This window comes from Cellulophaga tyrosinoxydans, assembly GCF_900176415.1.
GTDB lineage: Bacteria > Bacteroidota > Bacteroidia > Flavobacteriales > Flavobacteriaceae > Cellulophaga > Cellulophaga tyrosinoxydans.
In genome coordinates, this window is sequence record NZ_FWXO01000002.1 from 1 (window position 1) to 57,671 (window position 57,671).

The following is a 57,671-nucleotide window of genomic DNA, read 5'->3' on the forward strand; positions in this document are numbered from 1 at the left end:
TTATAAACTATAATTCTCTTGTTAACCTTTGCTCGCGTTTGATTCGATCTCTCTGTAATGGATCTAGGTACTGTTCAGATTCTAAGAAAATTATAGAAGGGTGGGATTTCTATGAAACGATATCATTTTAAATGTATCTAGCCGAGAACTCGCTATCCCTTCTATTTTAGTTTAATGTTCAGTATCTAAACTACTACTTTTTAAAAAGTAGTAGCTCTCTAAAAGTTTTAATTCTATGAAACGATATCAATTAATTTGTATCTAGCCGAACCTCCTAATCTCTTAAAAATATACTATCTTCAAACTAAGAAACAAACATACGAGCTAAACCGTTACCACACATTTAAAATCTGCTAATTGTTTACATATAACGAAACTTTTTGTATATTTGCTAACTAAATGATTTTAGCAAAGAATGATTAAACGATTTGAAACAAAAATACTTGAAGAGGCATTTGAATTTATTGAAAAGCAAAATCTAAAGGCTAGAAAGAAAATATTTCAAAACATAAGACGTGCGGAACAGCAATCTGACCCAAAGTTCTTTAAAAAATTAACTGACGAAATTTGGGAATTTAGAACCCTATATTCAGGAATTCAATATCGACTTCTCGCCTTTTGGGATAAAGAAAATAAAACTGAAACACTAGTTTTTGCTACTCACGGGATTATTAAAAAAACAAGTAAAGTAGATAAAAAGGAAATCGATAAAGCTGAGAGGATTAGAAAAACATATTTTAAAAACAAAAAGAAATGAAAAGTTACACTTTAGACCAAGCAGAAGACCTTTTAATTGGAAAAAAGGGAACAGAAGAAAGAGAAGAATACGAGTTTGAGTTAAAACTTGAATTGATTGGAGATATGATAAAAACAGCTCGTAAAAAAAGAAAACTGACTCAAGAACAATTGGGCGAATTAGTCGGAGTTAAAAAAGCTCAAATATCAAGACTTGAAAATAGCACAGGAAATGTGACTTTTGAAACTGTTATGCGAATTTTTAATGCATTAGGAGCAAAACTAAATTTGAACCTACAAATGTAAAAAAAACGTGTGGCAACAACGTATATAGCTCATAGCTGGTCAGTTGCTTAATCGAGGTTAAGGCATATTTGGAAAGTCGCCAAATTTTTAAATTTGACGATTTCCAATAAAAAAAGATAAATAGTAAAATTTAAAAATTTGGCTTGTGGCTCAACCGAAAAATAATCGCTAATTTGCACGCTACGAGCCATATACAAAACCGTTGCCAGCAATTGCGGAAACTCACTCAAACTCAAAAAATCTCAATTAAAATCGACTGATTTTTTGCCAAACATTACGCTGAGAAACTTACTCGAAATCTGAATTTAAATCCTGCGGAATTTTAGCCAGTTTATGAAAAGATTAAAAAACTGTGTTGCGGAATTTCACTCAAACAAGATTAAAACCTGAACGAATTAATTGTGGAATTACAACTGTTGAGCTGAAATTCACACTGACGGAGTGACATTGATCGCGGAAGAATAGCTAAAGAAGTAAAACTGCAGGCAACAAAGAACTGAGATAAAATACAATTCATTTTAAACGACTATTAAACCTTAGTTTTAAGGCTTGCGCTTACGGATTTTACAAGAGCAATCATTTTTGTTTACAGTTATTCGTTGCTATTTAACAGCGCTTTATCAATGCCTTTTTTAGAATATTTAGATAGTTTAGAGAAGTTCCTGTTGCTATTTTAGCCAATTCATGGCACCAAAGATTTTAAATTACAAACCAAGAATTAAATTATTGAAATAGGATAACTTTGATAATTACAGAATAATTATTGTACTTTATACACAAGTTTAAGAGCAGAATGAAGAGTAATAAACCCTATTTACAGAATTCGTACTATTTTGATTTTGAAAGTGATATCATACAAGATTTAATCGCAGAATACAATGCCGACTCCTTGTCTTCAAAAGAAAAGGCAATTGGTATATATACTAAAATTCGTGATGGTTGGAAATATGATCCCTATAGTATAAGTCTATCCAAAGTAAACTTTCGGGCTAGTAGTATTGCATCAAAAAACTCAGGCAATTGTGTAGAAAAATCAATTTTATTAATTGCTTGTTTACGTGCTATAAATATTCCCGCCAGATTGCATTTAGGAAAGGTAAAAAATCATTTAGCAGTTGAAAAATTAGTAGAGAAATTTGGTTCCAATGAGCTTACACCTCACGGAATGGTTAATGTTTTTATTAATAATGAATGGCTAAAAATGTCTCCTGCATTTAATGCAACATTATGTGAAAAATTTAACGTTGCGCCATTAGATTTTGATGGTGAAAATAGTTCATATTTACAGCAATTTACTAGTGATGGAAATCGGTTTATGGAATACACAGATGACTATGGTTATTTTAAAGATGTACCCTTAACTTTTATGGAGAATAAACTTAAAGAACATTACCCTCATATTTTTGATACAGCGAATGATGTTACTGAGTTTAAGCTTTAGTTTAAAGTCACTTGTAAATAATGAATTCTTAGCGTGTTAAAAAAAAACAACAGTATGTGTCATGAAAAACGATTTTCAATTAATAAGGTTGGCAGCTACAGATCAAGCAGAATTAGTTGCTCTAAGTATTAAAACCTTTTCCGATGCCTTTAAACATCAAAATACTACTGAAAATTTTAATGTTTATATCCATACAGCGTTAACTAGTGAAAAATTAACACAAGAACTGAATAATCCAAATTCGGAGTTTTATTTTGCCAAAATCAATAATGAAACCATTGGCTATGTAAAACTTAATTTTAATGAAGCACAATCGGATCTAAAGGAGAAAAAAGGAATGGAATTGGAACGCATTTATGTGTTACAAGATTTTCAAGGCAATAACTTAGGAAAAAGACTTTTAGATTTCACTATAACTCAAGCAAAACAAAGAAAACTCACTTATGTTTGGCTAGGAGTTTGGGATAAAAACCTTCGTGCCATTGATTTTTATAAAAGGAATGGTTTTATAATTAGTGGATCACATCCGTTCTACTTGGGGAGTGATTGTCAAACCGATTTAATCATGAAGTTAGAAATTTCAGAACATAAATAAGGTAGTACGTTCCTGCTTAAAAATTAAAACTAAATTAAAAAGGATAAAACCTTATGCTTTTGCTAAATTCGCCACAAATACGCTAAAAGTATTTATTACTATGGATCAACAAGAATTTTTAGAGCAGAAGGTATTTGTAGATTTCAAAAATTTGAATGAAAACTATGAGAATGATAAAATTCATCAGTTTTCAGAACAAGATTTTGAGTCTGTTTTACAAAAAGTAGCATATTTTGGTATTGGCGTTTATACTATTGAAGCATTTTTAAATGGTGTTTCTTATGGAGTTTCTAATCATGAGTCGCATCATAAAAAAGCAACAGACGCTAATTGGTATAAAAAAGCATTTCTTAATTTTAAGAAAGGAGAATCTGGCTTAGTATATTCGGCTACTTATAAGGTTTCTAATAAACTTTTAGCTAGATAATTTTCAATTAAATACTTTTTCAAAAAAAACTTCGTTTTAAAACCATTAACAAAAATTAACCAAGCATACCATGAACGGAGAACAAATTTTACAAGCTTTTGCCTATTTATTACCATCAGTAGTTACAGGTGTTGTTGCCTTTTATTTTTTTAAAATGCATACTAAAAATGAAGAAGGTAGAAGGAGATTTATGTTGCAAAAAGATACTCAAAAGCACACTTTACCTATAAGATTACAGGCCTACGAACGTATGGCATTATTTTTAGAGCGTATTTCTATTCCTAGTTTAGTAGTACGCGTAGCTCCAAAATCTAACAATAAAAGTGATTATGAAGCACTATTGGTTAAAAGTATTGAAAACGAATTTGATCATAATCTTACACAACAAATCTATATTACTGATGAATGTTGGAATATAATTAAAGCTGCTAAAAGTGCTACTATACAATCTATACGAAAAGCTGCTTTAAGTGATTCTGAATCTGCAGATAAATTAAGAGAAGATGTATTGAATGATACTATGGATAAATCTTCGCCATCTGCAACAGCGTTGGCATTTGTAAAAAAGGAGATTAGTAATTTATGGTAATTTAGTGATTAGACAGTTTTAAACTTTTCTTCCGCATAACTAAAACCTTGCAGCCACCATTGATGCATTAATTTTTTATTAAAAACAAGGGAGTTTTCGGTAAGTTTTGTTGGTGTATAGTAGAGATTAAGTTTTACATTGTTGTGTTTTGCGGCTAATACACCCTCAGATACATCATGGTATTCTATTTGATCTAGCACAAAACCATAAATACTAAGCATTAAGGAAAAAGGGTTTTTGCCTAGTACTTTGTTTTCATTTAAATTTTCAGATTCTAAGATTATTGCATCTATTTCTGTTGCACCACGGCGTATGGCTTCGCGAATAGGTACAACGCAACCTAAACCACCGTCACCATATTCAAAACCGTCTCTTTTTACTAATGACATAAATGGAATATAGTTACAAGAGATCCAGATCCAATCGCAGAATTCATCATATGAAAATTCGCTTAACTCCTTATACTCTACTCTATTTTTAGATAAATTAGAAACGGTAACTACAACTTTTTTATGTGATCTTTTGATTTCCATAAATTCTTCAACTGAAAAATTTTTACGAATGGTTCGGCGTAAAGCACCACTTTCTCCAAAAGTTCTTTTTCGCTTTAAAAATTGCAGAAGCGTAGTAAAATAATTTATTGTCACAAACTCCCTACCTTCTCTTCTTTTTACAACAAAAGGGTTAAGACTAAATATAGATAACTGATTTACATTGGTATAGATATCGTATAATTTGCCAACATTATTTAATGCTAATTGAGGAATTAGTAGACTCCCAGTAGAGGTACCCAAGAATAAATCATATTCTTTTTTCTTTATTTCCATTAAATATTGAGCAACACCTCCTGCGAAGGCGCCTTTACTCCCACCACCACTAATAACTAACGCTTTCAATCTAAAATTTGGTTTTAATTGGTTATAATTGGTTCAATTTGACTACTTTCTGCACTTTTAAATTTAGCATAATTAAAGCCACTCTCCCACCAGGCTGTCATTTTTTCCTTTTCAAAAATAAGCGAATTCGTAGTTAAAACTATAGGGGTATAATAGAAATTAATAATCGCATTGTTATGATTTGCTACAAATTTACCTATTCGAATATTTTGATGCTCTATACGGTCGAGCATAAAGGCAAACATATTGGTAAGTAATGAGAACACATTTTTTGATGGTAACCTATTTAAATGCGTAACCTCAGTTTGCAAAATTATGGTATCTACAGTTGTAGCGCCTCTTCTAATAGCCTCTTCAATGGGCACCATAGTACCCAGACCTCCATCCGCATATTCGCAACCATCTTTTCTGATTAATGACATGAATGGTGTGTAGTTACAAGAAATCCATATCCATTCGCAAAATTCATCATAGGTAAAATCATTGATAGATTTATATTCTACTTGATTTAATGATAAATTAGATACCGTAACTACAATATCTTTTGGTCCGTTTTTTAAAGTATTAAACTCTTCTTCTGTAACAGATTTTTTTATCAGCTTTAATAAATTATGACTTTCACCAAAGGTTTTGCTACCTCTCCAAAAATTTTTTAAAACATTTAAATGATGAATGCCTATGGTTTCAATTCCATGTTTTTTATGAATGACAAAGGGGCAATTGCTAAAAATATCTTCTTGATTTACGGTGGTATAAATTTGTTTAATTTTTTCAATTTTTTGAAGCGCTAAATGCGAAATTAAAAGACTACCGGTTGATGTGCCTATAAACATATCATATTTATGATGCGCTTCTTCCATAAGGTATTGCGCAACGCCACCTGCGAATGCACCTTTACTGCCACCTCCTGAAATTACTAAAGCTCTCATACTATTATAATTTACTCTTTATATAACGCTGTTCTTCACTATTTAGCATAGGTAACAATGCCGTAATTCTGTTTTTATAATCCTCATCCTTCAAAACATCATCTATTAAAGCTCGTGCAAATTTTTTGAATTGCCAACTGTGATGCATTGAAGCATTAATAAGGTTTTTTAAATGTTCATCGGTTAAACCTAAAGTTTGATGCAAATAAAGCAAAGCTTTTTGACGAATCTCAGGACTATATGTAGGACTTGTATAACTCCCCAATTCATCAAAATACTCTTTAGTTTTAAGACTATTATAATTTTCCGTAACTAATGCTAAAGTTAACCATAATAATCGCACATTATAATCTGGTAAGCCTATGATGTCTTTAGTGGTTTCCATATATTTTTTTCGATCCTCTGGAAAATTGTACCAGAGTTTCAATAAGGCATTTTCAATAGTGACATAACTATTATCATTCATTAAAGTCTCAAATTGGCTTTTTAAATGCTGAGGGATTTTGGTGGTGTTTATAATTAAACCCTGTCTAGTTAATACATCATCCGAGGCTAAAACTTGTTTAAATACAGTATCTGAAAGCTGTTCTTGTGGGGTAGTTTGTATTATTTGTTTTCTTAAAGCGCTAGATGATGTTTCTAGGAATGTTTTTGTAAAGATTTCTTTTTTAGAATGGTCATTGGAATTTGAATCTAATTGCGCTTTAAGCTGATAATAGCTCGCCAAACTTATGGCCTTGGCACTTAAAAATTCCTTCACATTTTCTATCGGAAACTCTTTATTCGTTAACCATTCCGATTGATAATTTGCTAATGACTTTTCACTAGCCTTTTCCATTTCAATTATAAAATCTTTAATAGTAACGTTTTTAAACTTATAGTTTTCTAAGTACGTTTTTATTCCATTTTTAAAGGCCTTATCCCCTATTTCATTTCTTAGCATTACTAATGCCCATGCTCCTTTTTCATAAAAGGTTAAACTACTAGCCTTATCGTTTTGCAATGCTTCGCCTTGTCCATTTTCCGCTGCTAATTTTAATTGTTCGGCAGAATCAAATAACTTCCAATAAAAATAATCATCACCAAAAATTTCTTTTTCAGCTAGCAAAGCATAATAGGTTGCAAAACCTTCATGAAGCCAATGACTATTTCCATCGACTTCCGTTACCAAATTTCCAAACCATTGATGGGCTAATTCATGTGCATTTACATTCACGTAATTTTTATCAATAAACGCAGTAGAATCTATCATATAGGCATCTGAAAATATGGTTGCGCCTGTGTTTTCCATTCCAGCATATAGAAAATCTTTTACAGGTATTTGTTTGTAATTTTGCCAAGGATAAGCTACACCAATTTCATCTTCTAGAAAATCGAAAATTTGCTTAGTATATCGGTAAGTTGGCTCCACTTTTAAACTGTCCTCAGGATAAAAGTATAAGTTTAAAGGAATTTGACTTGTGCTTGTTTGTGCTACTGTCTTATAGTTACCAATAGCAAATGCTACTAAATAACTACTCATAGGATTTTGCATGTCAAATGTCCATTTTTGCAAATTAGCCTGCTGCTTTTCCGTTTTTACTAGGGTGCCATTGGAGATTACTTCGTACTTTTCATCAAAAATAATGCTCATATCAAACTCGACTTTTTCAGTCATATCATCAAAACTTGGCAGCCAATAACTGGTATATTTCCCCTGTCCTTGTGTCCAAATTTGGTTTTGTCCATGCTCAGTTGCAGCATCCCAACCAATAAAATAGACCGTTTGTTTTGGAATGGTTGTATAATTTAAAGTGAGCGAATATTTCTCACCTTTTTTAAACTTTTTAGCTATAATTATACGCTCATTGGTAGTATGGTATTTTACCTTTTTAGCGTTAAGTTTCACTGCCTTGAAACTCATGTTTTTGGCATCTAAAAACACAGAATCAACTGCATTTAAAACCTCAAATTCATAAACTACAGTACCAATAATTTTTTTCGTAGTTGGTTGTATTTCAATTAAAATAGAACCTTTTAAAAAATCAACCTTATCTTGAGTTTGCGCAAGAACTGTGGCTATAAATAGACTATAAAATAATAGGGTAAGGCGTATTTTCTGCATCATATCACAAATATAATCGTTCGGATACAATTATGATACCATGATTTTAGACTTGTTTTATAGTTTACTTAATAATTTATCTGCTTTGGAATATTCTGGTGCATTTGATGGTATTTTTTCTAAAGCAGCCTTTGCATGATTATACTGTTTCTGCTTTAAATAGGCTAGCGCAATATACCATTGGGCTTCATATTTAAAAGCAGAACTACCCTCGGTTATGCTAATCAAATTTTCAAATGCCTTATCAAACGCATCAATCTCAATTAATGCTATTCCATTATATAATTTCAATTCCTCGTTTGTAGGGTCTTGTTGTATAAGTTCCTCTAGATAAATAGTTGCATTTTTAAATGACTTTGTGTTATAAGCATGCTCCGCTTTTTTTGCCAATTCATCTGTATTGCCACGCTGAGTTAAGGCTATGCTATCAATCTGGGCATAGTCAACATATTCAGGTTGGCTAGAATTCATAAAATAGAATCCTATTGCTGAGATTAGTAAAATAGCAACAGCAGCATATTTGTATAGCGAGAAAGTTTTTTTACGCGTTACTTCTTTATTAAAGTAAGCATTGCTTTGTTTATTTAGGTTTGCTTTAAAGGCATTTAAATCTTCCTCTGCATTAAATTTTTGTTCTAATAAACGCGTAGTATTTTTATAAGCATTAAATGCTGTTTTAAACTCAGCATCTGAAGATAAACGTTGCTCAAAATTATTTTTTTCGGCATTGGTTAGCACTTCTGATAGATAAGCTTCAAATAATTCTACATCTTTTTCTAGCATCACCTTACTATTTTAATTGTTTAAATTCTTTACTTGTTTGTATCATTTTTGTTAATTCACCTATGCAAAGCGATTTTTTCTTTCTGGCATAGGCATAGCTTACACCTAGATTTTCTGCTACTTTTTCCATAGATGAAATTTTAAATGTCATTTTAAGCAGTTCTTTACAAGCATTTCCTAAACGTTCAAACATCAAATCAAATAAATGTTGCTGTTCTTCTTCTAATTCTGTTTCAAAGGCATGTTTAGAGGTACTTTCATCTGTAGATACAATCTCTTCTGAAATTGTTACCTCTTTAAGTGAAGATTTTTTTAATTCATTAAACCATTTACGCTTACATAATAAAAAGAAATAAGCATCAAACGGACAAGTTAGCTTTAGGTTTTTGAATTTAGCCTGATTATAAATCATTATTAAAACCTCTTGTATTATGTCTTGTGCATCCGATTCGTTACCACTATTCTGTTTAATAAAGTTTACAACCTTTGGTGCATAGCGGTCGTAGATGCTTTTTATCACTAAGGGACTATTGTGTAATAGGCCATCTATTATCTTTTGATCCTCGTGAATTTTAGGTGTTGCCATTACAAATGAATTTGTCACTAATGTATAAACTTAAAAACTATTCTAAAAACTTACTGGTTTTAAACACAAAATGCTTGAATTACGACAGTGACAATACTATTACATTAATTTAGTAGAGAATAAAAACTGCTCAAAGCCTTTTAAAAACAGGGAATTGAAAAATAATTATAAAATTAGGGTAACAAAACTTCTTATGAATTTATATAAGGTTGAATAAAAGAAATTCAAATTAGTTTAACCTATAAATATTTAAGATATGAAAAATTTAAAAGTAACATTAGGAGCCTTTATGATCGCGGCATCATTATTTACAAGTTGTGAAAAGAAAAGTAATGACACCAACGAGATTTTGATTCCAGCTACAAGTCAAGAATTTGCAGCATTAAAAATGCAAGCCTTAGAAAATCAAAAACAAAATTTTCAGTTTGATGCTGCAACAATGGGAAGCTTCACCACTGAAAATGGAGTTGAAATTTCAATTAACGGATTATGCTTAACTAAAAACGGAAACCCAGTTACCGGAAATGTTGATGTAGTGGTTGTTGAATTATTTGAAAGAGGAAATATGTTAACCACCAATAAAAGTACCATGGGTAGAATGCCCAACGGAGACAAAGCTTTATTACTATCTGGAGGTGAATTTTTTATAGAGGCTACCCAGAATGGTGAGGCTTTAGAAATAAGCTGTGGAATACAAGCCATTATTCCAACAAATTTAACTGGTGGTGATGATAATTTAATGACTATTTGGGAAGGTGTAGCGGATTGTAATGATGCCAATGGTGATGGTATTGATGATGATTGTGACGGTATTGTTTGGGAACAAGATGAAGTAGCTGCTGAGCGTAAAGTAGAAATTGGTGACGGACAAAATGGTGGTAACGTATATTATTCTTTCTTTAGTGATTTCGGATGGACAAATGTAGATCGTTTTTATATGGACCCAAGGCCAAAAACCACGATTTTAGTTGATGTTCCAGAAGGATATGATAATGAAAACAGTGCGGTGTATTTATCTTATGACGGAGAGGCAAATGCACTTGCTAATCTAGATACTTATAATGCAACTACTGAATTATTTAGTGAGCATTACGGTCAAATACCTGTAGGACTAGAATGTCATGTAATATTTGCAAGTGAAATAGACGGCGAATGGTTGTATGCAATTAAGGCAGCAACAATTACAGCAAATGGAATAATTGTATTTACAGAAGCGGAACTTGCAACTGCAACTGAAGCTCAATTGATTACCTTGATTAATGCTTTACCATAAACTATAAATTGCAGTGAAGAAGGAAAAAAGGTAATTGGTGTTATACTGATTACCTTTTACCTATTCATATGGGTAGAAATAATATGTGCTATCCAATAATTGTGCATAACCTATTGATAAATACCAAAGTTAGGTATACCACGTTATTTAAAATAGAATTAATTTGAGAAACTAAAACCAGTTTACCTTGAGACCTTATCTTCCTATTATTTTCTTTTTACTTGTATGCACACTCGTTTCTGCTCAGCATAAACCTGTTACGGATAGCATTGTACGCTATGCGAATATTGGCTATGATAAGAATGGGAATGAAGTATCATTTATATCAGACACACCACCATTACAACAAATTGCAGGTGCCCCAAAGGCATATTACAGTTATTTTTGGGAATTTGGTGATGGTAGGTATAGTTTAGAAAAAGATCCAAAGCATGTTTACGCTAAAAAGGGAGAATACGAAGTAAAGTTATGGGCTACAAATAACTATGATACCGGTAAGCCTCCAGCATCAAGACCTAAAAAAGTAGCAGTTAACAGTATTGATTTTAAGGTTGACGATTTAGCCTCTATGGTTGATGATTTTGCGCTAAAACGCAATAGAGAACCAATGATTGATGAAGAAATGGTGATGATTGTTAGCTATAAAAATCCGCATAACTATGTTACATCAGGAGAAATATATTTGTATTATAATGAACGAATTTATAAGGATAATAATTTTCTAGAACCAGAAATTCGCATGTATAACGGTGAATCTTTGATAAATAATGATGTCATTGCTTTACAGGAAACTGAAAACCCGACTGATGGTTTTTTAGCCTCTACCTTACAGAATGAATTGCGGATTACACAGCAAGTTCAAGATACTACAAAAAAAACCAACCTACCTTTAAGTATTGAAAAGGCTAAGGAAAAATACAAATCCAGTAAAGTAATCTCCTTTAATCAAATGCAACCTGGTGAGGAACGGAATGTTTTTTTAAGCATGCGTACAGCGCCAGAAATGATAAAGGATACTAGTGCTATTATTGCTGTTCGGGGTATTTATGTATCTGATAAAAACTATACAGACCATTCAGTCAAAGAAATGGAAATGGAAATAGTTACCTCGCATGACCCCAATAAAATGTCATCAAACGGAGTGTTTATAAATTACAGATTAGCTCGTTTTAAGAGATTAAAATATAAAATAAAATTTCAGAACAATGGTGAAGGTCCTGCTCGTACTATTCGCTTAGAAACAGATATTCCTGAAATGTTAGATATGTCGACCTTACAAGTTGAAGAAATGTATCCAGAGTGTCCTATTTGCCCTAAAGAACCAGTAATTTATAGTTGTTTAGATACTACACTGCAAAAAAACAAGGCCATATTCACTTTTAAAAATATCTATTTACCCGGTAGCGAACAGAAGAATGTTATGGAATATGATTCCACCAAAGGGTTTGTAAAATACAGCATTAAATTTGCCAAAGATTTTCATAAAAAAAAGACCAAAAGTAGAACAGCAATAATTTTTGATAAAAACGAACCTATAATTACCAATTATGCTACTACTCGCTTTTTACCAGGAATATCTATAGGCATTAAAGCAGGTTATAATTATTATCCAGATATTGAGGAAGCCAAGAGTTATTTTGTGAGTGCAGTGGTATCGCCATATAAACCCTACCGATTTTATTTGCAAGGAGAATGGTCTAATAGTCTTAATAATTTTACCACAAATACTGTTTTAGACCAAATAATTGACAATAGTCGTGGTGTAAAATCATTGCAGCGAACTATAACAAGTAACGAACAAAAAAGCGTAAATTGGGAAGTGCCAATTTTATTGCGCTATAACCTTAATAATTATGTAGGCTTGGGAGTTGGTTTACAGGGTAATTTTAACCTGACCGAAAAAAACAATTCAACAATTACCGTTGAAGATTATGAAAACGAAACGGATCAGTTTTTAATAAATTCAACTAGTACAGAAACAAGTACCTCAGATTCCTTTACGAATTTAAAAACGGGACTAGTTTTAGACGGTACACTTGGTTTTGCACGTTTAGGCCCCAGTATTGGGGCGCGTTACGTAATCAACACAAAAGCCAATTATAATTACTGGCAATTGTATGCTATATTCAGATTTTAATTGAAAAAAATACTACAAATAGTCATCATTTTTACCCTGATTTGTACTCCAAAGCCTTTTTTTGGTCAGCAATCAAGTGAGCAGTTATATGACAAATTAGATAGGTTTGTTGCGAATCCTTCACTGGAACTATTAAAAAAGTTTGAGCAAACCACTACCCTATTTGAAAAGAACAGTAATGATACGGATAGCTATTTAGCTGTGGTCATAGCAAAAACTAATATTGCCTATTACTATCAACAATTTGGAGATTTAAATCAGAGTATAATCTATTATGAAAATGCTTGGAGTCTTTTTGAAAAGCATCATTTAACCTCCTATGATATTTTTGAAAATTGTCTGCTCCCATTATCTAAAATTTATACCCAACAAGGGGATTTTTTAAAGGCTGAAGAACTTCTTAAAAGGTGTTATTTTCATGCAGAAAGTACAGACAATATCCCATTGTTGTGTCAAATTACCTTATCTGTTTCGGCACTCTATAACACTCTTGGTAATTACAATGCTTCAATTACATTTATACATAAAGCCCTACTTTTAAAAGGCATTTCTACTGATGTGAAGCACCAGCTAGAAAATAATTTAGCAGCGAGTTACATTGGAAATAAAAATTATACTAAAGCAAAGGAGCTCCTTTTGCATAGTATTAAGTATCAAAAAAGTGCAAACAGTTATAAAAGCCTTGCGTTTATTGCGCTAAAAGAAAACAACATAGATTTAGCAAGTAGTTATTTTAATCAGGCAGAAATTGCATTGCAAAATCAGAATTATTTTTCAGGACGAGATTTTATACTTCTAGCTATTGAAAAATCGGAGTTATTTCTGGCTGTAGGTAAAAATAATGAAGCGCAAAAAGAATTACAGCATGCTCTAAAAATGATACTTCCAGAACACAGTGGATTATCATTACCCAAAAAAAATACGCTTATTGCTGATCGTAATTTGGTACGCATTTTCGACATTTATGCTGAAACATTGCAAACCACAGAAGAAAAATTAGCGGTGTACGACTTAAGTTTTTATGTAGAAAACTTACTAGTTTCCAGTTATGTGTCTCAAGAGACAAAAATTATTCATCAAACTTCACATAAAAAAAGGACAGAGAAGTGTGTTGATTTGCTTTGGAAGGCACATCTGCAAAACAAGAACTCCGAATATATTCAAAGAGCATTTCATTACGCAGAAAGTAGCAAAGCATCGGTTTTATATGAAAAAATTTATGAAAATAAAAATGAATCTCAAGACTTAAAATCGGAGCAACAAAAGCGATTACTCGCGCAAAGAGAAAAACTAACGGATGACTTATTACGCATACAATTTAAGCAACTAGGAAACCACAAGGCTGATGAAATCGTTGCTGAAATTCAAACAATTGATAGAGAAATAACAAGTTTAAAGGCAAGTGATTCCAAAAAGATCAAAGAAAATGTCATCAATTTTAAACAGTTACAACATCGTATTGAAAAGGATAAGGCCACCTTGGTTTCTTACTTTATTGGAAAGGAATTTAGCTATCAATTTAGTATTGATAAGAATAACATTAAAATGTCACAACTTTCAACAACTAAAGATTTTGAATTAAAAATTAAAAACTTTATTTCTTATTTTGACGGTCCATCAAGTATAAATAATAATATTTCCAGTTTTACCACATCCGCCAAAAACACCTATAAATTACTTCAATTAAACAATCTACCGCATACTCCAAACTTAGTTGTTATTCCAGATGGTTTGCTCAATTTTCTACCCTTCGAGTCATTGTTAACAGCAAAATCTACTAGTATTTCGTTCTCAGAAATGCCATTCTTGGTAAAAGAAAAGTCAGTTGCTTATACGTACAATGTATTTGATTATTTAAATGAATCTGTAGCTAAAAAAGACCAATCTATTTTAGGCGTTTTTCCTGTTTTTGAAAATTCACCACAGGCACTAAAATATTCTATTGATGAAGCTGAAGCTATTAAAGATCAATTCATAATAGTATCCTTATTCAAATCAAATGCGACAAAGAAAAATTTTATAGATAAAGCTAAAACAGCCTCTATTTTGCATTTATCCACCCATGCTGGGAGTGGAGATTATATTGTACCTGCAAATATTCAGTTTATTGATGACGTACTTTATTTGCCAGAATTGTATAGTTTAGATATGACCGGGAAAACAGTTGTATTAAGTGCGTGCGAAACAGGAATAGGTAAATTATTAAGTGGTGAAGGAGCTATAAGTATTGCTAGAGGTTTTTCGTATGCGGGAGCAGATAAGGTTTTATTTACACTTTGGGAGGTGAATGACAAGAGTACTTCTGAAGTTATGGCTGCATTTTATAAAGCATTAAAAAATAGCAATTCAGTATTTAAGGCCAATCATGAATCCAAGCTCGATTATTTATTTAATCCAGACATTAGTAACCACAAAAAATCTCCTTATTATTGGAATAGTTTCACCTACTACGGTGCTATAGATGAAAAGCAAAACTCTTTTACGTATTGGTGGGTACTTTTTGGAGTACTAATAGTTTTGAGCTTGGTAATCGTGTACAAACTTTTCAAGAAGCATTGTTGATTAAAATAAAAATTGAAAGCTTTAATCAATTTTGACTAATTCAACGCTATCAGGCTTTTATAATTTTATTTACCACAAATCTATTTTGTTTTGTTGTGGTTCTTTTGGCGAACGTGTATTTTAGTCGAATGAATGCTAATTATCTACAAACTCCAATTGTATACCTAAAAGGTGTAGGTCCAAATAGGGCCGAAACTTTGCAGATGGAGTTGGGTATTCGCACTTATCAAGATCTTATTAATTTGTTTCCTAACAGGTATTTAGATAAAACGCAGTATTACAAAATAAACCAACTACAGCGTAATTCTTCCGAGGTACAGATCATAGGAAAAATCATTAATATTAAAACGGTAGAGCAAAAAAACGGAAAGCGTTTAGTAGCAACATTTATTGACGATACCGGACAAATGGAATTGGTTTGGTTTCGCGGTCAAAAATGGATTCGGGAGAATCTAAAACTAAACACGCCCTATGTACTTTTTGGTAAAACTAATTTCTACGGTGGGAATTTTTCGATGCCCCATCCTGAAATGGAATTACTCGTTGAACACGAGCAAGGGTTGAAAATATTCATGCAACCTATTTATCCTTCTACTGAAAAGTTGAGTAATAAAGGCATTACTAATAAGGTGATTAGTAAATTAATTCAGCAAATTTTTATAGATATCAAAGGCAAGTTTACTGAAGCCTTATCTCCAAAAATAATAAACGAGCTTCATTTAATTTCAAAGAGTGAAGCCATGTTTAATATTCATTTCCCTAAAAATCAAGAACTATTAGCTAAAGCGCAGTTTAGGTTAAAGTTTGAAGAGTTGTTCTATGTACAAATGCAATTAATTGCAAAAAACATGCTACATAAGCAGCGAATTAAGGGTTTTCCTTTTGATAAAGTAGGCACCATATTTAATAAATTTTATAGTGAGAGTCTTCCTTTTGAACTTACAAATGCGCAGAAAAGAGTTTTGAAAGAAATTAGGGCAGATTTAGGAAGCAATGCGCAAATGAACAGACTCTTACAAGGAGACGTTGGTTCCGGAAAAACTATTGTTGCCCTAATGGCGATGTTGTTAGCAATTGATAATGGATTTCAAGCATGTTTAATGGCTCCTACAGAAATATTGGCCAATCAGCATTATATAGGTATTCAAGAATTATTAGGTGATATAGGTATTAACGTAGCTTTATTAACGGGATCTGTAAAAAAATCTGCGCGTAAAATAATTCACGAACAGTTAGAAAGCGGAGAACTTCATATTTTAATTGGCACACATGCTTTGCTCGAAGATAAGGTGCAATATAAAAATTTAGGACTCGCAATTGTAGATGAACAACATAGATTTGGAGTTGCTCAGCGTTCTAAATTATGGCATAAAAATGACATTCCTCCGCATGTATTAGTCATGACGGCGACGCCAATTCCAAGAACTTTGGCAATGAGTTTATATGGTGATTTAGATATATCAGTAATTGATGAACTACCTCCTGGCAGAAAGCCAATAAAGACCGTACATAGGTATGATTCTAATCGTTTAAAAGTATTTCAATTTATTCGCGAAGAGATAAAAAAAGGCAGGCAGATTTATGTGGTTTATCCCCTAATTCAGGAATCAGAAGCTTTGGATTATAAGGATTTAATGGACGGCTATGAAAGTATTGCCCGTGACTTTCCCCTACCCGATTATCAAATATCTATTGTTCATGGGCAAATGAAACCAGAGGATAAGGATTATGAAATGCAACGTTTTGTAAAAGGCGAAACAAATATTATGGTAGCTACTACAGTAATTGAAGTTGGTGTTAATGTCCCCAATGCATCGGTAATGATTATAGAAAGTGCAGAGCGCTTTGGACTTTCGCAACTGCATCAACTTCGTGGTCGTGTTGGGCGTGGCGCAGATCAGAGTTTTTGTATTTTAATGACAGGTCATAAGCTTTCTTCAGAAGCTAAAACAAGACTACAAACCATGGTACAAACCAATGATGGTTTTGAAATTGCAGAAGTAGATTTAAAACTTCGTGGTCCAGGAGATTTAATGGGAACACAGCAAAGTGGAATGTTGAATTTAAAAATTGCAGATATTGTTAGAGATAATGATATTTTAAAGACAGCTCGTTACTATGCCATTCAATTATTAAAAGACGATCCTACCTTACAAAAAGAAGAAAATAGCGCTATTAATTATACCTATTCGCAACTCATAAAACATAAAAATATTTGGAAATATATTAGTTGAACATCGTAATTCTGTTCACAACAATTATGTTAAAATAAGTCTACTTTATTAAATTTGTGATTGCTTCATTTAGAAGCAGTATTTTTTAAAGTTTTATCTGAAGAAATGAAAAAGACATTATTTGACAAAGTATGGGATTCTCACGTTGTAAAACATGTTGAGGATGGTCCAGATGTATTGTTTATAGATCGCCATTTGGTGCACGAGGTAACAAGCCCTGTAGCCTTTTTGGGAATAAAAAATAGAGGTATTAGCGTACTGTATCCAGAACGAACATTTGCTACAGCGGATCACAATACCCCAACAATTAATCAACATTTACCAGTTCAAGATCCATTATCAGCTAATCAATTAAAAGCTTTAGAAGAAAATTCTAAAAAATATGGAATTAGTCATTGGGGATTAGGTCATCAAAAAAATGGAATTGTTCATGTTGTAGGTCCTGAATACGGAATTACGCAACCAGGCGCTACTATTGTTTGTGGAGATTCGCATACTTCTACTCACGGAGCTTTTGGTGCAATTGCTTTTGGTATCGGTACATCAGAAGTAGAAATGGTTTTGGCATCGCAATGTATTATGCAGCCAAAGCCTAAGAAAATGCGTATAAATGTTAATGGCAAACTTAACTTTGGGGTTTCCCCTAAAGATGTGGCACTTTATATAATTTCAAGATTAACTACCTCTGGAGCAACTGGTTATTTTGTAGAATATTCTGGGGATGTTTTCAGAGATATGAGTATGGAAGGTCGTATGACCGTTTGTAATTTAAGTATTGAAATGGGTGCGCGTGGAGGAATGATAGCTCCTGATGAAAAGACATTTGAGTACGTAAAAGGACGTGAATTTACACCAAAAGGTGCTGCATGGGATAAAGCAATGACCTATTGGAAAACATTGTTTACCGATAAAGATGCAGAATTTGATAAAGAAATTTATTTTGATGCTTCGGATATTGAGCCAATGATTACTTATGGTACTAATCCTGGAATGGGTATTGGAATTTCTAAAAGTATCCCTAAAGCTGAACAAGTTGAAGGTGGTGTAAGTACCTATAAAAAGAGTTTAGGCTATATGGCTTTTAATGAAGGCGAAGATATGATTGGTAAGCCAATTGATTTTGTTTTTATTGGTAGCTGCACTAACGGACGTATAGAGGACTTTAGAGCATTCACCTCTATTATCAAGGGACGTAAAAAGGCTGCGAATGTAACGGCTTGGTTAGTTCCTGGATCACATCAAGTGGAAGCTGCGATAAAAGCAGAAGGACTATTAGATATTATTCATGAAGCTGGATTTGAGTTAAGAGAACCTGGCTGTTCTGCATGTTTAGCGATGAATGATGACAAAGTGCCTGCTGGTAAATTAGCCGTAAGTACCTCAAACAGAAACTTTGAAGGTCGTCAAGGTCCAGGATCAAGAACGCTGTTGGCCTCGCCTCTAGTTGCGGCTGCTGCGGCAGTAACAGGAAAAGTTACCGATCCTAGAGAATTAATGAAAGAGTTTGCATAGGCAAACTGCTATAAGCTTTAGGCTATAAGCCTTAGGCTCTAAATAAAAAATACAAAAAGCTTAAAGCGTAGCGCTTAGAGCATAAAGCATTAAAAAAAATGGCATACGATAAATTCGAAATATTAACTAGTACAGCTGTTCCATTACCAATAGAAAATGTGGATACAGATCAAATAATACCAGCACGTTTCTTAAAAGCTACGGAACGTAAAGGATTTGGAGATAATCTTTTTAGAGACTGGAGATACAATAACGATGATTCTCCTAAAAAGGACTTTGTTTTAAATGATAACACCTATTCAGGTAAAATACTTGTTGGTGGTCGTAATTTTGGTTCAGGTTCTTCGAGAGAACACGCTGCATGGGCAGTATATGATTATGGCTTCCGTTGTGTAATTTCAAGTTTCTTTGCAGATATTTTTAAAGGAAATTGTTTAAACATTGGTGTCCTTCCTGTTCAAGTAAGTGCAGATTTTGCGAACAAAATATTCACTGAAATAGAAAAAAATCCTCAAACCAAAATTGAAGTCAATCTTCCTAATCAAACAGTAACGATACTTGCTACTGGAGAAAAAGAATCATTTGAGATTAATGGTTATAAAAAAGATAATATGCTTAATGGTTTTGATGATATTGACTATTTAGTGAATGTTAAAAAAGAAATCGTTGAATTTGCTAAAAACACCCCTTTATAGAATATAGAGTTTCTATAACTAAGGAATAATCGATACTCAGCAGCGTTTACTAGAATGAAAAAAAGAAAAATTGAAATAATGGATACCACACTTCGTGACGGTGAACAAACCTCAGGAGTGTCGTTTTCAGTTTCAGAAAAACTTACCCTTGCTAAATTATTATTAGAAGAATTAAAAGTAGATCGTATTGAAATTGCCTCTGCTCGTGTTTCTGATGGTGAATTACTAGCTGTTAAGCAAATTACACAGTGGGCTAAAGAAAAAGGACTTCTAGATAAAGTTGAAGTGCTTTGTTTTGTTGATAAGGGAATTTCTATCGATTGGATGTTGGATGCGGGTGCTAAGGTTCAGAATCTTTTAACTAAAGGTTCTATGAATCATTTAAAACATCAACTTAAGAAAACACCAAAAGAGCATTTTTCTGAAATTGCTGATGTAATTCAATTGGCAGAAACAAAAGGTATCGCTACTAATGTATATTTAGAAGATTGGAGTAACGGCATGCGTAACTCCAAAGACTATGTTTTTGAGTTTTTAGATTTTCTGGCAACACAACCTATAAAAAGAATATTATTACCTGATACTTTAGGAGTTTTAACACATTATGAAACTTTTGATTTTGTTTCTGAAATTGTAAAAAAATATCCCAACTTACATTTTGATTTTCATGGTCATAATGATTATGATTTAAGTGTTGCTAACGTTATGGAAGCGTTAAAGGCTGGATGTCATGGGTTGCATTTAACGGTAAACGGAATGGGTGAACGCGCTGGAAATGCTCCTTTAGCAAGTGTGGTGGCCGTAATCAATGATTTTCTGCCAGAGATTGAAATGAATGTTAGTGAATCATCACTATATAAAGTGAGTAAATTAGTATCTGCATTTACTGGCTTTGGAATACCTGCTAACAAACCTATTGTTGGAGCAAATGTGTTTACGCAAACCGCTGGAATACATGCCGATGGAGATAATAAGAATAACTTGTATTTTAACGATTTACTTCCTGAACGTTTTGGACGTAAACGTCAGTACGCTTTAGGTAAAACCTCTGGAAAAGCTAATATTCAAAAAAACTTGCAAGAGTTAGGTTTAACACTTAATAACGAAGAGTTAAAAAAGGTAACGCAACGTATAATTGAATTAGGAGATAAAAAAGAGCGCGTTACTAAAGAAGACTTACCTTATATTATCTCGGATGTATTAGATAGCGATGGCATTCTGAATAAAGTAATTATAAAATCTTATTTATTATCCCACGCTAAGGGCTTACAACCTGCCGCTGCAGTAGCAGTGGAGATTGAAGGCAAGTTATTTGAAGAACATGCACAAGGCGATGGTCAGTTTGATGCGTTTATGAATGCTCTGAAAAGTGTTTATAAATCGCTTAAAGTTAATCTTCCGAAACTTATAGATTATGCTGTAAGAATACCACCTGGCAGTAGTTCTGATGCATTATGTGAAACCATAATTACTTGGGATAATAATGGCAAAGAATTTATCACCAGAGGCCTAGATTCTGATCAAACTGTATCAGCAATTAAGGCTACTGAAAAAATGTTGAATATAATATAGTTGTTAGTAAAGAATAAAATATTTTAAAGGAAAAAGCTATTAAAACCAGAAGCTTTAAGCTTTTAAAACCTTAAACAATAAATTTAAAATAAACTGTAGCTTACGGCATATTGCCTAAAGCTTAAAGCAAAAAAAATATGAAATTAAATATTGCCCTTTTAGCAGGAGATGGAATTGGTCCTGAAGTTATTGATCAAGCAGTGAAAGTATCTAATGCAATTGCTAAAAAACACGGACATGAATTAAGTTGGACACCTGCTTTAACCGGTGCAGCCGCAATAGATGATTGTGGAGAGCCTTATCCTGATAGCACTCATGATGTTTGTGTAGCGGCAGATGCAGTACTTTTTGGAGCAATTGGTCATCCAAAATATGACAACGATCCTTCCGCAAAAGTTAGACCTGAACAAGGCTTACTTAAAATGCGTAAAAAATTAGGCTTATTCGCTAATGTAAGACCAACATTTACTTTTCCATCGTTAATCGATAAATCTCCATTAAAAAGAGAGCGTATTGAAGGAACAGATTTGATCATTTTAAGAGAACTTACAGGTGGTATTTATTTTGGAGAAAGAGGACGTAAAGATGATGGCAATACCGCTTTTGATACTATGACCTACACCAGAGCTGAAATACAACGTTTAGCAAAAAAAGGTTTTGAATTAGCTATGACACGTGGTAAAAAATTGTGTTGTGTAGATAAAGCCAACGTTTTAGAATCTTCTAGATTGTGGAGAGAAACAGTACAGGCTATGGAAAAAGAGTATCCAGAAGTTACAGTTTCTTATGAATTTGTAGATGCTGTAGCTATGCGTTTGGTGCAATGGCCAAATTCTTACGATGTTATGATAACCGAAAATTTATTTGGAGATATTTTAACAGATGAAGCTTCAGTTATTTCGGGTTCTATGGGTCTAATGCCTTCAGCATCAGTAGGTGAAACCACCAGATTATACGAGCCTATTCATGGATCCTATCCGCAAGCAGCAGGTAAAGATATAGCAAACCCGTTAGCTACAGTATTATCTGCAGCCATGATGTTTGAGGATTTTGGTTTAACAAAAGAAGCTCAAGAAATTAGGGATGTTGTCAACAAATCTTTAGCAGAAGGTGTAGTTACCGAAGATTTAGCTGAAGGAGGAAAAGCCTTTAAAACCAGTGAAGTTGGTGATTGGTTGGCGAAGAATATTTAATTTTCTATACACTTAAAAACAAAAAAGCCTCTGAATATTTTTTCAGAGGCTTTTTTTATCCTTTTAAAAGAATAAACTAGGCATTTACTGCATACATTTTTTCTCTTTGTTCTTTTATGTTTTTATCAGACATATAATCATCAAAAGATAAATAACGATCAATAACTCCGTTTGGTGTTAATTCTATTATCCTGTTTGCTACTGTTTGAGCAAATTCATGATCATGTGTAGTGAAAAGTATAGTTCCTTTAAAATTTTTCAATGAGTTGTTAAAAGCAGTAATACTTTCAAGGTCTAAGTGGTTTGTAGGTTCATCTAACATTAGCACATTTGCACGTAACATCATCATTCTACTTAACATACAACGTACTTTTTCTCCTCCAGATAAAACAGAACATTTTTTAAGCGCTTCTTCGCCACTAAATAACATTTTACCTAAAAATCCACGTACATAAACTTCTTCTCGTTCTTCCTCGGTTTTTGCCCATTGGCGTAACCAATCTACCAAACTATCGCTACTTTCAAAAAAGGCATGATTGTCAGCGGGTAAATAAGACTGATTAGTGGTAATTCCCCATTGGTAGTCACCCGTATCAGCTTTTCTGTTACCATTAATAATTTCGTAAAAAGCGGTTGTAGCTCTAGAATCTTTTGAAAAAACAGCCACCTTATCTCCTTTTGCAAGGTTTATATTTACATCTTTAAATAGTAAATCACCATCTTCCGAAGTTGCAGCTAATTTTTCTACATGTAAAATTTGATCACCTGCTTCACGTTCTCTTTCAAAAATAATGGCAGGATATCTTCTGCTTGAGGGTTTAATATCCTCAATCTTTAATTTTGAAAGCATTTTTTTACGTGAGGTTGCTTGTTTACTCTTTGCAACGTTGGCACTAAAACGCATGATAAATTCTTGTAACTCTTTTGCTTTCTCTTCAGATTTCTTGTTTTGTTGAGCACGTTGTCTTGCTGCTAATTGACTACTTTCATACCAGAATGTATAGTTACCAGAATACAAGTTAAGTTTTCCAAAATCTATATCGGCAATATGCGTACAAACCGAATCTAAGAAGTGACGGTCATGCGAGACAACAATTACAGTATTCTCGTAATTTGCTAAGAAATTTTCTAACCAACTAATAGTTTCATAATCTAAATCGTTGGTAGGTTCATCCATAATCAACACATCTGGATTACCAAATAATGCCTGTGCTAATAAGACTCTTACTTTTAATTTAGAATCTATATCGCTCATCATAGAATAGTGTAGCTCCTCACCTATTCCTAAGTTTGATAATAAAGCTGCTGCATCACTATCGGCATTCCAGCCATTCATTTCTTCAAATTGCACTTGCAGCTCTCCTATTCTATCGGCATTTTTATCATCATAATCTGCATACAAAGCATCCATTTCTTTTTTAATGGCCGCAAGAGGCTTATTCCCCATAACAACAGACTCTAAAACAGTAATGTCGTCATAAGCATTGTGGTTTTGCTCTAAAATAGACATTCGCTTTCCTGGCTCTAAACTTACATTGCCAGAAGTAGGATCTATTTGACCAGCTATTATCTTTAAAAATGTTGATTTCCCTGCGCCGTTAGCACCAATAACTCCATAACAGTTCCCTTGTGTAAATGAAATATTTACATCATCAAAAAGAATTCTTTTGCCAAATTGAACCGATAAATTGGATACAGATAACATATTCAGTATTTTAAATTTTGCGCAAAAATAGGTAAAATTTGTAGCCAAAACTAGTAAAGATGTCTTCTATATACACTTCTAAATATGCTAAATATGATTTTTTAACGCTGTATTAACAGGTTGTACTAATGCTGTTTATTAAATTCGCTTTATATAGAATAGTCTTATTATATGATTAAATATTCTTATTGTCTTTTTCTCCTAGCACTTATAGGATGTAATTCAGAAAAAAAAGATCTTACTACCATATTTGCTGGCGAAATTGTTAATCCTACGGGAGAATCTGTGATCTTATATAAAGATGATGTTGTTATAGATTCTGCGCAGTTAGACATGTATAACAGATTCTCTATAAAACTTAACAATTTAGAAGAAGGATTATATAATTTTCATAACTCAGGACAATATCAATATGTTTATTTAACCCAAGGAGACAGTCTTTTAATACGATTGAATAGAATTTATTTTGATGAATCTTTGGTTTTTTCTGGCCGAGGCGAAGAATTAAATAACTTTTTAATTGAGGTTTTTCTTGATAATGAAGAAGAAGAAAGCCTTATAGATACCTATTACAATTTAAAACCCGAAGAGTTTACGCGTAAAGTGGATTCTTTAAGGCAGAATAAAATAGTTTTACTAGAGGAATTAAAATCTGAAATAGATTTATCCCCTAAGTCATTAACATTAGCCCATGCCAGTATAGATTATGGCAGCTACATAAGTAAAGAAAAGTATCCCTTTAAATATTTACGTAAAAACCCTGATGGCACATTACCCAAGGTTTCGGAGCAATTTTATAATTACCGTAAAAATTTAGATTTTGACGATAAAGATTTAACTTTTTTTACGCCATATTATGATTTTATGAAACGTCATTTTGATAATTTGGCTTTTAATGATTGCGCTGTAGATTGTAATGGAGGAAAAACTCATATTAAAGACCAATTACATTTTAATAGACATAAATTACAATTAATAGATAGTATAGTAAAAGAAAAGCAACTTAGAGATAATTTATTTAGAAACGTTGCGATGACTTACTTTCTTAAGGTACACGATAGCGTTCCAAATAATAAAATTTTCTTAGAAGACTTTCATAAATTATCGAATAACAATAGGCATATTGAGGAAATTCATGAATTATATGAAGCTGTTAATAATCTTCAACCTGGTCAACAAATACCAGATATTGCGGTTTTAGATAGCTTAGGCAATACTATTTCATTGAGAGAAATTTCTAAAGTAAAGAAAAATGTAGTTTTCTTTTTCTGGACCGATGCCAATACTAGACATTTTACTAATATTTCTAAACAAATAGAGAAATTAAAGATGCTGCACCCAGATTATACATTTGTTGGTTTAAGTCTATCGGGTAAAGATGAAAATTGGAAAAATGTTATTAAATCTAATAAACAGAGTTTTGATAATCAGTTTAGAGCTAAAGATTCTTATGAATTAAGACGAAGTTTAATAGTAGATGGACTTAACAAAGCAGTGCTAATTAAAGATGGCTTAATTGTAAATGCTTACAAAGACATTTATTCGTTAAATTAAAAATTAACTACATAAAAAAAGGAGGAGTTATTTTTATAACTCCTCCTTTTTTTATGTATTGCTAATTGAAAAATTAATTTCCTTTTTTGTAATCTTCTAGAAATTTAGCAAGACCGCTATCAGTTAAAGGGTGTTTCATTAATCCTTCTATTGCAGATAATGGACCTGTCATTACATCTGCTCCTAATTTGGCACAATCAATAACATGCATTGTATGTCTTACGGAGGCAGCTAAAATTTGTGTTTCAAAAGCATAGTTGTCATAGATATGACGAATTTCTGCGATAAGATTTAATCCATCTGTAGAAATATCATCTAAGCGTCCAATAAACGGTGAAACATAAGTTGCTCCTGCTTTAGCAGCTAATAATGCTTGGCCTGGAGAAAACACCAAAGTTACATTAGTTCTTATACCCTTATCACTAAAGTATTTACATGCCTTTATTCCATCTTTAATCATAGGTAACTTAACCACAATTTGATCATGCAATTCAGCCAGCTCCTCACCTTCTTTAATCATTTCTTTATAATCTGTAGAAATAACTTCAGCAGAAACATCACCATCTACAATATTACAGATTGCTACATAATGCTTTAAAATATTATTTTTTCCAGTTATACCCTCTTTCGCCATTAAAGATGGATTTGTTGTAACTCCGTCTAAAACGCCTAATTCTTGGGCTTCTTTAATCTGTTCTAAATTTGCTGTATCTATAAAAAATTTCATGATTTTACTTTTATATTTAATTTATTGGTCTTAATTACAAAATTACAATTTATAATGCTTCAATAGTAATTTTTCATACACTATATCAGGAAGTATTTTTTTTAAAGTCAGGGAGAATTTTTGCATAAAATCGCCAACTTTATAATGAATTTTGGGTTTATTAATTTGAATGATTTTTAGCACCATCTCCGCCACTTGCTTTGGATCACCTCCATCATTTACGCCATCGTTTATCGCGTTTAATGTAGCCCCATAAGGAATACTGTAAGGCGAATTTTTTAAAATTGGTGCATGGTATCTGCCAGAGGCAATATTGGTTGCAAAATCTCCAGGTGCGATATTTGTCATCTGTATGCCAAAATCTTTAATTTCCATTCGCATGGCTTCCGTAATTAATTCCAAAGCGCCTTTAGATGCAGAATAAATGCCACGATATGGCAACCCCATATATCCAGCAATAGATGTAATATTAATTATTAATCCGCTTTTTTGATTTCTCATTTGTGGCAAAACGGCTTTCATCATTCGAATGGGGCCATATAAGTTGGTGTCAAATGCTTTAGCTATTTCGTCATTTGGTGTTTCCTCAATGGGGCCTGTAATACCCACGCCAGCATTGTTTACAAGAATATCTAGTCTACCTTCTAGACTAATTAATTTATTGATGGCAATAGTAATAGTGTCTTCTTTCTGAACATCTAATTCTAATAATTCAAATTCTTTAAAATCGGGATATTTCGCCGTATTTCGGGTAGTTCCGTAGACCTTATATCCATTCGATTTTAGATAGACACCTATTGATTTTCCAATTCCAGAAGAACCACCTGTAATTAAAACAACTTTTTGTTCCATATTGCAATATATAAATGCAAAGAAACAAATAATAAGAGCGAGAAAAAAGTGATTTTTTTTTGGGGATAAGAAGAAAAAAATGGCAAGCTACCTACGTCGCACCGCTACGACCACATACCCTTGCTGCGTTCCCACCCTGGGGGATTCTGCAGGAGCTGGTCGCGTAGGACTTGCCGCTGCAAATATACAACGTTTTAAATTTTTCACAATCATTTTAGATTGTAAATTTAAATAAATACCTTGCCATTAAATGCAATAATAGCTATGTTATTGATTGCCAATTTTTTGAATACGATAAATTAAAAATTCGATATATAAAAAACATAACTTTTTAAGTAATGAAATTAAAATTAATACTTACAGCTACTTTTTTATTAGCACTAATAGGTTCTTGTGGAAGCGGCAATACCCCAACTTCAGAGCTTTTTACTATTCAATTAGAAGGTAATAAAACCGAATTTAATCAAAACGATAAAGTTGGTATTTCACTTAAGAATCTAAAGAACATTCCTGTGGAAAATATTACCTATTCCATTGATGATGAAGAGGCAATCGTAAAAGATAAAGTACTTGACTTAAGTTCTTTAAAACTAGGCTCTAAAAAAATTAAAGCCACTATTAATTATGACGGTATTGCAGGTGAGATAACAAAAGAAATCAAAATATTAGCTCCCATAGCTCCTGAATCCTATACCTATGAAATTATTAATGAATACCCTCACGATTCCAATGCTTTTACGCAAGGTTTAGAATTTTATAAAGATACGCTTTATGAAAGTACAGGGAAAAAAGGAATGTCATCCCTGAGAAAAATTGATTTTAAAACAGGTAAAATTATCAAGCAAATTGACCTAGAAGACAGCTATTTTGGTGAAGGAATTACTATTTTAAATGATAAGATTTATATGCTTACCTGGCAAAGTGGACTTGGGTTTATTTATGATGTAAATACCTTTAAAAAATTAGATTCATTTAAATACGGTGCTAGTAAAGAAGGTTGGGGATTAACTAACGATGGAAAAAATCTATATAAAAGTGATGGTACTGAAAAAATTTGGTTATTAAATCCAGATAATTTATCAGAAATAGATCATATTGAAACGGTTACAAATAAATCCATTTTTAATAAAGCTAATGAACTAGAATATGTTGATGGAAAGATATATGCTAATGTTTGGCAAAAAGAAAGTATGATGATTATTGATGCTACAAGTGGCGCAATTGAAGGAGTTGTAAATTTCTATGGTTTGAAAGAAAAAGTAAGTCAAAACAATAATTTAGACGTTTTTAATGGAGTTGCTTACCATAAAGAAAGAGGTACTTTTTTTGTGACAGGAAAAAATTGGGATAAATTATTTGAGGTTAAAATTGTAAAAAAATAATGTTTAAACCATATAGCAAGACTATTCAAGTTGTTCAAGATGATTTAGATGATTTAGATCATGTAAATAATGTACGTTATGTGCAATGGATACAAGATATAGCCAAAGAACACTGGCGAGAAAAAGCACCGAAAAAGTTATATAATGAAAGTATTTGGGTGGTTAAAAGTCATTTTATAGAGTATAAAAAAGCAGCAGTTTTAAAGGATGTAATTAACATAAAGACTTATATAAAAGAGTCGAAAGGAGCATTATCGATAAGAGTTGTAGAAATGACAAATGCCACCACTAAAGAATTGCTTTTAAAATCTAAAACAGAATGGGTATTATTAGACTCTAAAAGTTTACGTCCCATTAGAGTATCAGAAGAAATCCAAGCTATATTTAAATAGATCCATTTGTTGAAAACTACACATCTTCGGTATATTTATCATTTGCTACTTTTAGTGGTAATTGTACTATGGAGTTCTTGTAGAAAAGATTTTAACTACGAAGATAGTACCGGGAATTTGTCCTTCTCTAAAGACACGGTGTATTTAGATTCCGTATTTACCAATATAAGATCAAGTACATATACCTTAAAAGTATATAACCAAAGTAATAAAGATCTTAAAATCCCTTCTATTACATTAGAAAATGGTATAGAAAGTAATTATCGTCTAAATGTAGACGGACAAGCAGGTAAAGAATTTTACAATGTACCATTGTATGCCAAAGACAGTCTTTATATTTTTATAGAAACTACCGTAGATATAACTAGTACTGCTCAAAACGAATTTCTGTATACTGATGCAATTTTATTCGATCAAGGAATGCAGCAGCAAAAAATACCATTGGTGACACTGGTTAAAGATGCTATTTTTCTTTATCCCGGAAAAGATATGAATGGCGTAAGAGAAACTGTTATATTAGAAAATAATGAAGAGAAAATTACCGTAAATGGGTTTGTTTTAGCGGACAATCAATTGCAATTTACCAATGAAAAACCTTATGTTATTTATGGCTATGCAACGGTACCTGAGAATAAAAGTTTACAGATAGATGCTGGAGCTAGAGTCTATTTTCATAAAAATTCAGGCATTTATGTGCCGGATTTAAGTTCCCTAAAAATAAATGGTAGCGTAAGTGAGGACAACGATGTTCTAGAGAATGAAGTAATTTTTGAAGCCGATCGTTTAGAGCCGGAATTTAGTGTAACTGCAGGGCAATGGGGAGGAATTTGGATGGCTAACGAAAGTATAGACAATAATATTAATCACTTAACTCTAAAAAATGCCACTATCGGAATTTTTGTAAACGGCAACAATTCGGAGGAAAATGTAAATTTAAAAATAACCAATTCACAAATTTACAATTCTTCAAATTCTAATATTTGGGCAAAAAATGCGAGTATAATTGCTGAAAATTTAGTTTTAGGCAATGCAGGGAGTAACTCGCTTTTTATAACAGATGGTGGTACGTACAATTTTACTCATTGTACAATCGCTAATTATTGGTACAGTGGTTTTAGGTCTGGGTTTGCGGTACAAATAAATAGTAATACTAATGTAATTCGCGCAAATTTTACCAATTGCATAGTAGATGGCAGTAATACAAATGAATTAGTACTCACCCTACCAGCGAGTTCAACAAATTTGAGTTTCAATTTTTCTTATTGTATGCTTAAAGTAAATCTTGCACTGAATTCCGGCAACTCACTTTATGATTTTGAAAATACAGAAAATTACAATGCTGTTTATCTAAACGAGAATACTTCATTTACAAATACGAAGCAGAATATTTATTCCATTACATCAAATTCATTTAGCATAGGTAAGGCTCAGTTAGAAGCCGCTCAATTGGTGCCAGAAGATATCTTAGGTAATAACAGAACTGTTAATCCCGCAATTGGAGCTTTCCAATTTATAGAGTAAAACCACATACAATATGGTATAATTCATCTTATTGATTTCAATTTCAATTATTTACAAAAATAAAAACCATAGAAATTCTATGGTTTTTATATAGTCTGTTGTTAAATACAAATAGTATTTTGCCAACAAAATACTAAATCATGGAATACGAATACACAATAATCAACTCCGACGATGTTTCAAGCCATGACCTAAGGTCTAAATTGGTAGATTTTAAAGAACTACGCTGTGCAGGTGTCGCTAAAGACTGTTCTTCCGGTATTAATGTAATATTAAAACAAATGCCCGATGTGGTATTTATTAATTTAAATGAGAATGCGGATAAATGTTTCTCTATGGTAGCAGAATTGCATCAATATGTAAAATTTATGCCAATTCTAATTGGAGTCTCCAAAAATAAAGATTTCGCCTATGATGCAATAAAAAACGGATTCTACGATTATTGGTTAGAACCATTAAATGAATTCGATATTAGAAAAACAACACTCCGATTGCAAAAAACAGAGTTAAAAGAGCAATTTTCTAATACCACGCTATGTTTAAAGTCATATAAAGATTATCGTTACATCGACACCAATGAAATTTTATATTTAAAAGCTGACAATAATACTACGGATGTTTTTTTGAAAAATGGCACCTCTGTAAGTGCTTTTAAAACATTAAAAACTTTTGAAGATAGATTGCCAATAAATTTTATTAGAATACACCAAAGTTATATTCTAAATACAGATTACATATCTCGTATAAACTATGGAAAATCTATATGCGCCTTAAAAAATGTAGAAACACAAATTCCGTTTTCCAGATCATACAAATCTAATATAGATGGATTAAAGAAAATACTGACCAAAAGTACTATTACTACTTTAAATTAGGTTAATTCTTACAAATATGGGCTGCATACTCATAGAAACGTACCATTCACTAAACTCCGATATAATACATCAAAAAAACGCTCAACTGCAATTAATTTTGGAATCAAATAATAACAATAAACCCGAAATCCAAAATAATTATGAAAAAAGTAGCAGCAGTATTCGCAATAGTAGTTTTTAGTTTAAGTATGTTTTCTTGTACAGCTGATTCAGCATCACAGGATGATAGTGTGTATGATGTTCAAGCATGTACAGATTGTCATACACCACCACCACCAAGAGGAAATTAATAATTATACTTTCGATAATATACTTCTAAGCTTTAAATAACTTATTTATTTAAAGCTTTTTTTTATCTTGTTCCTTTATATGCATTAATGAATACAGGAATAAAAACTATTCTGACCTTTTTATTTGTATTTGGACTTTTACATTCTTGTTCCAAAGAAAAATCATCGTCTAATTCCCAAATATCTTCCTTAAAAAAAATAGACAGTATTACTGCATTCATTAACCAAAGTGTAAATAGTAGTTTAGGTACTAAAGAAACAATAATAGCATTAGAACAATCCTTAAACTTGATTAATTCTTTAGAACAGGATTCTCTTAGAATGAAATACTTCTCTGATCTATCCTATAAAAGTATCTCAATTGGAGATTCATTATTTTTTCGAAAAGTAAACTTACAAACACAAAAATTAGCTTCTGTTTTAAAGGATTCTAGTGCATTGGCGGAAGCTCAATGGGATTTAGCAATTTATTTCAATCAGTCGAACTTAAAAGATAGTGCCTACTATTATTACAATAATGCATTAACAATTCATTCTAAACTTAATAATCCAAATAAAATAGCTAATTTACTTTATGCCATAGCTACAGTACAAACAGCTGTTGGCGATTTTTCTTCTGCTGAGCAGAATACCATTAAATCATTGGAGCTTTATAAAGCTTTAAATAATTACAATGGCTTGTATTTAGCGTATAACAGTTTAGGTAATATTTCTAACTCTGTGGGTGAGTATAATCGAGCAATTGAGTTTTACAATACTGCAAAAACTTATTTAGATGAAGTAGAAAATAGTGAATCTGATAAAATTTCAATTACCAATAATATTGGAGTTAGTTATAATTATTTGGAGAATTATGAAAGTGCTGAGCGTAACTTTCAAATGGTTGTTAATGCCGATAGTTTAAAGTTTAAAAATCCTGATTTCTACGCAAAGGCACTTACCAATTTGGCGACGTGTAAAATGAGTTTGAATAGTTCAGAAAACATTGAACCACTTTTTGCGGAGGCTATTCAAATACAACAAAATGAAAACAATTCCTTTAGCGAGGCGACCACAGTAGGGTATTATGCAAAATATCTCGCCTTTAAAGGTGATACCCTAATAGCCCTTGAAAAAGCAAAAAAATCAGTAGCATTAGCCGAAAAATCAAACAACACGGAGGGACTTCTTAGAAGTTTAGATTTTTTAACCATAATAGATAAGCCCAATGCATCAAAATATGCACAACAATATATTGTAGTAAATGAAAAACTACAGAAGGACGAACGTACTTTAAGAGATAAATTTGCCCGTGTACGTTTTCAAACTGATGAATTTATAGAGAAGAACGAGTTGTTGGCCAACCAGAACAAATTACTAACACGTGAAAAGCAACTATGGTCTGCTATAAGTGTTATAGGTTTAATTACCGCTATAGCTATATTAGTTATTGTTTTACAACGCATTAGAAATAGAAACTTAAAATTTAAACAACTACAGCAAGAGAGCAATCAAGAAATTTTTAACCTATTACTGCTCCAGCAAGGTAAACTCGAAGAAGGTAAAAAACTAGAGCAAGAACGTATTTCTCAAGAATTACATGATGGTGTGTTAAATAAAATGCTCGGTATACGTTTAGTTTTGATTGGTTTAAATAAAAAAACAGATCAAGAATCTATTGATCAGCGAGCTGAATTAATAAAAGATTTAGCAGAACTTTCTGAAGAAATAAGAGCAGTATCTCATGAATTAAGTAATGCTGCTTACCAAAATGTATCTAATTTTATAGAATCTATTAAAGCACTTATTGAAACCTTTAGAAAAGCTACACCTGAAATTAACTTTAATTTTGCCTATACTGAAGAGTTTGGATGGGATAACATTTTAAGTGAAACAAAAATTCACCTTTACAGAATAGCACAAGAGAGTATTCAAAATTGTATAAAACATGCCCAAGCATCTACAATTTTTCTTAATTTTGAGGCTACAGATAAAGAAATAGTTGTTTCTATTGAAGACAACGGGAAAGGGTTTGATAGTAATAAAGCCAAAAAAGGAATAGGATTTAGAAATATTTCTTCAAGAGTTCGTAAAATGAATGGTATTTGGGATTTAAGTTCTACCTTAGGAGAAGGTACAATTTTAACTATAAAAGTGCCACTTACCGAGTCAAAAAATAAAGTAGCATAGTTTTAATTTTTTAGCATGAAGACCATAAGAATACTAGCTGTAGATGATCATAAAATGACCTTGGTCGGCTATAAATACATTCTTGAAGATACTAAATTTCCTGATTTTAAGATTGAAATGAGTATGGCTAATACTTTTAATTTAGGGAAGGAAATGATTTTAGATTCTGCTAAATCCAATACTTTCTACGATATTTTGTTGTTAGATATTCAACTTTCCTCTGTAAAAGAAGGCTATGCAAGAACTGGCGAAGATCTTGGTGTTTATGCACGAGAAGTTTCACCAGATTCTAAAATTGTGTTTTTATCTTCATTTAGTGATAATTATAGAATAAATAGTATCATGAACACCGTAAATCCAGAAGGATATATGGTTAAAACTGATATTAATGAAGATGCACTAAGAGAAATGGTTGAAACTGTACTTACAGAGCCTCCATATTATACAAAAAAAGCAATGATTGCTATTCGTAATAAGATGTCTTCGGATATCTATTTAGACGATAATGACAAAAAATTATTGTATTATTTATCAATTGGTACTAAGACAAAAGATATAATAGAATTTGTTACGCTATCATTGCCCGGAATAGAAAATAGAAAACGACAATTAAAAGAAATATTTGGCGTAGGGAAGGAAAATGACTACGCGTTGATCAATGCAGCTCGAGAAAAGGGCTTTATTTAATCGAAAATATTGATTTTTAATAATTGCAAGTACCTGATAATCAATGTTGTAAAAAACAGAAAATAAAAACCATAAAAAGTCTATGGTTTTTATATAGTCTAAGGTTAATATTTAAAACTATGTTTGTTTTAATCATTAATATTTTTACGACATGGCACATAGAAAGAACACCCCAAAAAAAGGTCTAAAAGCTTATAATGATCAAGATAATTCTATTCTTGGTTTGGATGCCTTTAAATTGAAATTAGAGAAAGATTTCTTTTGTGACGTAAACATTCGTAATGCGCAATTATCCTTACTTTCAAATAATCTCATCTTAGAAACTAAATTTAATTTTAATTTGTATGATGGATTGTCTTTGCTAGCCAACAGAAGAATTGGGGATTTAGATTTAGATATTGAAAAAAAGAATGAATGTCTATTTCTTACAGCTCTTGAAAATCTAGATGAACTAAACAATAAAACTATTGATATTGAAGAACTCAATATTATTTTTAATGATTGCACTATTATTATTCATAGAATTTTTGAAAACAGTATTGCTTTTCAAATAAATAATTTAATATCAGAACTGTATAAAAATCAGATTTTCTATACACAGGAGTATACAAAAACACCATATGAAATTCATATTCCAGTTTTTGAAGAAAGTCCGTTTGATGTAGATTATAGTGTTTTGAATATTAAAACAAACACCAACCATGGTCACGACTACTTTGCCTTTTGGGGATTGTATTTTGAAGATTGTGTAGATTCTGCAATTTTTGATTTTGGCAATAAAAATATCATAGATGGCGAACTAACTATGGTCAATTACTAGAATAACCATTAGCTTATAAATTAAGAAAAGCCATTGTAAATAAATACAATGGCTTTCTTATATTATCTATTTTGAAAATGTTTAACAGGCGTAGAACAAATCTCTTCCGCTCATTAGCGCATTTACTTTTTTCTTCACTTTTTCTAATACTTCATCATTTTCTGCGTTGGTTAAAACTTCGTCAATAAAATCAACAATAATAGCCATATCATTCTCTTTTAGCCCTCTTGTTGTTATTGCTGGCGTTCCAAATCTAATTCCTGAAGTAATAAATGGAGATTTATCATCAAAAGGCACCATATTTTTATTGGCAGTAATATCTGCCTTTACTAATGCATTTTCAGCATCTTTACCTGTAATGTCTTTATTTCTAAGATCAATCAACATCATATGATTGTCTGTTCCTCCAGAAATAATTTGGTATCCTTTTTTAACAAATGCCTTTGCCATTGCATCTGCATTCTTTTTAACTTGTAATATATACGTTAAATATTCATCGGTTAAAGCTTCACCAAAAGCCACAGCCTTTGCCGCAATAATATGTTCTAATGGTCCACCTTGGTTTCCAGGAAATACTGCCAAATCTAGTAAAGCCGACATTTTGCGCAATGTTCCATTTTTTAAAGTTATACCAAACGGATTGTCAAAATCTTTACCCATTAATATTAATCCACCTCTTGGTCCTCTTAAGGTTTTGTGCGTTGTAGTGGTTACAATATGACAATGAGGAATAGGATCATTTAAAATTCCTTTAGCAATTAATCCAGATGGATGTGATATATCAGCTAATAATAAAGCTCCTACACTATCAGCAATTTCTCTAAATCGCTTAAAATCTATATCACGAGAATAGGCTGAAGCTCCCGCGATAATCATTTTAGGTTTTTCTTTAGTTGCTATTTCTTGAATTTTATCATAATCCAATACACCTGTTTCTTTATCAACTCCATAAAAAACAGGATTGTATAATCTACCAGAAAAATTCACTGGAGACCCGTGAGTTAAATGTCCGCCATGCGATAAATCAAATCCTAGTATAGTATCACCAACATTTAAGCAAGCATGATAAACCGCAGCATTAGCTTGCGATCCCGAATGCGGTTGCACGTTAGCATATTCTGCTCCAAATAATTCTTTTGCTCGATCTATTGCTATTTGTTCAACAATATCTACAACTTCACAACCACCGTAATATCTTTTTCCAGGGTAGCCTTCTGCATATTTATTTGTTAAAACAGATCCAGCTGCTTCCATAACTTGTGCGCTAACAAAGTTTTCAGATGCAATAAGTTCTATTCCATTAATTTGGCGCTGTCTTTCTTCAGCAATTAGTTCGAAAATTTGATTGTCGCGTTGCATAATATAAATAAACTGTTAAATTGAGATGCAAAAATACGAATTGACTATCGTTAATTGGAAGAAAATAATATATTTGATTGCAGAACTTATTAAACAGCAATTAACAATTTAAATATGCCTTTAAAAACTAACGATCCTAGTAAAAAAACATGGATTTCTGTATCCGAAGATTCAGATTTTCCTATTCAAAATATTCCCTTTGGTGTTTTTTTAACTAGAGATGATGTAATAACAATTGGTACACGAATAGGAGATCATGCGATTGATTTAGGCGCTTTACACCAATTAGGCTATTTTAATGAAATTCCTTTAACAGATGATATTTTTCTTCAAGATACCTTAAATGATTTCATTTCTGATGGAAAAAAAACATGGCGATTAGTACGTAATCGAATTTCTGAAATTTTTGATGAAACTAATCCTATCTTAAGGGATAATATTGAGCATAGAAAAGTAGTCCTTTTTACAATGGACGAAATTGAAATGCAATTACCTGTGCAAATTGGTGATTATACTGATTTCTATTCTAGTAAAGAACATGCAACAAATGTAGGTTCAATGTTTAGAGATCCAAATAATGCTTTATTACCAAATTGGCTTCATATTCCAGTGGGCTACCACGGTAGAAGTTCGTCAATAGTAACCAGTGGAACGCCTATTAGAAGACCAATGGGCCAGACAATGCCTAATGGTGCAACGGCACCTGTATTCGGACCGTCAAAATTGGTCGATTTTGAGCTAGAAATGGGCTTTATCACTACCGATGCTAATGTTTTAGGAGAGCCTATTCCTGTTGAAGAAGCAGAAGATTATATTTTTGGAATGGTATTGTTTAATGATTGGAGCGCTCGAGATATTCAAAAATGGGAATATGTTCCTTTGGGGCCGTTTTTAGCTAAAAACTTTGCATCATCTATGTCACCATGGATTGTAACAATGGATGCGCTACAACCTTTTAAAGTAGAAAGCCCTAAGCAGAGCCCTACTCCATTGCCATATTTACAACATCAAGGCAAAAAAACTTATGATATTCACTTAGAGGTAGATATTATCCCTGAGGATAGTGTTGCTACAACTGTTACTAAATCTAACTTTAAATATATGTATTGGACAATGTCACAACAATTGGCACACCATACTATAAATGGTTGTAATGTAAATAGTGGCGATTTGATGGGTAGTGGAACAATATCTGGCCCTACTCCAGATTCTTATGGTTCTATGCTAGAACTTAGTTGGGGAGGAAAAAACCCAGTGCAATTAAATGATGGTACCACGAGAACTTTTATAGAAGATAATGATACCGTTGTAATGCGTGGATTTTGTAATAAAAATGGAATAAGAATTGGTTTTGGTGAAGTTTCAACCAAATTACTTCCTGTATTTCAACCAAAAGCAAAAAAGTAATTCACGTAATTTTTAGTAAAGATTATACTATTAGTTTAAAAAAAAGCGTTTCTAAATAAATTATGGCACGGCTATTGAAAATAGCTAAATGAAACCCGTAAATAATTTATTATGAAGAAATTTTTACTTGCAATCGGAATTGGTTTATTTATATCCTGTGGTGGTGTAAAAAAAACCCAAGAAGCCCTAAATTCGGGAGATTATAATAATGCTATTCATAAAGCTATAGCTAATCTTGTAGATAACAAAACAAAAAAAGGTAATCAAGCCTATGTAATTTTGTTAGAAGAAGCTTTCAAAAAAAATACGGAACGGGAATTAAAGCAAATTGCTTTTCTTCAAAAAAGTGGCAATCCTGCTAACTATGAAGAAATATATAACAGCTATATCAATTTAAAACAAATTGAAGATCGCATAGCGCCGTTATTGCCGCTTCCTATTTATGAAGAAAATAGAGATGCTAAATTTAATTTTAAGGATTACGACTCTAAAATAATTGCTTCAAAAATTCAATTATCAGATTATTTGTATTCTAATGCAAGTATGTTACTATCTAATGCTTTGCAAAAAGAAGATTATAGAAAAGCATATAATGATCTTAATTATTTAGAAAAAATAAATCCAGGCTATAAGGATACTCGTAATAAAATTCAAGAAGCTCATGCTAAAGGTTTAGATTATGTAAGTGTAAATCTTTATAATGATACAGAGCAAATTATTCCTGTTAGACTTGAGGAAGAGTTATTAAATTTTAATACCTACGGATTAAATAATTTATGGACAGAATACCATACAGTACAAGATAATAACATGAATTACGATTATGAAATGAATGTTATTTTTAAAGATATAAACATTACTCCAGAGCAAATAAAAGAAAAACAAATTAGTAAAGAAAAACAGGTGAAAGATGGATTTACTTATGCTTTAGATCGTAATGGAAACCAAGTAAAAGACAGTCTTGGAAATAAAATAAAGATAGATAAATTTAAAACTGTAAAATGCGATTTTTATCAATTCACTCAGTTTAAGGCTGCTCAAGTAACCGGTCAAGTAAGTTTTACAGATTTAAAAACAAAACAACAAATAAATTCGTATCCATTGGCCAGTGAGTTTGTTTTTGAGCATGTTTATGCCAAATATAATGGGGATAAATTAGCATTAGATAATGATTTAATTTCCCTATTAAGTTTAGCCGCTGTCCCCTTCCCTACTAATGAAGAAATGGTATATGATGCGGGAGAGGATTTAAAAAACAAACTAAAAGGTATTGTTACCCGACAACAGTTTAATTAAATAAATTATAGGTATAAAAAAAGTCATCAAGCTAATACAAACTTGATGACTTTTTTGTTTTCTGTAGTCTAGATAAATTTCGCTACATCTATTTCATTTATACTACCATGTGATGCATTAGCTACAGCCACACCATTTTTAATAATTAATAACTGAGGAGATTGATGCATAACTTGGAACTTATACCCTGTTTCATTAGATACCTCTCTAAAGTTATGCAAATCTAAATAATACAAATCTGCTTCCTCTTTGTTTAATTTATAAGTACTCTTAAAAGTGTTTAAAACCATTCGACTAATACCACAAGTAGTAGAATGTTTAAAAATAAACTGAGGCTTAGTTTTAGATTTCAATACAATTTCTTCTAATTGATCTAAACTTGTTAAATTAATCCATGGTAAGGCTTCTTTTTCATTTTTTGGCTCGTCACTTTTATTCCCAAATAGCCCACTAAATATTCCCATATTTCTTATAATTTTATAGTCAGTCGTACGGTTTTAAAAAACTTACAACCTGCCGTTATGTCGTTAAAATACTATCAAAAAGCGTCAAAATGACATTAATCATATCTTGGTAAGATAATTGACAATAACTTACCAAAAGTAAACAATAACGTAAATAAAAAATATATGAATATAAATAATTTTACTACCAAATCGCAAGAAGCAGTACAGTTAGCGCAGCAACTTGCACAAGAAATGGGTCATCAACAAATTGAAAACGAGCATATATTTAAAGCTATTAATCAGGTTGATGAAAATGTAACTCCATTTATTCTAAAAAAACTGAATGTAAATACAGCTATATTATTTCAAGTAATTGACAAACAACTAGAAAGCTTACCTAAAGTTTCTGGAGGTGATCTTGTTTTTTCACGCGAGGCAGGAAAAACATTGAATGAGGCCACCAGTATTGCTAAAAAAATGGAAGATGAATATGTTTCAATAGAGCATCTTTTATTAGCTATTTTTAATTCTAAAAGTAAAATAGCACAAATTCTCAAAGACCAAGGTGTAACTGAAAAAAACTTTATTTCTGCAATTCAGGAATTACGTAAAGGCGGAAAAGTTACTTCTCAAGGGGCTGAAGACACGTACAATGCCTTGAATAAATATGCAAAAAACCTTAATGAAATGGCAGATAAGGGCAAATTGGATCCCGTTATTGGCCGAGACGAAGAAATAAGAAGGGTATTGCAAATTTTATCAAGACGTACCAAAAACAATCCAATGTTGGTAGGAGAACCAGGCGTTGGTAAAACAGCAATTGCAGAAGGATTAGCACACAGAATTGTACAGGGTGATGTGCCAGAAAATTTAAAGGACAAAGTAATTTATTCCTTAGATATGGGGGCCTTAATTGCTGGAGCGAAGTATAAAGGTGAGTTTGAAGAACGTTTAAAATCGGTTATTAAAGAGGTAACTACTTCAGATGGTAATATTGTATTATTTATTGATGAAATTCATACGCTTGTAGGTGCTGGTGGTGGCGATGGAGCAATGGATGCCGCTAATATTTTAAAGCCTGCCTTGGCTAGAGGAGAATTACGTGCTATAGGTGCTACTACCCTAGATGAATACCAGAAATATTTTGAAAAAGATAAAGCATTAGAGCGTAGGTTTCAGAAAATTGTTGTTGATGAACCCGACACAGAGAGTGCTATTTCTATCTTAAGAGGAATAAAAGAAAAATATGAAGCACACCACAAAGTGCGTATTAAAGATGAAGCGGTAATCTCAGCAGTAGAGTTATCACAGCGTTATATAACTAATCGTTTTTTACCAGATAAGGCAATTGATTTAATGGATGAAGCGGCCTCTAAGCTCCGTATGGAAATCAATTCTAAACCAGAAGAATTAGATGTGCTTGATCGTAAAATAATGCAATTAGAAATCGAAGTTGAAGCAATTAAACGTGAAAACGATCACACTAAATTAAAGGCTTTAAACTTAGACCTTGCGAATCTTAAAGAAGAACGAAATGAAATTTTTGCAAAATGGGAAAGTGAGAAAAATGTTGTAGACGATATTCAAAAGACAAAGCAAGATATTGAGGATTTTAAATTAGAAGCGGAACGTGCGGAGCGGAACGGTGATTATGGTAAAGTTGCGGAATTGCGTTATGGAAAAATAAAAGAAGCGCAGGAAAAACTTGAGAGCTTGCAACATGTTTTGGACGAGCAACAGCAAGGCGATACAATGATTAAAGAAGAGGTAACAAGCGAAGATATTGCTCAAGTTGTTGCAAAATGGACAGGTATTCCAGTGACAAAAATGCTACAAAGCGAACGTGAAAAACTTTTGCAGTTAGAAGATGTTTTACATAAACGTGTAGTTGGTCAAGAAGAAGCAATTGAGGCAGTATCTGATGCTATTAGACGAAGTAGAGCTGGTTTACAAGATTCTAAACGGCCTATTGGTTCTTTCTTATTTTTAGGAACAACAGGTGTGGGAAAAACAGAACTAGCAAAAACGCTTGCAAGCTACCTGTTTGATGATGAAAATGCTATGACACGAATAGATATGAGTGAATATCAAGAGCGCCATTCTGTAAGTCGTTTAGTAGGAGCACCTCCAGGATATGTTGGTTATGATGAAGGCGGACAATTAACTGAAGCTGTAAGACGCAGACCTTACTCAGTAGTATTGCTCGATGAAATAGAAAAAGCGCATCCAGATACATTTAATGTATTATTACAAGTATTAGATGAAGGTAGACTAACCGATAATAAGGGAAGAGTGGCCGATTTTAAAAACACTATTATCATAATGACTAGCAATATGGGAAGCCATATTATTCAAGAACAATTTGAAAATGTTAAGGATATTCATAGTGCCATGGAAGCCGCTAAAGTTGATGTATTAGGTTTATTACGGAAAACTATACGCCCAGAATTTTTAAACCGTATTGATGACATAATCATGTTTACGCCATTAACTAAAAATAATATTGTGAAAATTGTGAGTTTGCAATTAGATCAGTTAAAAAAGATGTTGGCTAAACAGAATATCACAATTGATGCAACACCTGAAAGCATTAAATACTTGGCGGAAAAAGGATATGATCCACAATATGGAGCAAGACCTATTAAAAGAGTTATTCAGCGAGAGGTATTAAATACGCTTTCTAAAGAAATATTAAGCGGTGCAATAACTACAGATAGTGTTGTGTTAATCGACTCGTTTGATGATAAGCTAGTATTTAGAAATCAGGCTGAAATGGTTTGAAATATTGATTAAAAATTAAAATTAAAACATCCTTTTGATATATTTTGAAAAGGATGTTTTTTTTATGACCTTAAACATACCTTACAGTATATAAATTTTTTTATATTCGTATAAAATAGTTTTTCTATGATTTCAAAAGCCGAAAGAACCACTGCATTTATCGTAGAAACCGTTGCTCCAATTTTTAATAAATTGGGTTATGTTGGCACTAGTATGAGTGATTTAACAGATGCAACCGGCCTTACAAAAGGTGCCCTATACGGGAATTTTGAAAATAAAGAGGCGCTTGCTTTAGCGGCGTTTCAATACAACAGCACCTTATTATTAGATGCTATAGATGAAAAATTAGGAGTTTCAGGTACTGCATTAGATAAACTTTTTAGTATCACAAATTTTTACCGTCATTATGATGAGTTCACTCAAAAAACAGGTGGCTGCCCTGTATTAAATGTTGGTGTAGACGCTAAGAACAATAACAAATTATTATCAGCAGCAGCTAAAGAAGTCACCAAACACATTGAAGGCAAAATAGCTCTTGTACTGGAAAACGGCGTAAACCAAGGAGAAATTAGATTACCTGTTACTCCTTTGCAGTTTGCCAAACAAATGTTTACAATGATTCAGGGAGCGGTTGCAATGGCTACAATAACCGATGATCGCAAGTATTTATTGAATACCATTGCCTATTTAGATCAATTAATAACAAAAGAAATTAAAAAATAAAATACATTCAAAAGATACTAAAATTGGTTTCTATTTTAGAGCTAAGCGTCTTATTTTTATTTTAATATCATCACTATTTTTATTTACAATAATACCTAAGGCAATAAGTATTCCCATACCTGCTAATGCTGCTCCAACATAACTTGCAGCTGTAATCTCAAAACCCATAGCAATAGGTATGCCTGCTAAATATGCCCCAGATGCATTGCCCATGTTAAATGCACTCTGATTCATACTTGAACCTAACATTTCTGAACCTTCAGAGGCTTTTATAATTGCCATTTGTATTGGTGTTGCAACCGTAAAAGAAATAATTCCTATAATAAAGGTTAAGACCAATATTCCAATAGGATGTGTTGCAACTATGGTATTTGCGAGCAAAGCCAAGACCATCATCCCTAAACTCAGAACCACAGCGTTTAGCGGTTTAAGTTTTTCAGCCATTTTTGCTCCTAAAAAGTTACCAACCACCATTCCTAAACCTGCAAGAATCATTGCGTAACCCACCATACTTTCTGGATATCCGATAATATTAGTTAATAATGGGGCAATATAACTGTACCATGCAAAAAAGCCACCTGTACCAATTGTTGTTAGCAATATCAATACCCAAAGTTCTGCTTTTTTAAAAATTTGAAAATCTTTTTTAATATTAGATTGTGGAGTTTTTGGAAACATAGGCATCCAAAAGTATACACTCAATAATGCCGCAATTCCAACTATACCAACAAGTAAGAAGGAGATTTTCCAACTAAATTCATGTCCTAAATAAGTGCTCAGTGGAACTCCAATTACATTGGCAATAGTAAGCCCAGCAAACATAGTAGCAATCGCCGATGCCGATTTTCCAGGGGCAGCTAGCTTACCAGCAACAACGGCACCAATACCAAAAAAAGCACCATGAGGTAATCCTGATAAAAATCTAAATAGTAATAAACTTGAATAACTTGTTGCAAAAGCTGATAAGGTATTAAATATTGTAAACCAGATCATTAAGCCTAATAACATTTTATTTGCTGGTAATTTATTCCCTAAACTAGTTAACAAAGGAGCACCTATAACTACGCCTAAAGCATAGGCCGCAATAAAATGTCCCGCTTGTGGAATAGTAATTTTTAAGCTATTTGCAACATCTGGTAAAATTCCCATAATTACAAATTCTGTCATGCCAATACCAAAACCACCTATGGCTAATGCTATTAGCGCTTTCTTATGTGTTTTTCTTATTTTCATAATCCTATAATTAAAATGATATCTTAAAGATGAGATATCTCGATTATCTAATAATTAAAAGGCAAATTTAGAAAGACTTATTTGTTAATATATATGGATAATTAACCAGATTATATGTTTTATGTTCCCAAGTGTTCTAAATAAAATATCCCCCAGAATAAAATTACTCTGGGGGATATACATGTTATTTTTAATTTATTAGACTACAAAATATAATCTGTACTTACAAAGTTTGATAGCTTAGCATCTAATAATTGCTCAATAATTTCAGTATTCAAATCATTATCCTTAAATGCTACAAATGTTCGTATAGAGAATGATCGCAAAGCATCGTGTACACTAAGTGTTGCTTGCGCAGAATCTTTTCTACCTGTGAAAGGATACACATCTGGTCCTCGTTGACAAGAACTATTTAAATTAACGCGACAAACTAAATTTACCAATGTATCAATCAACGGAGCCAATGCATATACATCTTTACCAAAAAGACTTACTTGCTGTCCATAGTTAGATTCTGCCATGTCATCTAGTGGTTCTTCAATATTTTTAAAAGTTACCACAGGAATTATAGGCCCAAATTGTTCTTCTTGATATACGCGCATATCTTTAGAAACAGGATATAAAACTGCTGGCCAAATGTAATTATCGGAGTGTTGACCACCTTTTTTATTTAATATTTTAGCGCCTTTAGATTTAGCATCGTCAATAAGTTCTTGAATATATGCAGGCTTATCAGTCTCAGGTAATGGTGTTAATTTTACACCCTCCTCCCATGGATTTCCAAATTTTAATTCATCCACTCTTTTGGCAAAGCGTTTATTGAATTCTTCAGCTATAGCTTCATGAACATAAACAACTTTTAAGGCGGTACATCTTTGACCGTTAAAAGATAAAGTTCCAGCCAAACATTCTTCTATAGTTAAATCTAAATTAGCATCCGGAAGAATTATAGCAGGATTTTTAGCTTCTAAACCTAGAACCAAACGTAATCTATTACTTTTTGGATGTTGATTCTGTAATGCATTGGCAGATTTGCTATTTCCAATAAGGGCAAGTACGTCTACTTTTCCGGTTTTCATTATTGGTGCAGCCACTGCTCTACCTCTACCAAATAAAATATTAATTACACCTTTTGGAAAACAACTTTGAAAAGCCTCTAATAAAGGTGTTATAAGTAATACACCATGTTTTGCAGGCTTAAAAATGGCTGTATTCCCCATAATAATAGCAGGGATTAATAAAGCAAAAGTTTCATTTAAAGGATAATTGTAAGGCCCTAAACACAATACCACACCAAGTGGACCACGTTTAACATGCGCATATACGCCATCATGTTTCTGGAATTTAGCGGCATTCCGATCCAATTGCTTGTAATCTTCAATAGTATCGTAAATATATTCTACCGTTCTATCAAATTCCTTTTGCGAATCAGGTAATGATTTACCTATTTCCCACATTAATAATTTTACAATTTCATCACGCTTTGTTTTCATCTTTTCAACAAAAGCCTCCATACAATCTATACGATCTTTCACATGCATAGTAGGCCAAACACCTTGACCTCTACCATAAGCTTTTAAAGCAGCATCCAAAGCATCTAATGCTTCTTCTTCGCCCATGTCTGGAATACTTCCTAAAAAAGTTGGCTTGTATTCATCTGTAGACGAGATGGTTGAATATACTTTTGTGGTAGCTCCCTCCCAGATCTTAAGTTCACCATCTACTAAATAGCTTTTTTGCTCTATAGTATTGGTAATTTGAAATTCTTTCGGAATTGATATATTATTTTTGCCCATAATCTTAGAATTAAAATAAAAATAGGAAAGAAAATTACAGTACTAAATTCTTTCCTATTAAATATGTGTAAAATACTATAATCACATTTTTTTGTGAAATAAAATCTATACGATTGGTTTCATTGCTGTCATTGAAGCTCTAAGTCTAGCGCCAACAATTTCTACTGGATGTGTTCTTAAAGCCTTGTTTACTCTAATTAATTTAGCATTATCAACCCCATTACCTTTGCCTTCACCATATTTTTTACCAATAACATCTGTATCAATTTTTTTCATGAAATTTTTTAACAAAGGCTTACACGCATGATCAAATAAATAACAACCATATTCTGCGGTATCAGAAATTACACGATTCATTTCGAATAATTTTTTACGTGCAATGGTGTTTGCTATTAATGGAGTTTCGTGTAATGACTCGTAGTAGGCAGATTCAGCAATTATTCCAGAATCGGTCATAGCTTCAAAAGCAAGCTCTACTCCTGCTCTAACCATAGCTACCATTAACACTCCATTGTCATAAAATTCTTGTTCAGAAATCTTATCGTTACCCGCTGGAGTTTTTTCAAAAGCAGTTTCTCCTGTTGCAGCTCTCCAAGTAAGTAAATTTTTATCATCATTAGCCCAATCTTCCATCATTGTTTTAGAAAATTCACCTTCTATGATATCATCCATATGTTTTTGGAATAATGGACGCATAATTTCTTTTAATTCCTCAGAAAGTTCAAATGCTTTTATTTTAGCAGGATTAGACAAACGATCCATCATATGTGTAATTCCACCATATTTTAGTCCTTCTGTAACTGTTTCCCATCCATATTGTATTAATCTAGAGGCATAACCTGCATCGATCCCTTTTTCAATCATTTTATCAAAACATAAAATAGATCCTGTTTGTAACAAACCACATAATATTGTTTGTTCTCCCATTAAATCTGATTTTACTTCTGCAACAAATGATGATTCTAATACACCTGCTCTATCTCCTCCAGTAGCTACTGCATAAGCTTTAGCCTCTGCAAAGCCTTTACCTTGCGGATCGTTATCTGGGTGCACAGCTATTAAGGTTGGTACGCCAAATCCTCTTTTGTACTCTTCACGCACTTCAGATCCTGGACATTTTGGAGCTACCATTATTACGGTAATATCTTCTCTAATTTTGGTGCCTTCTTCTACAATATTAAAACCGTGAGAATAAGACAAAGTTGCTCCTTTTTTCATTAAAGGCATAATAGCCTTGATAACACTGGTATGTTGTTTATCTGGAGTAAGGTTGATAACTAAATCTGCAGAAGGAATTAATTCTTCATAAGAGCCAACATTAAACCCGTTTTCTTTTGCATTTTTATAAGATTGTCTTTGTTCTTTAATAGCAGCATCACGTAAAGTATATGAAATATCTAAACCTGAATCGCGCATGTTTAATCCTTGATTTAAACCTTGTGCTCCACAACCAACAATAACAATTTTTTTACCATTTAAGGCGGTTACACCATCTGTAAACTCACTAGTTTCCATGAACCTACATTTTCCTAACTGAGTTAGTTTTTCTCTTAATGATAGTGTATTGAAATAATTTGCCATTTTCTAAACTCGTTTATTTTAATTTATTATGATTTTTGAAATTTTGCCAATAATGCTGAGATAGGCATCTCTGTTTTTGTGATTGCTATTCTCCCTGAACGTACAAATTGCATAATGCCAAATGGCAGTAACTGCATATACATTTCATCTATTTCGTGTTTTCTTCCTGTTTTTGCGATTACAAAAAACTCTCTTGACACCGTAACAATTGTAGCGTTATTATCTTTTATAATGTTTTGAATTTGACGTTCATCAAAAAGTAAACTTGAAGCTATTTTGAATAAAACGGATTCTTGATAAATGGTTTCGTCATCTAAATGATAAAACGCTTTTATTACCTCTATTTGCTTTTCTATTTGCCCAACAATTTTGCGTGCTATTTCCTCTTCACAAAAAACAACTACAATAAATTTTGAAACGTTTTCAATTTCAGATTTTGATACGTTTAAACTCTCAATATTGATATGTCTCTTTAAAAATATGCCCGAAATTCTGTTTAATAACCCAACGTTATTTTCAGAATAGATTGATATTGTAAACCACTTTTTCTCCATTACTATGCACAAACCCTAATCCGATAAAAAAGGGAATTATTATTAAAATTATTTTAATCTGATATCTGAAACCGATGCTCCTGTTGGAATCATTGGAAAAACGTTGTCTTCTTTTTCTACTTTAACTTCTAGGAAATAAGCATCTTTTGATGCAATCATATCTTGAATAGTTGCTTTTAAGTCTTTACGTTCACTTACACGTTTTGCATTGATATGATAGCCTTCTGCAATTTTCACAAAATCGGGATTCACCATAACCGTTGAAGCATATCTACGTTCAAAAAATAACTCTTGCCATTGACGCACCATACCTAAATGATCATTATTTAGAACCACAATTTTAACAGGTAATTTGTGTTGAAAAATAACGCCTAATTCCTGAATGGTCATCTGGTAACCACCATCACCAATAATAGCAACAACCTCTCTATCCATTGCTCCCATTTTAGCACCAATTGCAGCTGGTAAAGCAAAGCCCATTGTTCCTAAACCTCCAGAAGTAACATTACTTTTAGATTGATTGAATTTTGCGTATCTACATGCAATCATTTGATGCTGTCCTACATCTGTAACAATGATTGCGCTATTATTGGAAGCAATATTGATTTCTTCAATTACTTCTGCCATGGTTAAGCCATCCTTTGTTGGGTGTAGATCGTTCTTAATTACCTCATTATATTCAATGTCATACTTCATCTTAAACTCGTTATGCCAAGCTACGTGAGAATTTTTCTGAATTAATGGTAATAGTAATTGTAAGGTTTCTTTAGAATTTCCTAAAACTGCTACATCACACTTTACATTTTTATTTACTTCAGCAGGATCTATCTCAAAATGAATAATCTTTGCTTGTTTAGCGTAAGTCTGTAGATTTCCAGTTACACGATCATCAAAACGCATTCCAATCGCAATTAATAAATCGCATTCATTGGTTAATACATTAGGCCCGTAATTTCCATGCATACCCACCATACCTACATTTAATGGATGGTCCGTATCCATAGCTGACAAACCTAGTATGGTCCATGCAGCTGGTATGCCAGATAATTCTACTAGCGCTTTTAATTCGGCTTCTGCTTGACCCAATATTACCCCTTGACCAAAAACAATCATTGGCTTTTTAGCAGCATTAATTAATTCTGCAGCAGCATCAATTGCTTTTTGATCTGGTTTTGGAACTGGATTGTAACTGCGTACTCCAGTACATTTTTTATATGAAAAATCAATGCTATCAAATTGTGCATCTTTAGTAATATCTATTAAAACGGGACCAGGTCTTCCAGATCTTGCAATATAAAAAGCCTTGGCTAATATTTCTGGTATCTCAGATGCTTTTGTAATTTGATAATTCCATTTGGTAACGGGTGTAGAAATTCCAACAATATCCGTTTCTTGGAATGCATCAGAACCTAATAAATGACTACCAACTTGTCCTGTAATACAAACCATAGGTGTAGAATCTATTTGCGCGTCAGCCAAACCTGTTACTAAATTTGTTGCTCCAGGCCCAGACGTTGCAATGGCGACACCCACTTTCCCTGATACTCTGGCATACCCCTGAGCAGCGTGGGTTGCACCTTGTTCATGGCGTGTTAATATATGGGTAAGTTTATCTTGAAATTTATATAATTCATCATAAACAGGCATAATTGCTCCACCTGGATATCCATAAATTAAATCAACACCCTCTTCTAGTAAACAATGAATTATAGCTTCTGCCCCAGTAATTTTTATACTAGTAGCATTCCCTTCCTTTGTTTTTTTCTCTTTTATTGTATTTGTATTCATTCTCTTGGTATTGAGATTTCCACTTACGAGGAAATAAAAAATCTTTTAAAATTCATCGGTTACACAACCTTGCGAAGCAGAAGATACAGAGCGTGCATATTTATACAATACACCTTTCTTAAACTTAAGCTCTGGTGCTACCCAAGTTGCTCTACGTTTTTCTAACTCTTCGTTAGAAACATCAACATTTATTGCGTTCGTCTCTGCATCTATAGTAATTATATCGCCATCTTTCACGAGAGCAATAACACCCCCATCTTGAGCTTCTGGAGAAATATGTCCTACCACAAATCCATGTGTACCACCTGAAAAACGTCCATCTGTTATTAAAGCAACATCTTTACCTAAACCTGCACCCATTATTGCCGCAGTAGGCTTTAACATTTCTGGCATACCAGGACCTCCTTTTGGACCTTCATAACGAATAACAACCACATCACCCTTCTTTACCTTACCATCACGAATTCCGTCGTTAGCATCATATTCACTATTGAATACTTTAGCGGTACCTTTAAACAATAAACCTTCTTTTCCGGTAATCTTTGCTACAGAACCATTTTCAGCTAAATTTCCATAAAGCATACGTAAATGACCTGTTGCTTTAATTGGGTTTTCAAGAGGTCGGATTACATCTTGCCCAGCCTGTAAATCAGGAACATCTTTTAGATTTTCAGCAAGCGTTTTTCCTGTAACTGTTAAACAATCACCATGTAACAATCCCTTTTGCAATAAGTATTTTAGCACTGCAGGAATACCACCAATACGGTGAACGTCTTCCATTAAGTATTTTCCACTAGGTTTTAAATCAGCAATAAATGGTGTTGTATCACTAATATGCTGAAAATCTTGTAATGTAAACTCAATATCTGCCGCTCGTGCGATAGCTAAAAAGTGTAATACCGCATTAGTAGATCCACCCATTATGGTTACTAAACGTATGGCATTTTCCAATGATTTACGCGTTACAATATCTAAAGGTTTAATATCATTTTGCAACAAGTAAAACATTTTTTTACCTGCCTCGATACATTCTTTTTCTTTATCTCCTCCCAATGCAGGGTTTGAAGAATTATAAGGTAATGCCATTCCTAAAGCTTCAATCGCAGAGGCCATAGTATTTGCTGTATACATGCCACCACAAGCTCCTGCTCCAGGTATTGCTTTTTTTATTATACATTGAAATTCTTCTTCTTGCATGGTACCCGCAACTTTCTCTCCCCATGCTTCAAAGGCAGATACAATATCTAACTTTCTATCATTATGACAACCAGATGAAATTGTTCCGCCATAAACTAAAATTGAAGGTCTGTTTAATCTAATCATGGCCATTAAAGCGCCAGGCATATTTTTATCACAGCCAACTACAGTAACCAACCCATCATAAGACATTGCTTGTACAACAGTTTCCATAGAATCTGCTATAATATCTCTTGAAGGCAATGAAAAACGCATACCTGGTGTTCCCATTGATATACCATCACTAACGCCAATTGTATTAAAAATTAAACCAACAGATGCTTCGGAATTAACTCCTTCCTTTACCAATTTGGCTAAATCATTTAAGTGCATATTACAAGGGTTACCCTCGTAACCTGTACTAGCAACACCAATAATTGGTTTCTTAAAATCTTCATCTTTAAATCCAATACCATACAGCATAGCTTGTGCCGCAGGTTGTGTTGGATCTTGTGTAACGTTTTTACTGTATTTATTTAATTCCATTAAACTATATACTTCTATATTTAAATTCTCTTGCGTATTCTCTAACTATTCAAAGATAATTTATTATAATTCCTTAATAAATTAACAAATCTCGTTGGTTCAAATCCAATTTTATCAATATCTAATTAACGTATTGATTTTCAAATACATAAACTAGTAATTCATACCACATTCAATACGTTTAAAGTGGTAAAACTTCTGTTTTAAATGAAAATTAAATCCATAAAAAAAGCCTGTATCAGATAAAAAGATACAGGCTTTTTTTAAAATATAGACCGTATCATCTCGATTTTGAGACGATAAATACTACAGCTATATTTTTCTTTAGAAATTTCATTTACACCTCAAAGATATATATAAGTTTAGAAGCTTCAAAATATAGTTTCATTTGATTAAATTTGAAATATGAAGCAGTTATTACATCTCCAAAGAGAATTCTTTAATACCCAGCAAACAAAGCATGTTGGTTATCGTAAAGAACATTTAAAGAAATTAAAACTCGAGATTGAGAAAAATGAAGATCTTATATGTGATGCAATATATGCTGACTTTAAAAAGCCTAGGTTTGAAACTATTTTATCGGAAACACAATTTGTTTTAGCCGAACTCAAAACCGCCATAAATAAAATAGATCGTTGGGCAGCGCCAAAAAAAGTTTCTAGTACATGGGCGAATTGGCCCTCATCTGATTACGTTTATAAAGAACCTTATGGCACCGTTTTAATCATTGCTCCTTGGAATTATCCTTTCCAATTAGTTTTTGCACCCTTAATTGGAGCACTAGCTGCTGGAAATACGGCTGTAGTAAAACCTTCGGAGCACACACCAAACACTTCAAAAATTATAATTAAAATAATCGAGAGTGTTTTTTCTAAAGAATATGTTGCTGTTGTTGAAGGTGATAGTACAGTTTCACAACAATTACTAGCAGAGCGCTGGGATTATATATTTTTTACAGGAAGTACGAGAGTGGGCCAAATTGTATATGAAAGTGCTGCTAAACATTTAACACCTGTTACTCTTGAATTAGGAGGTAAAAATCCAACAATTGTAGATGAAACAGCAAATCTTAAAGTAACTGCGGACCGTATTGCATGGGGTAAATTCTTAAATGCAGGTCAAACCTGTATTGCAACCGATTATATTATTGCCCATCAAAACATTAAAGAGGAGCTTATTGAGCAGTTGAAAAAAGCTATTATTCGTTTTTATGGGGATACCATTGAGACTTCAAAGGATTTTAGCAGAACAGTGAACAAAGGGCACTATGAAGGTTTAAAAAAAATGTTGGAAGGTGAAGAAATCTTATTTGGTGGTAACACCAATGATGAAGACAACTATATTTCACCAACGCTAGTAAATGAACCAAAGCGAGATAGTGAACTGATGAAAGGTGAAATATTTGGACCTATTTTGCCTATTTTATCTTATACAACTGAAGATGAAATTGATAATTTGATAAGTAATTATGGAAAACCTTTAGCCACCTATATTTTTAGCAACAATAAAAAATTTCAAGACAAAATTATTGCTAATTATAGTTTTGGTGGTGGAGCTATCAACGATACAGTAATCCATATTGCTAATAAAAAATTACCTTTTGGTGGTGTTGGAGCGAGCGGCATTGGTGCTTATCATGGAAAAATGTCATTCGCTATTTTTTCACATGCCAAAGCCATGCTAAAAAAAGGAACCTGGTTGGATATTCCTTTACGCTATCCGCCTTATACTTTACCCCTTAAGTATGCCAAAAAGCTTAAGAATTTATTTTAATTACATCAATTTAAAAGCTATAATATCCCCTGCTTTTTTTTGAGCAAGAATTGAAATAGCGGTATCTGTTAATTGTAAAATTCGTGGGTAACCCCCTGTGGTTTGGCCATCTTTCATCAAAATAATTAATTTTCCCGAAGGCGTTAATTGCACTGTTCCCGGTAACGTTGCCGATGTAAGCATAGAAATAACATGTCCATCAATTTTTTCTTCTAATTGATAGGCCATTCGGTTATTCTCGTTTGCAACCGTATATTTTTTGAAAAACAGGTTTTCTAATTGTTTGTCTGTAAGCGAATTAAATTCGGGACCTTTGCCAACTTGTAGCACACTTTCTTCTAGAATCGATTCAATTTTTAACCCTGTTAATTTTGGAGTAAAAACCGATTGTTTTTTATAGGCTATTTCACTTTTATCTGTAATCATTCCATTAGGTGTAATAGAAGGATAAAATGATCTGCTTCCTAAAACCTTATTGGTTTGGAAACCATGTTTTACGGCTAAATACGGTCTAAATCCTTTTTTCAAACGCCCATAGGATAAGATGTCTCCTGCACTAACTTTTTGAACCACATAATTCTTAATAGGTTCATTATTTAATGTAACCACCATTTCTGCCCCTCCAAGTACAATAAAAGTATCTTCTTCAAATTCTAATGTTGGACCAGTCATGGTTATTTCTAAAACTGCAGCGTCTTGGTCATTTTCTAATAGCATATTTAATTTATAAACCGTAGTCATATCCATTACTCCTGAGATGGGCACACCTTTATCTCTAAAACCAAAACGACCAGTATCTTGAATAGTCGTATAGAAACCAGATTTTAATACCTTAAGCATCTATTTTAATTTTTTCTAATTTATAAATTCCTACTTCTGCTTCAATTTTATGCAAATCATATTCTGCCTTGGAGATAGGATAAAACTGCACACGATCTCCCACTTTTACCCAACAAGGATTTTCATTTTTAGGATTAAAAATAGGTATCGGGCAATTGCCAATTATATTCCATCCCCCAGGAGATTCTTGAGGATATATACCGGTTTGCTTACCCGCCAAGCCAACGGCTCCTTTCAAAACTTTTGCTCTGGGAGTTGCTCTTCGAGGTATTTCTAATTCTTGTGGCATACCGCCTAAATACATGAATCCAGGCAGAAAACCTATCCCATAAACCGTATACGCATGTGCTGCATGTATTGATATTAGCTCTTTTGGAGTTTTGTTTAGGATTTGAGAAACTTCTTCTAAATCTATCGAAAACTCAGATTCATAACAAACCGGAATTCTCCATAAAAAACGTTCCTCTAGTTTTAATTTTTTGTCTTCTGTATACCAAGTTTCAAGTTGCGTTTTGAACGATTCAAAATCTATCGTATCATGCCTTAGAATTAAAGTTAGAGAATTATATGCTGGCACAAGCTCCCAATTCCCTTCAATTAAGCAGCTTTCTTTTAGATAAGTACTAAAAATTAATATATCATTCAATATGGCTTCATCAACTTTTTCAGGCCATTCAATCAAAACGGCATGCACGCCAAAAGGGCGAATTGAAATGGGGAATTTTTTCACTTTTTGATCGCTATATTAAGTTTGGGTAATTCACTATGAAGATACGTTAAAATCTTATACGCTGCTGAAGTATCTCCATGTATACAATAGGTATCTGCAACTATAGAAACAAGTAGGTTTTCAACAGTTTTGACTTGTTTGTTTTTTACCATATTTAGTAAATGCTGAAGTACCTCTTCTGGATTTTCAATAAGCGCATTGGGTTCTTTACGAGGAACTAGACTTAAATCTTGATGATAATTTCGATCTAAAAAAACTTCATAGAGTACTATAAATCCTTGTTTTTTTGCTTCTTCCGCTATAGCTGAATTATACGGAACATATAATTTAATATATGATTTATAAGGAAGAATTGCGGTTAAAAAAGTGCGCGCTAATTTTTTATCTTTTGTGATATCGTTATACAATGCACCATGTGGTTTAATATGATGAAACAGTGCCTTTTCTGAATTGCAAAGAATAGCAAAGTTCTTTACTTGCTCTCGGATACTTTTGATTAAATCTTTTGAAGAAATATTTAAAGATAACCTGCCAAAGTTTTCCTGATCAGGATACGATGGATGTGCTCCTATCCTCACGTTATTCTTTTGGGCTAATTTAATTACCTTACGCATAGTTGCCGTATTTCCTGCATGACCACCACAAGCAATATTACAAGATGAAATTAATGGTAAAATAAGGGCTTCGTTCCCAACGCCTTCACCAAGGTCACAATTAATGTCTATTTCCATTTAAAAAGAATTAATAACCAAAAACTTTTAAGATACTTTTCAAACCCAAAATTAATGTAATTACTATAATTAGAATGCCTAAAAAATTTTGAAACAGCGTGTTTTTGTAATTGCCTAAAACGGTTTCCCTATTTACAACCCAAACTAAAAAAATAGCGATAATCGGTAATAGAATTCCATTAGCTACTTGGGCAAATTTTATCACTTCTATTGGTTTAATTCCAAATAAAAGAAAGGATATTCCAATAACAATTATAGCCATCCAAACTAGTTTAAACCTAATATCATTAAGACTTGCATTCCACCCAAAACAACTATTTACTACATAAGCCGCAGCTAAAGGTGCTGTAATTGCAGATGTAATGCCTGCAGAAAAAAGTCCTATTCCCATAAAATATTTAGCCATAGAACCAAAAAGTGGTTCTAAACCTTCTGCTAAATCCATTACACTAGTAATATTTTTATTTGAAATAGTTGTAGCGGCAATAATGATTCCCATAGAAACAAAACCACCTAAGGTTATGGAGATTATTGTATCTCTTCGTGCTGCTCCTAAATCGGATGTAGACTTCCATTTTTCACTTACCAGCGAGGCATGCAAAAACAAATTATAAGGCACAACTGTTGTGCCCACTAATGCAATTATGGTAAGAATACTGTTCTCTGGAACAGAAGGTATAAATAGCCCTTGAACTATTTCCGTAATATTGGGTTTAGTAATAAATGCAGTTATTAAGAATGATAAACTCATTAAAATAACCAAAAAAACTAAAACCTTTTCGAGTACTTTATAATTTCCAAAATATAGTAATGCGAAAGCGATTACACCAATAATTATTGGATAAATATAAGTATGTTCAATACCAAATACTGCCTGTAGGCCTAAAGTAGCACCGCCAATATTTCCACCTTCGTAAGCGGCATTTCCAATCACTATAGCGGATAAAATAATACCTAAAACTAGGTATTTAATCCATGGAGCTTTTAATTCCGATTTTATCACATCCGCTAATCCTCGTTGACTAATGATGCCCACTCTTGCCGACATTTCTTGAAGAACAACTGTGGCAATAATAGACAAAAGCATTGCCCATAATAACGCATATCCAAACTGTACACCTGCAAGGGTACATGCAGTTACGGTACCGGGGCCAATAAAAGCGGCAGCAACCAGTACTCCGGGGCCAATTTTCTTGAACATTACTACTTAGCGTTATTTAGAGCATTCAACGCAAAACTACCTAACCAATGGGTTCCACTATAGTTTTCATCTACCAAATTGGGTAACGAATATAAAATATGTTCATTGGCAATATTCCTCAAATGTGCATATTCTGTTAATGTATTAGCAATGCCGTACAAGCACCA

At 32.6% G+C, this 57,671-nt stretch carries 49 protein-coding genes and 1 other RNA gene (1 of these 50 running past the window's edge); 28 read left to right on the forward strand and 22 right to left on the reverse strand.

Features of this window, described 5'->3' with window-relative positions; translation table 11 throughout:
- Nucleotides 1-415: 415 nt before the first annotated feature.
- The 6 genes from B8963_RS07015 to B8963_RS07040 all read left to right on the forward strand — a co-directional run bounded on the left by B8963_RS07015 (nt 416) and on the right by B8963_RS07040 (nt 4,093).
- Entirely contained in the window at nt 416-757 is a 342-nt protein-coding gene (locus B8963_RS07015) for a type II toxin-antitoxin system RelE/ParE family toxin (RefSeq protein ID WP_084060753.1), read from the forward strand.
- Nucleotides 754-1,041 carry a helix-turn-helix domain-containing protein gene (locus B8963_RS07020; RefSeq protein WP_084060754.1) on the forward strand — a complete coding sequence of 96 codons (288 nt, stop codon included), beginning with the start codon at nt 754-756 and terminating at the stop codon, nt 1,039-1,041. The genes B8963_RS07015 and B8963_RS07020 overlap by 4 nt, the downstream gene beginning before the upstream one ends.
- Before the next feature lie 793 nt (nt 1,042-1,834).
- Nucleotides 1,835-2,482: a transglutaminase-like domain-containing protein gene (locus tag B8963_RS07025; protein WP_084060755.1), complete on the forward strand. Its 648-nt coding sequence runs from the start codon at nt 1,835-1,837 to the stop codon at nt 2,480-2,482.
- Nucleotides 2,483-2,543: 61 nt separating this feature from the next.
- Nucleotides 2,544-3,077 carry a GNAT family N-acetyltransferase gene (locus tag B8963_RS07030; protein WP_084060756.1) on the forward strand — a complete coding sequence of 178 codons (534 nt, stop codon included), beginning with the start codon at nt 2,544-2,546 and terminating at the stop codon, nt 3,075-3,077.
- 100 nt (nt 3,078-3,177) lie between these two features.
- On the forward strand, nt 3,178-3,504 hold the full coding sequence (locus B8963_RS07035; protein ID WP_084060757.1) for a hypothetical protein: 327 nt from the start codon (nt 3,178-3,180) through the stop codon (nt 3,502-3,504).
- A 70-nt stretch (nt 3,505-3,574) separates the two neighbouring features.
- Nucleotides 3,575-4,093: a DUF7935 family protein gene (locus B8963_RS07040; RefSeq protein WP_084060758.1), complete on the forward strand. Its 519-nt coding sequence runs from the start codon at nt 3,575-3,577 to the stop codon at nt 4,091-4,093.
- A gap of 8 nt (nt 4,094-4,101) precedes the next feature.
- Here the strand turns inward: B8963_RS07040 and B8963_RS07045 are convergent, their stop codons facing one another.
- The 5 genes from B8963_RS07045 to B8963_RS07065 are packed head-to-tail and all read right to left on the reverse strand — an operon-like array spanning nt 4,102 to nt 9,391.
- Entirely contained in the window at nt 4,102-4,989 is an 888-nt protein-coding gene (locus B8963_RS07045) for a patatin-like phospholipase family protein (RefSeq protein WP_084060759.1), read from the reverse strand.
- Nucleotides 4,990-5,003: 14 nt separating this feature from the next.
- Nucleotides 5,004-5,918: a patatin-like phospholipase family protein gene (locus B8963_RS07050; protein ID WP_084060760.1), complete on the reverse strand. Its 915-nt coding sequence runs from the start codon at nt 5,916-5,918 to the stop codon at nt 5,004-5,006.
- A 4-nt stretch (nt 5,919-5,922) separates the two neighbouring features.
- Nucleotides 5,923-8,025: a M1 family metallopeptidase gene (locus B8963_RS07055; protein WP_317043701.1), complete on the reverse strand. Its 2,103-nt coding sequence runs from the start codon at nt 8,023-8,025 to the stop codon at nt 5,923-5,925.
- 54 nt (nt 8,026-8,079) lie between these two features.
- A complete protein-coding gene (locus B8963_RS07060; RefSeq protein ID WP_084060761.1) occupies nt 8,080-8,805 on the reverse strand; it encodes a tetratricopeptide repeat protein in 726 nt (241 codons plus the stop codon).
- Between the two features lie 7 nt (nt 8,806-8,812).
- On the reverse strand, nt 8,813-9,391 hold the full coding sequence (locus tag B8963_RS07065) for an RNA polymerase sigma factor (RefSeq protein WP_084060762.1): 579 nt from the start codon (nt 9,389-9,391) through the stop codon (nt 8,813-8,815).
- A gap of 256 nt (nt 9,392-9,647) precedes the next feature.
- On the opposite strand from B8963_RS07065, the gene B8963_RS07070 reads away from it, so the two are divergent.
- From B8963_RS07070 to leuB, 8 genes are all read left to right on the forward strand, one after another.
- On the forward strand, nt 9,648-10,664 hold the full coding sequence (locus B8963_RS07070) for a hypothetical protein (protein WP_084060763.1): 1,017 nt from the start codon (nt 9,648-9,650) through the stop codon (nt 10,662-10,664).
- 187 nt (nt 10,665-10,851) lie between these two features.
- Nucleotides 10,852-12,801 carry a PKD domain-containing protein gene (locus tag B8963_RS07075; RefSeq protein WP_084060764.1) on the forward strand — a complete coding sequence of 650 codons (1,950 nt, stop codon included), beginning with the start codon at nt 10,852-10,854 and terminating at the stop codon, nt 12,799-12,801.
- Nucleotides 12,802-15,363 carry a CHAT domain-containing protein gene (locus B8963_RS07080; protein ID WP_084060765.1) on the forward strand — a complete coding sequence of 854 codons (2,562 nt, stop codon included), beginning with the start codon at nt 12,802-12,804 and terminating at the stop codon, nt 15,361-15,363. It abuts the gene before it with no gap.
- A 128-nt stretch (nt 15,364-15,491) separates the two neighbouring features.
- The gene (recG, locus tag B8963_RS07085; protein WP_084060766.1) at nt 15,492-17,597 is read left to right on the forward strand and encodes an ATP-dependent DNA helicase RecG; all 2,106 of its coding nucleotides are present in this window, start codon (nt 15,492-15,494) and stop codon (nt 17,595-17,597) included.
- Between the two features lie 105 nt (nt 17,598-17,702).
- Complete coding sequence (gene leuC / locus B8963_RS07090) at nt 17,703-19,109, forward strand: 3-isopropylmalate dehydratase large subunit (protein WP_084061286.1); 1,407 nt, start codon at nt 17,703-17,705, stop codon at nt 19,107-19,109.
- Nucleotides 19,110-19,207: 98 nt separating this feature from the next.
- Nucleotides 19,208-19,804: a 3-isopropylmalate dehydratase small subunit gene (gene leuD / locus B8963_RS07095; protein ID WP_084060767.1), complete on the forward strand. Its 597-nt coding sequence runs from the start codon at nt 19,208-19,210 to the stop codon at nt 19,802-19,804.
- A 54-nt stretch (nt 19,805-19,858) separates the two neighbouring features.
- Nucleotides 19,859-21,376, forward strand: a complete 1,518-nt coding sequence (locus B8963_RS07100) for an alpha-isopropylmalate synthase regulatory domain-containing protein (protein WP_084060768.1) — start codon at nt 19,859-19,861, stop codon at nt 21,374-21,376.
- Nucleotides 21,377-21,513: 137 nt separating this feature from the next.
- Entirely contained in the window at nt 21,514-22,569 is a 1,056-nt protein-coding gene (gene leuB, locus B8963_RS07105) for a 3-isopropylmalate dehydrogenase (protein ID WP_084060769.1), read from the forward strand.
- 76 nt (nt 22,570-22,645) lie between these two features.
- Here the strand turns inward: leuB and B8963_RS07110 are convergent, their stop codons facing one another.
- A complete protein-coding gene (locus B8963_RS07110) occupies nt 22,646-24,274 on the reverse strand; it encodes an ABC-F family ATP-binding cassette domain-containing protein (protein ID WP_084060770.1) in 1,629 nt (542 codons plus the stop codon).
- A gap of 171 nt (nt 24,275-24,445) precedes the next feature.
- Between B8963_RS07110 and B8963_RS07115 the strand changes: the two genes are divergently transcribed.
- A complete protein-coding gene (locus tag B8963_RS07115; protein ID WP_084060771.1) occupies nt 24,446-25,828 on the forward strand; it encodes a thioredoxin-like domain-containing protein in 1,383 nt (460 codons plus the stop codon).
- A 73-nt stretch (nt 25,829-25,901) separates the two neighbouring features.
- Here B8963_RS07115 and fsa read toward each other — a convergent pair whose 3' ends face one another.
- The 3 genes from fsa to ffs form a co-directional block, all read right to left on the reverse strand.
- A complete protein-coding gene (gene fsa, locus B8963_RS07120) occupies nt 25,902-26,555 on the reverse strand; it encodes a fructose-6-phosphate aldolase (protein ID WP_084060772.1) in 654 nt (217 codons plus the stop codon).
- A gap of 42 nt (nt 26,556-26,597) precedes the next feature.
- The gene (locus B8963_RS07125) at nt 26,598-27,407 is read right to left on the reverse strand and encodes an SDR family oxidoreductase (RefSeq protein ID WP_084060773.1); all 810 of its coding nucleotides are present in this window, start codon (nt 27,405-27,407) and stop codon (nt 26,598-26,600) included.
- Between the two features lie 77 nt (nt 27,408-27,484).
- An RNA gene (gene ffs, locus B8963_RS07130) (signal recognition particle sRNA small type) lies at nt 27,485-27,583 on the reverse strand.
- A 162-nt stretch (nt 27,584-27,745) separates the two neighbouring features.
- On the opposite strand from ffs, the gene B8963_RS07135 reads away from it, so the two are divergent.
- The 8 genes from B8963_RS07135 (at nt 27,746) to B8963_RS07165 (ending at nt 35,543) form a co-directional block, all read left to right on the forward strand.
- On the forward strand, nt 27,746-28,789 hold the full coding sequence (locus B8963_RS07135) for a glutaminyl-peptide cyclotransferase (RefSeq protein WP_084060774.1): 1,044 nt from the start codon (nt 27,746-27,748) through the stop codon (nt 28,787-28,789).
- Entirely contained in the window at nt 28,789-29,181 is a 393-nt protein-coding gene (locus tag B8963_RS07140; protein WP_084060775.1) for an acyl-CoA thioesterase, read from the forward strand. Before B8963_RS07135 ends, B8963_RS07140 begins: the two co-directional genes overlap by 1 nt.
- Before the next feature lie 6 nt (nt 29,182-29,187).
- Nucleotides 29,188-30,702: a hypothetical protein gene (locus tag B8963_RS07145; protein ID WP_234989626.1), complete on the forward strand. Its 1,515-nt coding sequence runs from the start codon at nt 29,188-29,190 to the stop codon at nt 30,700-30,702.
- A gap of 140 nt (nt 30,703-30,842) precedes the next feature.
- On the forward strand, nt 30,843-31,577 hold the full coding sequence (locus B8963_RS07150; protein WP_084060777.1) for a LytR/AlgR family response regulator transcription factor: 735 nt from the start codon (nt 30,843-30,845) through the stop codon (nt 31,575-31,577).
- A gap of 140 nt (nt 31,578-31,717) precedes the next feature.
- A complete protein-coding gene (locus tag B8963_RS15940) occupies nt 31,718-31,867 on the forward strand; it encodes a hypothetical protein (RefSeq protein ID WP_159447286.1) in 150 nt (49 codons plus the stop codon).
- Between the two features lie 87 nt (nt 31,868-31,954).
- Nucleotides 31,955-34,036, forward strand: coding sequence for a tetratricopeptide repeat-containing sensor histidine kinase (locus B8963_RS07155; protein ID WP_084060778.1), 2,082 nt, complete (start codon nt 31,955-31,957; stop codon nt 34,034-34,036).
- Between the two features lie 15 nt (nt 34,037-34,051).
- Nucleotides 34,052-34,723, forward strand: a complete 672-nt coding sequence (locus B8963_RS07160) for a response regulator (RefSeq protein WP_084060779.1) — start codon at nt 34,052-34,054, stop codon at nt 34,721-34,723.
- 151 nt (nt 34,724-34,874) lie between these two features.
- Nucleotides 34,875-35,543 carry a hypothetical protein gene (locus B8963_RS07165; RefSeq protein WP_084060780.1) on the forward strand — a complete coding sequence of 223 codons (669 nt, stop codon included), beginning with the start codon at nt 34,875-34,877 and terminating at the stop codon, nt 35,541-35,543.
- Between the two features lie 81 nt (nt 35,544-35,624).
- Here B8963_RS07165 and glyA read toward each other — a convergent pair whose 3' ends face one another.
- Nucleotides 35,625-36,902, reverse strand: coding sequence for a serine hydroxymethyltransferase (gene glyA / locus B8963_RS07170; RefSeq protein ID WP_084060781.1), 1,278 nt, complete (start codon nt 36,900-36,902; stop codon nt 35,625-35,627).
- A 114-nt stretch (nt 36,903-37,016) separates the two neighbouring features.
- On the opposite strand from glyA, the gene fahA reads away from it, so the two are divergent.
- A complete protein-coding gene (gene fahA / locus B8963_RS07175; RefSeq protein WP_084060782.1) occupies nt 37,017-38,309 on the forward strand; it encodes a fumarylacetoacetase in 1,293 nt (430 codons plus the stop codon).
- A gap of 111 nt (nt 38,310-38,420) precedes the next feature.
- The gene (locus B8963_RS07180; protein ID WP_084060783.1) at nt 38,421-39,605 is read left to right on the forward strand and encodes a hypothetical protein; all 1,185 of its coding nucleotides are present in this window, start codon (nt 38,421-38,423) and stop codon (nt 39,603-39,605) included.
- Between the two features lie 68 nt (nt 39,606-39,673).
- Here the strand turns inward: B8963_RS07180 and ytxJ are convergent, their stop codons facing one another.
- Nucleotides 39,674-40,069, reverse strand: a complete 396-nt coding sequence (ytxJ, locus tag B8963_RS07185; RefSeq protein ID WP_084060784.1) for a bacillithiol system redox-active protein YtxJ — start codon at nt 40,067-40,069, stop codon at nt 39,674-39,676.
- Nucleotides 40,070-40,234: 165 nt separating this feature from the next.
- Here ytxJ and clpB point away from each other — a divergent pair, with 165 nt between their 5' ends.
- Nucleotides 40,235-42,832, forward strand: a complete 2,598-nt coding sequence (gene clpB / locus B8963_RS07190) for an ATP-dependent chaperone ClpB (protein WP_084060785.1) — start codon at nt 40,235-40,237, stop codon at nt 42,830-42,832.
- Between the two features lie 126 nt (nt 42,833-42,958).
- Nucleotides 42,959-43,555, forward strand: a complete 597-nt coding sequence (locus tag B8963_RS07195) for a TetR/AcrR family transcriptional regulator (RefSeq protein ID WP_084060786.1) — start codon at nt 42,959-42,961, stop codon at nt 43,553-43,555.
- 30 nt (nt 43,556-43,585) lie between these two features.
- Here B8963_RS07195 and B8963_RS07200 read toward each other — a convergent pair whose 3' ends face one another.
- The 6 genes from B8963_RS07200 to ilvD all read right to left on the reverse strand — a co-directional run bounded on the left by B8963_RS07200 (nt 43,586) and on the right by ilvD (nt 52,229).
- Nucleotides 43,586-44,788 carry an MFS transporter gene (locus B8963_RS07200; protein ID WP_084060787.1) on the reverse strand — a complete coding sequence of 401 codons (1,203 nt, stop codon included), beginning with the start codon at nt 44,786-44,788 and terminating at the stop codon, nt 43,586-43,588.
- A 203-nt stretch (nt 44,789-44,991) separates the two neighbouring features.
- The gene (locus B8963_RS07205; RefSeq protein WP_084060788.1) at nt 44,992-46,584 is read right to left on the reverse strand and encodes an NADP-dependent glyceraldehyde-3-phosphate dehydrogenase; all 1,593 of its coding nucleotides are present in this window, start codon (nt 46,582-46,584) and stop codon (nt 44,992-44,994) included.
- A gap of 105 nt (nt 46,585-46,689) precedes the next feature.
- Entirely contained in the window at nt 46,690-48,165 is a 1,476-nt protein-coding gene (ilvC, locus tag B8963_RS07210) for a ketol-acid reductoisomerase (protein ID WP_084060789.1), read from the reverse strand.
- A 26-nt stretch (nt 48,166-48,191) separates the two neighbouring features.
- The gene (gene ilvN / locus B8963_RS07215) at nt 48,192-48,719 is read right to left on the reverse strand and encodes an acetolactate synthase small subunit (RefSeq protein WP_084060790.1); all 528 of its coding nucleotides are present in this window, start codon (nt 48,717-48,719) and stop codon (nt 48,192-48,194) included.
- Nucleotides 48,720-48,767: 48 nt separating this feature from the next.
- Complete coding sequence (ilvB, locus tag B8963_RS07220; RefSeq protein ID WP_084060791.1) at nt 48,768-50,507, reverse strand: biosynthetic-type acetolactate synthase large subunit; 1,740 nt, start codon at nt 50,505-50,507, stop codon at nt 48,768-48,770.
- Between the two features lie 45 nt (nt 50,508-50,552).
- Entirely contained in the window at nt 50,553-52,229 is a 1,677-nt protein-coding gene (ilvD, locus tag B8963_RS07225; RefSeq protein ID WP_084060792.1) for a dihydroxy-acid dehydratase, read from the reverse strand.
- 405 nt (nt 52,230-52,634) lie between these two features.
- Here ilvD and B8963_RS07230 point away from each other — a divergent pair, with 405 nt between their 5' ends.
- Nucleotides 52,635-54,002, forward strand: a complete 1,368-nt coding sequence (locus tag B8963_RS07230) for an aldehyde dehydrogenase (protein WP_084060793.1) — start codon at nt 52,635-52,637, stop codon at nt 54,000-54,002.
- Here the strand turns inward: B8963_RS07230 and B8963_RS07235 are convergent, their stop codons facing one another.
- The 5 genes in view from B8963_RS07235 to B8963_RS07255 are tightly spaced (at most 10 nt apart) and all read right to left on the reverse strand, a layout consistent with a single transcriptional unit that may run on beyond the window.
- Entirely contained in the window at nt 54,003-54,842 is an 840-nt protein-coding gene (locus tag B8963_RS07235) for a 5-oxoprolinase subunit C family protein (protein WP_084060794.1), read from the reverse strand.
- Entirely contained in the window at nt 54,835-55,572 is a 738-nt protein-coding gene (pxpB, locus tag B8963_RS07240) for a 5-oxoprolinase subunit PxpB (protein ID WP_084060795.1), read from the reverse strand. Before pxpB ends, B8963_RS07235 begins: the two co-directional genes overlap by 8 nt.
- Nucleotides 55,569-56,303 (reverse strand): 5-oxoprolinase subunit PxpA, encoded by a 735-nt coding sequence (gene pxpA / locus B8963_RS07245; protein ID WP_084060796.1) that lies wholly within the window; start codon nt 56,301-56,303, stop codon nt 55,569-55,571. Before pxpA ends, pxpB begins: the two co-directional genes overlap by 4 nt.
- Before the next feature lie 10 nt (nt 56,304-56,313).
- Nucleotides 56,314-57,504 (reverse strand): Nramp family divalent metal transporter, encoded by a 1,191-nt coding sequence (locus B8963_RS07250; protein WP_084060797.1) that lies wholly within the window; start codon nt 57,502-57,504, stop codon nt 56,314-56,316.
- Between the two features lie 2 nt (nt 57,505-57,506).
- Nucleotides 57,507-57,671 carry the final stretch of a DUF2891 domain-containing protein gene (locus tag B8963_RS07255; RefSeq protein ID WP_084060798.1) on the reverse strand. It continues 936 nt past the right edge of the window, so 165 of the gene's 1,101 nt are visible here — the last part of the coding sequence; its start codon lies beyond the right edge, outside the window; the stop codon is at nt 57,507-57,509.

Coding starts and splice junctions, on each gene's coding strand:
- B8963_RS07015 (WP_084060753.1), top strand. CDS start 416: ATGATTAAACGATTTGAAACAAAAATACTTGAAGAGGCATTTGAATTT.
- B8963_RS07020 (WP_084060754.1), top strand. CDS start 754: ATGAAAAGTTACACTTTAGACCAAGCAGAAGACCTTTTAATTGGAAAA.
- B8963_RS07025 (WP_084060755.1), top strand. CDS start 1,835: ATGAAGAGTAATAAACCCTATTTACAGAATTCGTACTATTTTGATTTT.
- B8963_RS07030 (WP_084060756.1), top strand. CDS start 2,544: ATGAAAAACGATTTTCAATTAATAAGGTTGGCAGCTACAGATCAAGCA.
- B8963_RS07035 (WP_084060757.1), top strand. CDS start 3,178: ATGGATCAACAAGAATTTTTAGAGCAGAAGGTATTTGTAGATTTCAAA.
- B8963_RS07040 (WP_084060758.1), top strand. CDS start 3,575: ATGAACGGAGAACAAATTTTACAAGCTTTTGCCTATTTATTACCATCA.
- B8963_RS07050 (WP_084060760.1), bottom strand. CDS start 5,918: ATGAGAGCTTTAGTAATTTCAGGAGGTGGCAGTAAAGGTGCATTCGCA.
- B8963_RS07055 (WP_317043701.1), bottom strand. CDS start 8,025: ATGATGCAGAAAATACGCCTTACCCTATTATTTTATAGTCTATTTATA.
- B8963_RS07060 (WP_084060761.1), bottom strand. CDS start 8,805: ATGCTAGAAAAAGATGTAGAATTATTTGAAGCTTATCTATCAGAAGTG.
- B8963_RS07065 (WP_084060762.1), bottom strand. CDS start 9,391: ATGGCAACACCTAAAATTCACGAGGATCAAAAGATAATAGATGGCCTA.
- B8963_RS07070 (WP_084060763.1), top strand. CDS start 9,648: ATGAAAAATTTAAAAGTAACATTAGGAGCCTTTATGATCGCGGCATCA.
- recG (WP_084060766.1), top strand. CDS start 15,492: ATGAATGCTAATTATCTACAAACTCCAATTGTATACCTAAAAGGTGTA.
- leuC (WP_084061286.1), top strand. CDS start 17,703: ATGAAAAAGACATTATTTGACAAAGTATGGGATTCTCACGTTGTAAAA.
- leuD (WP_084060767.1), top strand. CDS start 19,208: ATGGCATACGATAAATTCGAAATATTAACTAGTACAGCTGTTCCATTA.
- B8963_RS07100 (WP_084060768.1), top strand. CDS start 19,859: ATGAAAAAAAGAAAAATTGAAATAATGGATACCACACTTCGTGACGGT.
- leuB (WP_084060769.1), top strand. CDS start 21,514: ATGAAATTAAATATTGCCCTTTTAGCAGGAGATGGAATTGGTCCTGAA.
- B8963_RS07110 (WP_084060770.1), bottom strand. CDS start 24,274: ATGTTATCTGTATCCAATTTATCGGTTCAATTTGGCAAAAGAATTCTT.
- B8963_RS07115 (WP_084060771.1), top strand. CDS start 24,446: ATGATTAAATATTCTTATTGTCTTTTTCTCCTAGCACTTATAGGATGT.
- fsa (WP_084060772.1), bottom strand. CDS start 26,555: ATGAAATTTTTTATAGATACAGCAAATTTAGAACAGATTAAAGAAGCC.
- B8963_RS07125 (WP_084060773.1), bottom strand. CDS start 27,407: ATGGAACAAAAAGTTGTTTTAATTACAGGTGGTTCTTCTGGAATTGGA.
- B8963_RS07135 (WP_084060774.1), top strand. CDS start 27,746: ATGAAATTAAAATTAATACTTACAGCTACTTTTTTATTAGCACTAATA.
- B8963_RS07140 (WP_084060775.1), top strand. CDS start 28,789: ATGTTTAAACCATATAGCAAGACTATTCAAGTTGTTCAAGATGATTTA.
- B8963_RS07150 (WP_084060777.1), top strand. CDS start 30,843: ATGGAATACGAATACACAATAATCAACTCCGACGATGTTTCAAGCCAT.
- B8963_RS15940 (WP_159447286.1), top strand. CDS start 31,718: ATGAAAAAAGTAGCAGCAGTATTCGCAATAGTAGTTTTTAGTTTAAGT.
- B8963_RS07155 (WP_084060778.1), top strand. CDS start 31,955: ATGAATACAGGAATAAAAACTATTCTGACCTTTTTATTTGTATTTGGA.
- B8963_RS07160 (WP_084060779.1), top strand. CDS start 34,052: ATGAAGACCATAAGAATACTAGCTGTAGATGATCATAAAATGACCTTG.
- B8963_RS07165 (WP_084060780.1), top strand. CDS start 34,875: ATGGCACATAGAAAGAACACCCCAAAAAAAGGTCTAAAAGCTTATAAT.
- glyA (WP_084060781.1), bottom strand. CDS start 36,902: ATGCAACGCGACAATCAAATTTTCGAACTAATTGCTGAAGAAAGACAG.
- fahA (WP_084060782.1), top strand. CDS start 37,017: ATGCCTTTAAAAACTAACGATCCTAGTAAAAAAACATGGATTTCTGTA.
- B8963_RS07180 (WP_084060783.1), top strand. CDS start 38,421: ATGAAGAAATTTTTACTTGCAATCGGAATTGGTTTATTTATATCCTGT.
- ytxJ (WP_084060784.1), bottom strand. CDS start 40,069: ATGGGAATATTTAGTGGGCTATTTGGGAATAAAAGTGACGAGCCAAAA.
- clpB (WP_084060785.1), top strand. CDS start 40,235: ATGAATATAAATAATTTTACTACCAAATCGCAAGAAGCAGTACAGTTA.
- B8963_RS07195 (WP_084060786.1), top strand. CDS start 42,959: ATGATTTCAAAAGCCGAAAGAACCACTGCATTTATCGTAGAAACCGTT.
- B8963_RS07200 (WP_084060787.1), bottom strand. CDS start 44,788: ATGAAAATAAGAAAAACACATAAGAAAGCGCTAATAGCATTAGCCATA.
- B8963_RS07205 (WP_084060788.1), bottom strand. CDS start 46,584: ATGGGCAAAAATAATATATCAATTCCGAAAGAATTTCAAATTACCAAT.
- ilvC (WP_084060789.1), bottom strand. CDS start 48,165: ATGGCAAATTATTTCAATACACTATCATTAAGAGAAAAACTAACTCAG.
- ilvN (WP_084060790.1), bottom strand. CDS start 48,719: ATGGAGAAAAAGTGGTTTACAATATCAATCTATTCTGAAAATAACGTT.
- ilvB (WP_084060791.1), bottom strand. CDS start 50,507: ATGAATACAAATACAATAAAAGAGAAAAAAACAAAGGAAGGGAATGCT.
- ilvD (WP_084060792.1), bottom strand. CDS start 52,229: ATGGAATTAAATAAATACAGTAAAAACGTTACACAAGATCCAACACAA.
- B8963_RS07230 (WP_084060793.1), top strand. CDS start 52,635: ATGAAGCAGTTATTACATCTCCAAAGAGAATTCTTTAATACCCAGCAA.
- B8963_RS07235 (WP_084060794.1), bottom strand. CDS start 54,842: ATGCTTAAGGTATTAAAATCTGGTTTCTATACGACTATTCAAGATACT.
- pxpA (WP_084060796.1), bottom strand. CDS start 56,303: ATGGAAATAGACATTAATTGTGACCTTGGTGAAGGCGTTGGGAACGAA.
- B8963_RS07250 (WP_084060797.1), bottom strand. CDS start 57,504: ATGTTCAAGAAAATTGGCCCCGGAGTACTGGTTGCTGCCGCTTTTATT.